Annotated in this window: 49 protein-coding genes, 1 tRNA gene and 1 pseudogene (2 of these 51 cut by a window edge); 31 read left to right on the forward strand and 20 right to left on the reverse strand. The window is 41.7% G+C overall.

What is annotated here, in order from left to right; genetic code table 11:
* Positions 1-1,558, forward strand: the 3' portion of a protein-coding gene (locus RMZ95_RS06780; protein ID WP_322685079.1) for a caspase domain-containing protein. 170 nt of this gene lie to the left of the window's left edge; only the last 1,558 of its 1,728 coding nucleotides appear in the window; the start codon falls outside the window, past its left edge; it ends in the stop codon at positions 1,556-1,558.
* A gap of 278 nt (positions 1,559-1,836) precedes the next feature.
* Here the strand turns inward: RMZ95_RS06780 and RMZ95_RS06785 are convergent, their stop codons facing one another.
* The 3 genes from RMZ95_RS06785 to thiD all read right to left on the reverse strand — a co-directional run bounded on the left by RMZ95_RS06785 (position 1,837) and on the right by thiD (position 4,181).
* Complete coding sequence (locus RMZ95_RS06785) at positions 1,837-2,175, reverse strand: P-II family nitrogen regulator (protein WP_012410794.1); 339 nt, start codon at positions 2,173-2,175, stop codon at positions 1,837-1,839.
* Positions 2,176-2,532: 357 nt separating this feature from the next.
* Positions 2,533-3,141 carry a hypothetical protein gene (locus RMZ95_RS06790; RefSeq protein WP_322685078.1) on the reverse strand — a complete coding sequence of 203 codons (609 nt, stop codon included), beginning with the start codon at positions 3,139-3,141 and terminating at the stop codon, positions 2,533-2,535.
* 206 nt (positions 3,142-3,347) lie between these two features.
* Positions 3,348-4,181, reverse strand: a complete 834-nt coding sequence (gene thiD, locus RMZ95_RS06795) for a bifunctional hydroxymethylpyrimidine kinase/phosphomethylpyrimidine kinase (protein ID WP_322673716.1) — start codon at positions 4,179-4,181, stop codon at positions 3,348-3,350.
* A gap of 514 nt (positions 4,182-4,695) precedes the next feature.
* On the opposite strand from thiD, the gene RMZ95_RS06800 reads away from it, so the two are divergent.
* Positions 4,696-4,857, forward strand: a complete 162-nt coding sequence (locus RMZ95_RS06800; protein WP_322673715.1) for a hypothetical protein — start codon at positions 4,696-4,698, stop codon at positions 4,855-4,857.
* A 231-nt stretch (positions 4,858-5,088) separates the two neighbouring features.
* Positions 5,089-7,974: a choice-of-anchor D domain-containing protein gene (locus RMZ95_RS06805; protein WP_322685077.1), complete on the forward strand. Its 2,886-nt coding sequence runs from the start codon at positions 5,089-5,091 to the stop codon at positions 7,972-7,974.
* A gap of 276 nt (positions 7,975-8,250) precedes the next feature.
* On the opposite strand, the gene RMZ95_RS06810 is transcribed toward RMZ95_RS06805, so the two are convergent.
* Positions 8,251-8,679: a hypothetical protein gene (locus tag RMZ95_RS06810; RefSeq protein WP_322673713.1), complete on the reverse strand. Its 429-nt coding sequence runs from the start codon at positions 8,677-8,679 to the stop codon at positions 8,251-8,253.
* Positions 8,680-8,798: 119 nt separating this feature from the next.
* Between RMZ95_RS06810 and RMZ95_RS06815 the strand changes: the two genes are divergently transcribed.
* A complete protein-coding gene (locus RMZ95_RS06815) occupies positions 8,799-10,649 on the forward strand; it encodes a S8 family peptidase (protein ID WP_322685076.1) in 1,851 nt (616 codons plus the stop codon).
* A gap of 140 nt (positions 10,650-10,789) precedes the next feature.
* A complete protein-coding gene (locus RMZ95_RS06820) occupies positions 10,790-11,023 on the forward strand; it encodes a hypothetical protein (RefSeq protein ID WP_289796246.1) in 234 nt (77 codons plus the stop codon).
* Here the strand turns inward: RMZ95_RS06820 and RMZ95_RS06825 are convergent.
* Complete coding sequence (locus RMZ95_RS06825) at positions 11,010-11,333, reverse strand: thioredoxin family protein (protein WP_099103723.1); 324 nt, start codon at positions 11,331-11,333, stop codon at positions 11,010-11,012. The two genes, RMZ95_RS06820 and RMZ95_RS06825, sit on opposite strands and share 14 nt — an antisense overlap.
* A gap of 371 nt (positions 11,334-11,704) precedes the next feature.
* Positions 11,705-12,784, reverse strand: a complete 1,080-nt coding sequence (gene recA / locus RMZ95_RS06830) for a recombinase RecA (RefSeq protein ID WP_292865143.1) — start codon at positions 12,782-12,784, stop codon at positions 11,705-11,707.
* 509 nt (positions 12,785-13,293) lie between these two features.
* Here recA and RMZ95_RS06835 point away from each other — a divergent pair.
* Positions 13,294-14,847: an HNH endonuclease gene (locus RMZ95_RS06835; RefSeq protein ID WP_322685075.1), complete on the forward strand. Its 1,554-nt coding sequence runs from the start codon at positions 13,294-13,296 to the stop codon at positions 14,845-14,847.
* A gap of 75 nt (positions 14,848-14,922) precedes the next feature.
* Here the strand turns inward: RMZ95_RS06835 and RMZ95_RS06840 are convergent, their stop codons facing one another.
* The gene (locus RMZ95_RS06840; RefSeq protein WP_322673710.1) at positions 14,923-15,351 is read right to left on the reverse strand and encodes a type II toxin-antitoxin system VapC family toxin; all 429 of its coding nucleotides are present in this window, start codon (positions 15,349-15,351) and stop codon (positions 14,923-14,925) included.
* Positions 15,344-15,577 carry a hypothetical protein gene (locus RMZ95_RS06845; protein WP_229469801.1) on the reverse strand — a complete coding sequence of 78 codons (234 nt, stop codon included), beginning with the start codon at positions 15,575-15,577 and terminating at the stop codon, positions 15,344-15,346. Before RMZ95_RS06845 ends, RMZ95_RS06840 begins: the two co-directional genes overlap by 8 nt.
* A gap of 141 nt (positions 15,578-15,718) precedes the next feature.
* On the opposite strand from RMZ95_RS06845, the gene xseA reads away from it, so the two are divergent.
* The 5 genes from xseA to RMZ95_RS06870 all read left to right on the forward strand — a co-directional run bounded on the left by xseA (position 15,719) and on the right by RMZ95_RS06870 (position 25,646).
* Positions 15,719-16,987: an exodeoxyribonuclease VII large subunit gene (gene xseA / locus RMZ95_RS06850; protein ID WP_322685074.1), complete on the forward strand. Its 1,269-nt coding sequence runs from the start codon at positions 15,719-15,721 to the stop codon at positions 16,985-16,987.
* On the forward strand, positions 16,980-17,207 hold the full coding sequence (gene xseB / locus RMZ95_RS06855) for an exodeoxyribonuclease VII small subunit (protein ID WP_099102361.1): 228 nt from the start codon (positions 16,980-16,982) through the stop codon (positions 17,205-17,207). The genes xseA and xseB overlap by 8 nt, the downstream gene beginning before the upstream one ends.
* Positions 17,208-17,460: 253 nt before the next feature.
* Entirely contained in the window at positions 17,461-19,719 is a 2,259-nt protein-coding gene (locus RMZ95_RS06860; RefSeq protein WP_322685073.1) for an ATP-binding protein, read from the forward strand.
* Complete coding sequence (locus tag RMZ95_RS06865) at positions 19,716-20,189, forward strand: response regulator (protein WP_322685072.1); 474 nt, start codon at positions 19,716-19,718, stop codon at positions 20,187-20,189. Before RMZ95_RS06860 ends, RMZ95_RS06865 begins: the two co-directional genes overlap by 4 nt.
* A gap of 1,314 nt (positions 20,190-21,503) precedes the next feature.
* Positions 21,504-25,646, forward strand: a complete 4,143-nt coding sequence (locus RMZ95_RS06870; protein WP_322685071.1) for a PAS domain-containing protein — start codon at positions 21,504-21,506, stop codon at positions 25,644-25,646.
* A 3-nt stretch (positions 25,647-25,649) separates the two neighbouring features.
* Here RMZ95_RS06870 and RMZ95_RS06875 read toward each other — a convergent pair whose 3' ends face one another.
* The 5 genes from RMZ95_RS06875 to RMZ95_RS06895 all read right to left on the reverse strand — a co-directional run bounded on the left by RMZ95_RS06875 (position 25,650) and on the right by RMZ95_RS06895 (position 31,474).
* Entirely contained in the window at positions 25,650-26,657 is a 1,008-nt protein-coding gene (locus RMZ95_RS06875; RefSeq protein ID WP_322673705.1) for a chemotaxis protein CheB, read from the reverse strand.
* Positions 26,658-27,405: 748 nt separating this feature from the next.
* Positions 27,406-27,885, reverse strand: a complete 480-nt coding sequence (locus RMZ95_RS06880; protein WP_322673704.1) for a plasmid segregation centromere-binding protein ParR — start codon at positions 27,883-27,885, stop codon at positions 27,406-27,408.
* Between the two features lie 5 nt (positions 27,886-27,890).
* A complete protein-coding gene (locus RMZ95_RS06885; protein ID WP_322673703.1) occupies positions 27,891-29,054 on the reverse strand; it encodes a ParM/StbA family protein in 1,164 nt (387 codons plus the stop codon).
* A 239-nt stretch (positions 29,055-29,293) separates the two neighbouring features.
* The gene (locus tag RMZ95_RS06890) at positions 29,294-29,926 is read right to left on the reverse strand and encodes a DedA family protein (protein WP_322685070.1); all 633 of its coding nucleotides are present in this window, start codon (positions 29,924-29,926) and stop codon (positions 29,294-29,296) included.
* Between the two features lie 465 nt (positions 29,927-30,391).
* Positions 30,392-31,474, reverse strand: coding sequence for a Gfo/Idh/MocA family protein (locus tag RMZ95_RS06895; protein WP_099102323.1), 1,083 nt, complete (start codon positions 31,472-31,474; stop codon positions 30,392-30,394).
* 326 nt (positions 31,475-31,800) lie between these two features.
* Between RMZ95_RS06895 and queC the strand changes: the two genes are divergently transcribed.
* Positions 31,801-32,478 (forward strand): 7-cyano-7-deazaguanine synthase QueC, encoded by a 678-nt coding sequence (gene queC / locus RMZ95_RS06900; RefSeq protein WP_322685069.1) that lies wholly within the window; start codon positions 31,801-31,803, stop codon positions 32,476-32,478.
* 33 nt (positions 32,479-32,511) lie between these two features.
* Here the strand turns inward: queC and RMZ95_RS06905 are convergent, their stop codons facing one another.
* Together RMZ95_RS06905 and RMZ95_RS06910 are read right to left on the reverse strand one after the other, a co-directional pair.
* Entirely contained in the window at positions 32,512-33,939 is a 1,428-nt protein-coding gene (locus RMZ95_RS06905; protein ID WP_322685068.1) for a hemolysin family protein, read from the reverse strand.
* A 147-nt stretch (positions 33,940-34,086) separates the two neighbouring features.
* Complete coding sequence (locus RMZ95_RS06910) at positions 34,087-34,788, reverse strand: hypothetical protein (RefSeq protein WP_322674734.1); 702 nt, start codon at positions 34,786-34,788, stop codon at positions 34,087-34,089.
* Positions 34,789-35,083: 295 nt separating this feature from the next.
* On the opposite strand from RMZ95_RS06910, the gene RMZ95_RS06915 reads away from it, so the two are divergent.
* A tRNA-Ile gene (locus RMZ95_RS06915) sits at positions 35,084-35,156 on the forward strand.
* A 91-nt stretch (positions 35,157-35,247) separates the two neighbouring features.
* On the opposite strand, the gene RMZ95_RS06920 is transcribed toward RMZ95_RS06915, so the two are convergent.
* Positions 35,248-35,682 carry a hypothetical protein gene (locus RMZ95_RS06920; protein WP_322674735.1) on the reverse strand — a complete coding sequence of 145 codons (435 nt, stop codon included), beginning with the start codon at positions 35,680-35,682 and terminating at the stop codon, positions 35,248-35,250.
* Positions 35,683-35,788: 106 nt separating this feature from the next.
* Between RMZ95_RS06920 and pyrE the strand changes: the two genes are divergently transcribed.
* Positions 35,789-36,412 (forward strand): orotate phosphoribosyltransferase, encoded by a 624-nt coding sequence (gene pyrE / locus RMZ95_RS06925; RefSeq protein WP_322674736.1) that lies wholly within the window; start codon positions 35,789-35,791, stop codon positions 36,410-36,412.
* Between the two features lie 16 nt (positions 36,413-36,428).
* Positions 36,429-36,755: a hypothetical protein gene (locus RMZ95_RS06930; RefSeq protein ID WP_322674737.1), complete on the forward strand. Its 327-nt coding sequence runs from the start codon at positions 36,429-36,431 to the stop codon at positions 36,753-36,755.
* A 234-nt stretch (positions 36,756-36,989) separates the two neighbouring features.
* Here RMZ95_RS06930 and RMZ95_RS06935 read toward each other — a convergent pair whose 3' ends face one another.
* Positions 36,990-38,504, reverse strand: coding sequence for a sensor histidine kinase (locus tag RMZ95_RS06935; protein WP_322684368.1), 1,515 nt, complete (start codon positions 38,502-38,504; stop codon positions 36,990-36,992).
* The gene (locus RMZ95_RS06940) at positions 38,501-39,184 is read right to left on the reverse strand and encodes a response regulator transcription factor (protein WP_322684369.1); all 684 of its coding nucleotides are present in this window, start codon (positions 39,182-39,184) and stop codon (positions 38,501-38,503) included. The genes RMZ95_RS06935 and RMZ95_RS06940 overlap by 4 nt, the downstream gene beginning before the upstream one ends.
* Positions 39,185-39,332: 148 nt before the next feature.
* Between RMZ95_RS06940 and RMZ95_RS06945 the strand changes: the two genes are divergently transcribed.
* The 3 genes from RMZ95_RS06945 to aspS all read left to right on the forward strand — a co-directional run bounded on the left by RMZ95_RS06945 (position 39,333) and on the right by aspS (position 42,330).
* Positions 39,333-39,602 carry a hypothetical protein gene (locus RMZ95_RS06945; RefSeq protein WP_322684370.1) on the forward strand — a complete coding sequence of 90 codons (270 nt, stop codon included), beginning with the start codon at positions 39,333-39,335 and terminating at the stop codon, positions 39,600-39,602.
* Between the two features lie 146 nt (positions 39,603-39,748).
* Positions 39,749-40,282, forward strand: coding sequence for a hypothetical protein (locus tag RMZ95_RS06950; RefSeq protein WP_409882176.1), 534 nt, complete (start codon positions 39,749-39,751; stop codon positions 40,280-40,282).
* A gap of 260 nt (positions 40,283-40,542) precedes the next feature.
* The gene (gene aspS / locus RMZ95_RS06955; RefSeq protein ID WP_322684372.1) at positions 40,543-42,330 is read left to right on the forward strand and encodes an aspartate--tRNA ligase; all 1,788 of its coding nucleotides are present in this window, start codon (positions 40,543-40,545) and stop codon (positions 42,328-42,330) included.
* 182 nt (positions 42,331-42,512) lie between these two features.
* On the opposite strand, the gene RMZ95_RS06960 is transcribed toward aspS, so the two are convergent.
* Positions 42,513-43,151, reverse strand: coding sequence for a DUF4241 domain-containing protein (locus RMZ95_RS06960; RefSeq protein WP_322684373.1), 639 nt, complete (start codon positions 43,149-43,151; stop codon positions 42,513-42,515).
* A 222-nt stretch (positions 43,152-43,373) separates the two neighbouring features.
* On the opposite strand from RMZ95_RS06960, the pseudogene RMZ95_RS06965 reads away from it, so the two are divergent.
* The 5 genes and pseudogenes from RMZ95_RS06965 to RMZ95_RS06985 all read left to right on the forward strand — a co-directional run.
* A pseudogene (locus tag RMZ95_RS06965) lies at positions 43,374-43,601 on the forward strand (DUF3011 domain-containing protein); the annotation flags it as partial.
* Between the two features lie 7 nt (positions 43,602-43,608).
* The gene (locus RMZ95_RS06970) at positions 43,609-43,776 is read left to right on the forward strand and encodes a hypothetical protein (RefSeq protein ID WP_322674744.1); all 168 of its coding nucleotides are present in this window, start codon (positions 43,609-43,611) and stop codon (positions 43,774-43,776) included.
* A 334-nt stretch (positions 43,777-44,110) separates the two neighbouring features.
* Positions 44,111-45,391: a pitrilysin family protein gene (locus RMZ95_RS06975; protein ID WP_322684374.1), complete on the forward strand. Its 1,281-nt coding sequence runs from the start codon at positions 44,111-44,113 to the stop codon at positions 45,389-45,391.
* Between the two features lie 148 nt (positions 45,392-45,539).
* A complete protein-coding gene (locus RMZ95_RS06980; protein ID WP_322684375.1) occupies positions 45,540-46,403 on the forward strand; it encodes a fructosamine kinase family protein in 864 nt (287 codons plus the stop codon).
* Positions 46,404-46,695: 292 nt separating this feature from the next.
* Entirely contained in the window at positions 46,696-47,334 is a 639-nt protein-coding gene (locus RMZ95_RS06985) for a histidine phosphatase family protein (protein WP_322684376.1), read from the forward strand.
* Between the two features lie 265 nt (positions 47,335-47,599).
* On the opposite strand, the gene RMZ95_RS06990 is transcribed toward RMZ95_RS06985, so the two are convergent.
* Positions 47,600-48,469, reverse strand: a complete 870-nt coding sequence (locus tag RMZ95_RS06990; RefSeq protein ID WP_322684377.1) for a helix-turn-helix transcriptional regulator — start codon at positions 48,467-48,469, stop codon at positions 47,600-47,602.
* A 303-nt stretch (positions 48,470-48,772) separates the two neighbouring features.
* Here RMZ95_RS06990 and RMZ95_RS06995 point away from each other — a divergent pair, with 303 nt between their 5' ends.
* The 8 genes from RMZ95_RS06995 to cas6 form a co-directional block, all read left to right on the forward strand.
* Positions 48,773-49,024 (forward strand): DUF433 domain-containing protein, encoded by a 252-nt coding sequence (locus RMZ95_RS06995; protein ID WP_194144152.1) that lies wholly within the window; start codon positions 48,773-48,775, stop codon positions 49,022-49,024.
* Positions 49,021-49,380 carry a DUF5615 family PIN-like protein gene (locus RMZ95_RS07000; RefSeq protein WP_322684378.1) on the forward strand — a complete coding sequence of 120 codons (360 nt, stop codon included), beginning with the start codon at positions 49,021-49,023 and terminating at the stop codon, positions 49,378-49,380. Before RMZ95_RS06995 ends, RMZ95_RS07000 begins: the two co-directional genes overlap by 4 nt.
* Positions 49,381-49,502: 122 nt before the next feature.
* Positions 49,503-52,196: a CRISPR-associated protein Csc3 gene (locus tag RMZ95_RS07005; RefSeq protein ID WP_322684379.1), complete on the forward strand. Its 2,694-nt coding sequence runs from the start codon at positions 49,503-49,505 to the stop codon at positions 52,194-52,196.
* Positions 52,197-52,216: 20 nt separating this feature from the next.
* Positions 52,217-53,245 (forward strand): type I-D CRISPR-associated protein Cas7/Csc2, encoded by a 1,029-nt coding sequence (gene cas7d, locus RMZ95_RS07010; protein WP_322684380.1) that lies wholly within the window; start codon positions 52,217-52,219, stop codon positions 53,243-53,245.
* 3 nt (positions 53,246-53,248) lie between these two features.
* Positions 53,249-54,007 carry a type I-D CRISPR-associated protein Cas5/Csc1 gene (gene cas5d / locus RMZ95_RS07015; protein ID WP_322684381.1) on the forward strand — a complete coding sequence of 253 codons (759 nt, stop codon included), beginning with the start codon at positions 53,249-53,251 and terminating at the stop codon, positions 54,005-54,007.
* Positions 54,000-56,282: a type I-D CRISPR-associated helicase Cas3' gene (cas3, locus tag RMZ95_RS07020; protein ID WP_322684382.1), complete on the forward strand. Its 2,283-nt coding sequence runs from the start codon at positions 54,000-54,002 to the stop codon at positions 56,280-56,282. The genes cas5d and cas3 overlap by 8 nt, the downstream gene beginning before the upstream one ends.
* 76 nt (positions 56,283-56,358) lie before the next feature.
* Entirely contained in the window at positions 56,359-56,979 is a 621-nt protein-coding gene (locus tag RMZ95_RS07025; protein ID WP_322684383.1) for a 2OG-Fe(II) oxygenase, read from the forward strand.
* On the forward strand, positions 56,969-57,671 hold the 5' portion of the coding sequence (gene cas6 / locus RMZ95_RS07030) for a CRISPR-associated endoribonuclease Cas6 (RefSeq protein ID WP_322684384.1). The gene runs 131 nt beyond the window's last position; the window shows 703 of its 834 coding nt (coding positions 1-703); the start codon lies at positions 56,969-56,971; its stop codon lies off the right edge, out of view. Before RMZ95_RS07025 ends, cas6 begins: the two co-directional genes overlap by 11 nt.

The following is a 57,671-nucleotide window of genomic DNA, read 5'->3' on the forward strand; positions in this document are numbered from 1 at the left end:
GGAAGCAATCTTTTCCTTGTTTGCAAATCGTGAAAAAGATGACCTTGTATTGCTGTATTTCTCAGGACATGGAATTAAAGATGATAGCGGTAATCTTTATTTAACAAGCTGTAATACCCGCAAAGAGCAAGAAAAATTGGTTCACCCAACTGCGGTAGCAGCAAGTTATGTACAGAACACAATGAGTGATAGTCGTTCTAGACGACAGGTGGTGATTGTTGATTGTTGCTTTAGTGGTGCTTTTAGCCAAGGAATGAAAGTTAAAGATGACGGTTCTGTACCTATTAAGCAACAATTAGGTGGAGAAGGACGAGCTATTCTTACCTCTTCAACTTCAACTCAGTATTCTTTTGAACATCCAGGATTTGAACTTTCTCTTTATACACATTTTTTAATTGAGGGTCTGAAAACAGGCGTAGCAGATTTAGATAGTGATGGGAACATTTCCATTGATGAACTACATACATATGCTAGCCAGAAAGTTCAAGATACTGCTCCTGGAAAAATGAAACCTGAATTTTATCCAGTCAAAGATGGGTACAAAATTTTACTAGCAAAAGTACGTATTAATGACCCCAAGTTGGAATATCGTAAAGTAGTTGAACGTTATGTTATAAACGGCGAATTTACTAAATTTGCACGTAAGCTACTAGATTTAAAGAAGGATGATTTAAAAATAAGTTTCTCGGAAGCAAGAATAATTGAAAATGAGGTTATTAAGCCTTACCGAGAATACAACGCTAAATTAAAATACTATCAAGAAATGTTATCAGAAGCAATTCAGCATTTTTATCCTTTAGATAATTCGATTATTAATGATTTTAAGTTAATTGAACAAGATTTGGGCCTTAGAGAAAAAGATGCAGTCAAAATCCAACAAAAAACTATTGCGAAACGGGAAGCAGGATTTTTAATATCTTTGGCTACTAGCATTTTGGATAAGCTTGGATTTGAGGAATATTTCATTAAGAGTAAAAGTATATCCCCTCCATATTTAGCTTATAAATTTAAGCAACCTAGAGAAGCCAATGAATTTTATCAACTTGTTTTACTTCAGCGAAATGATTGTCTAGATATTTATATTCTTAAAGATATTTTTAATATTGGTTTATTAAAAATAAAATTTTGGGAATATAACGAATTTTTAGGAGAAGCAGAGGCTTTTACAAAAGGTGTTTTTTGGATATTACCTAGTAAAATTGATATCTTTTTAGATTCACTTCACCCGGTGTACGCAGATTTATTTAAAGGTAAAGTACAAGGTGATTGTTCGCTGAATCAATTTTACCACGATGAATATGGAAATGAAGAATGCACTGATCTGAAATTTTCCTTAGTTGAATTTCCCTTTGAGATAATGAGTAACAGAAGAGATAGCTATTTGGTAGTTAGTGACAATCAACTTTTTACCAATACTTGGAAAATATCTATTAGCTCCGGTAAAATCCTGGAAGAGGTTATTGATTATTTATTCCAGCAAATGACGATACAAGGTTTATTACAGCCACTTTCCAGTTTTATTATTAACACTGAAAATCCACCTATGAGTAGTAGTTGAATGAATAATGCATGCCAATAAATTTCATTGAAGCCTGATCCAGCAACTATATTGCACAGCATTAGTAGGTAAAAATATAAACTCTAAGAGAGAAAGCGCAACTAAGTAAAAAACTCTCGTTGCTGTTTCTTTCTTTTTTGTGTCCATTTTAAACTCAATAAAAGGCGTTGCTGATTTAAGAAATGAAAAACTATCTCAAAGTTAATATTTTCGATATATTTCATCCTACTATTCAGCAAAGCCCACTATACTCCTACTCAGTACTCAGTATTTAGTACTCAAACTGCTTCTGTGTTCTTTTCGCCGGTGCGAATCCGAATCACTTGCTCAACAGGCGAGATGAAAATTTTACCATCGCCGATTTCACCAGTGCGGGCAGCAGCAATAATTTTGTCTACCACCATATCAACTTGATTGTCGTCAACGACGATTTCCACTTTGAGTTTTTGGAGAAACTCAACGGTGTACTCAGAACCACGATATCGTTCAGTTTGACCTTTTTGCCGTCCGAACCCCCGGACTTCAGAAACAGTCATGCCAACAATACCAGCGTTAACTAAAGCAATTTTCACCTCATCTAGCTTAAATGGGCGGATAATAGCTTCGACTTTTTTCATCTTCTTGACTCCTGACTTCTACTAGCTTCGTTTATATATCTAACCAGATCCGCTGTCCGAAGCTGTAACTAGCAGTGCTTTTCCTAAAAAATATGTAATAATTACAACTTTTTTAAAGTGTAAGTGCTTTACTTGAGGGTTTATGACATAACAAGCGGCAAGGATTTATTAATTGGATAATCTTTGAGGTTCTAACATCAAGAAGTTGCTGTCAATTTAGCATTTTATGTAGCTTTTATAACCTAAAAATAGATTGTTTCCACCATCTAGCAGATTTGTTCAGATATTTAGAGAGCGATCGCAGCCAAATTGCATACTAGCCCGCAAGCCTGCTACTGCTGACTGTGGGAATGTCAACTAACGTTTCTGATGTTCAAACAAGGGACGCACAACAAAATATCCAGCACTAAAGGCAGTCAGCATGATTAACAAGATGGTAATAATTAACCACCAGCCATTGAGTCCCTTGACATCTGGCTCAGTAGTGGAATAATAACTGACTTGCTGCTCTTCTATAAAAATTGGTTCTGATATCGGAAAGTTCATTTCCATTACAGGTGCAGAAAAGTCTTGGCGGCGGCTTTTTTTAGCTGGTTGTTTGGACACAACAGATGGACGCGAACGAGAAACCTGCTGAGGTGAACGCGCTTGCGTTACTGGCTGTTTAGCATTACTTTTAACGTCACCAGAAGCTTGGTTAGCTTGGGGATAATTAGCTGTAGCATGGGAATCTACAAAATTTTGCAAACGAGAAAAAGACTCAACGACTTTAGTAATTTCTTGGCGTAATAGTTGATTTTCTTGTACTAGTTGCTGATTTTGGGTGGTGAGTGCATTTAGCCTCGCCTGTGCTGCTTGCAACTCTGTTGACAATTCCCTGTATACAGATAGTGGTACAGAGGGAGGATAGGCTTGAGTAGTCGGTGTTGGCGAATTTCTGGGAACAGAACCTATGGTTGTTCGCATCGGGGGCTTGGTATTAAAAATCAAAGTAATTAGATCGTACAGAGATGCTAACAGAGATAGTCACCCCTGAAACTATGCCCAAGAATAATAGAAAAATACCGAAAGGGCAAAGATTTTTTATTTGGGCATTGAAGATGAGGTACTGAGAAAACTTTTCTTTAGTCCCTATCCCGAATGCCCAGTCTCCAATCTCTAATCCCTAGTCTCTAGTCCCTAGTCCCTAGTCCCCACAATGGGAAGAAGTGTCCCACAGGGCCTTGTCCTTCGCCAATATCTAGGGCGTAAGTGAGTGCGGTAGTCACATATTCCTTTGCCTGTTGCACTGCCTGCCACAAATCTTTTCCTTTAGCTAGATTAGCAGCGATCGCAGCCGATAGCGTACAACCAGTACCGTGAGTATTTTTTGTCTCTACTTGCTGGCAAGTCAAAACTTCCAACTTGTCCCCATCAAACCAAATATCAACGCCACGTAAATCTCCCTGCATACCTCCGCCTTTGACTAAAACAACCTTTGTCTTTAAAGTCTTGTAAATAATTTCCGCAGCAGCTTGCATATCCTCTAAAGAATTAATTTGTAAACCGCTCAAAATCTGGGCTTCATAGCGATTGGGCGTGATCATAACCGCTTTCGGAATCAAGGCATGGCATAAAGTCTTTACAGCATCATCATCAATCAATTGTGCTCCCGTGCGTGACACCATTACTGGATCGACTACTAAATTATTGATTTGTAAAGCTTCTACTTGCTGGGCAACAGCAAAAATAATTTCCTGATTGAGCAACATTCCAGTTTTAGCAGCTTGTACGCCAATATCCTCAACTACTGCCTGAATTTGCGCTACAACAGCCTCTGTTGGCATAGCATCGACCCTCTTCACTCCTAGAGTGTTTTGTGCCGTGACGCAGGTTATAGCACTAGTACCGTGGACACAGTGAAAAGCAAAGGTACGTAAATCAGCTTGAATTCCTGCACCACCACCGCTATCTGAACCAGCAATGGTTAAAGCAACAGGTATTCTGGAGTTTATTTCAGCGTTCATATTATGAAGATTAAGTAAGTTGGTGTCATCAAACCAAACTATCTCAAAGATTGATGAACTAGGCTAAAATCCTTTTTCTTCCTGCGCGCCACCATAACCTGACTTTAGAGTTCTGAATTATTTAGAGAAACTTCATCAAATCCTTGCACAAGGGGCTTTTTATGCTCATATCATTCTGGAAATTAATAGAACTCCAGCAGACATATCCATAATTTTTTGAATTTAGTTGTAAAAAAACTTACCAGGTTCCGGGCTTTTACTGATATCAAGTGCTATTTGTAAAGGTTAGTTTTAACTAAGTTCACAACGCTCAGTTACACCGCTTAAAACAGGTTCAACTAAGTTGTTACATTAGTCCCCTTAAGTTAAAGGGTCAACCTAACTAAAGTTTCAACCAATTTAACTTCGATCGCTTTAACTTTAAGTCCCCAGTTATCAGCTAAGGGTGAATTTTACCATGCAGATTTGGCAACCTCTTGACCTAAAACAACGCATAAAGTTCAGAGGAATTACTATGCCAAATACGATCGTTTTATTGAAAAAAACAGATGCTAAAGCTGGTTTACAAAGAGCAGCTATGTCTACAATGGGCTACGCCTACGCAGTGGCTAAAGATAAAGTCTGGAGTAGAAGTATCTACGCGCTAATCGTCCAATTAATCTCAACAAAACTCTGACGATTGACGGTATTGATATTCCTGATTTAACCATTAACGGTTGACAGGAGAAAAATTTTTCAGTTTGACAACAGTGTTTCTATAATCGACGCGATTTTAAGTCGCGATCGGATAACTGTGACTGTCCTTAACAGTTCAGATAGATGGCTCATTCAAATAACTACTTAGCAACTGAAGAAAGTTGCTGAGATTGTACTACCAATTTCCCTTACACATATTCGGAGTAAACAGATGGCTGGCAATACATATTACGTTTCTGCAACAGGCAGTGATAGAAATAATGGCTTAGACGAAGAATCTGCATTTCTCAGCTTGGGTAGAGCCGTATATGAGATGAAAGCAGGCGACACCCTCTATGTGATGAATGGAAATTATCAAATGAAAGGGATTACGCTTTTTAACTTGAATGGCTCACCAGATAACTGGACAACAATAAAAGCTTATCCAGGGGCTACGCCGACGATAACAACAACGGGAAGTGGCATTAATATATTGAGTTCATCCTACGTGCGGATTGAAGGACTTAATATAAAAGGCAATCGGGAAAACATCACTCTCGAATATGCCTTGCAAGAGAAGAATAACCTGAATAACCCCTTGACCAATAGTAATGGTATTGCTGTTAATGCATGGAAAAACGTTGATGGTGAAGGTGGTACTAATCCCCATCATATTGTCATCACTGGTAACACAATCCGTAACTTTCCAGGTGGAGGTATAGCATTCAGTAATTCAGACTATATAACTGTTGAGAAAAACATTGTGTCTGGAAATGCTTGGTATTCACCTCACGGCAATCAGGGAATAACCTCTCTCAACAGTTTTAATTTTGATAACAATACCACTGACTACAGAATGATTTTGCGAGACAACATTGTCTACGATAACCAAAGTTTAGTTCCGTGGAAAAATGGAGGCGTTGACAAAATTACTGAGGGACATGGGATTATGCTTGATACTACCGATATCAGCAAAGATAATGTGCCCTATACAGGTAAAGCATTAATTGCAAATAACATTACTTACAACAATGGAGGTGCAGGCATTAATGTTTTCAAAGCTACCAATGTTGATGTTATCAACAACACAGCTTACAAGAATGCCCAAGTTCTTACAGATTCTGGAGAGATTAGTGTTACTTACTCGGAAAATGTACGTGCCTACAACAACATTTTGTATGCAAACGACAATCAATATGCTAACAGAATTAAGTACGACACAAATGTAATTTTCGATCGCAATCTTGTTTATAACTCGAACCTATTCCAAGCTTCAGATAATTTAAACACTACAGGGTTACAGAATCTTTTGGGTCAAGATCCTCAATTCGTTGATGCAGACAAAGGGAATTTTGCACTCAAACCTGGAAGTGTTGCGATCGATGGTGGTTCCAATGCCTTCAATAGCATCACCAAGAAGACTCCTCAGGATGGTGATGGGAATGGCAGTACAGTCATTGATATTGGTGCATACGAAGCTCCCCGCAACTCCACCAAAACCCCAGAAATTCAAGTTCTCAATGGCACACTTAATATTATTGATGGCAACACTGCCATTAACTTTGGTGAGACTCTTGTTGGTGAACCCTTGACTAAAACCTTTACTATCAAGAACACCGGTATAGCTGCACTCAACCTAAGTAATCTTAAACTTCCCGACGGATTTAGTTTGGTTGGAACTCTTCCAACGAGTGTGGCTGTTAATGCTTCCACCACCATATCGGTGGCACTCAATCCCACTGCACCCGGCGTATATAGTGGTAGCCTCAGTTTAAACAACAACGACGTTAATGAAAGTCCCTTTGACTTTGCCATTAGTGGCACAGTTTATACCCCAGAAATTCAAGTTCTCAATAACACTGTTGACATTACAGATGGTGACACTACTGCCATTAACTTTGGTGAAACGACTGTTGGTGATGCCTTAACCAAAACCTTTACTATCAAGAACACCGGTACAGGCGCACTCAAACTAAGTAATCTTAAACTTCCCGACGGATTTAGTTTGGTTGGAACTCTTCCAACGAGCGTGGCAGTTAATGCTTCTACTACCATATCGGTGGCACTCAATCCCACTACAGCCGGTAGCTATAGTGGCAACTTCAGTTTAAAAAACAACGATATTGATGAAAGCTCCTTTGACTTTGCCATTAGTGGCACAGTCAGACCCGCTCCTGTCCAGGGAATTCAAGTTCTCAATGGCACTAACTCCAATGACACCTTTACTATCCGACGAGGCGATGGTAATTACAGCATCACTGACTTTGGTGGTGTAGGTACTAGTTCAAACCCTTCGGCTACTGTGGTTGCCAAGATAGACACCTTGCAATTTATTGGGAATGAATTGACTGCGAGAAATCTGCAATTAACTCAAAATGGCAGCAATTTAGAAGTCAGCTTTGGAAATGTGGCTAATACTAAAGTCACTCTGCAAAACTTTAAGTTAGAAAACCTAGACAACTTAGCCGCATCGACAACAAGACCTGCCATTGGCAATATCATCTTTGACGGAGAGGCTAGTGTTACCAAAAGCTTTGATGTAATTAATGCCAACTCTACTCAAACGTATGTTTCTACCGCTAACACTGTCACCTTTCTCAATGACTTGAACAATAATATCAGCGGTTTTTACAGTTCCAATGATGTGATTAATGGTCAAGGAGGTAATGATACCATCAATGGCAGCGGTGGCGACGATCTGCTGCGGGGTGGTACTGGCAACGATCTTCTCATTGGTGGACAAGGCAATGATACTCTTGTGGGTGGTACAGGTGCTGACTCTTTCCTCTACGACACCAATTCTAGCTTTTATAGCCCTGTTGTGGGTATTGATACCATCGCTGACTTCAATCGCTCTCAAGGTGATAAGATTGTCCTCGATAAGACTACCTTTACTGCTATTACTTCTGTTACGGGAACGGGTTTTAGTAACGCCAGTGATTTTCAAATCACCAGTTTAGGGGCACTTAGCAATGCTGTGATTGTTTACGACTCGATGACTGGGCAGTTACTATACAATCAAAATGGTAGCGCTGCTGGTTTCGGCAGTGGTGGTCAATTTGCACAACTTACTGGTGCGCCCAATCTTACTGCTTCTGACTTTATCATTCAAGCATAGCTAGTAGTTCGCCAAGGAAACTTGACTCTTTTAAGGGCAAGGGGGAAAGGGAAAAGATGTTTACTCCTTTAACCTTTCCCCTTTTCCCAGCCTTCACCTAACAATTATTGAATTTATGGAGATGTTTAATAAATGGTAGTCAAGTAAAAGCCATTCCAAAAAACATCTTTCCAATAAAAATGTCGTTGTCCATGAATAATATCATCACTAGCGATCTAACTTTTTGACCAGAAATAGCCGTATTATTTGGAACTTATAGTTGTAATATAACTACTGCTATGGTTGCGATCGCAACTCTTGTAATAGCCCCTGCAAAAACTTTCCCCATTCTGCTGCCAAAGGGATTTCTGTAAACGGAACCCGCACGGAATTAGCAGATTCGGAAAATAGAAATTCTAATTCTATGGAACGACCTTTCTCTGGTGGATTGTTTACATCTACTGATTTTTCATCTACTAAAACCTGGATTTGTTTGATATCAAGCAAGGAGAATGTTTCTAGTTTAATCGGCCCTTGAGGCGTAGGTTTTCCCCAAGTGATATTGTTTTCTTTTTGACCTAATACAGCATAAATATCATACTTAGCCCGTTCAAATTGCTCTGCCCAAGTGCGATAGGCTTCGACTTTTTGATACTCCTTCGAGCCTTGCCAAGCCAACCAGAAAAACATTACTAACAGCGGCAACCACAAAAGACCACGTTCCATCGTTTAAAAAAATCCTCAGTTTTGAGTGAAACTTGTAACTAAAAGTGCAAAATCTACCAACAAGGGGTCGAGATAAGTTATGGTATGAGCAAACTGGCAAAAAGCGGTGATGAGTTAATATGAGAAAACTTATATTATGGTGCTTGTTTGTCATTGGGCTGGGATCTGCCATATTTGGTTTCCTGAATTTTCAGGGATTGGCAGCTAAAGGAGAGTTTGAGACGATTTTGCTTGATTTTCGGGAAGATATTCCATCACTTGTAGTGGAACAGGATTTGCAAGCGATCGCCAAACAATACAACGTTACACCCCAATTAGACAACAAGTTTTCCAAAAAAGATAATGTGTATATTATCAAGGGCGATCGCCAACGGCTCCAAGAACTGAAAAAATCTCAGTTTGCCCAAGCGACAGAATTCATTGAACCAAACTATATCTACAACAAGATTCCACAACCAGGTAAAACCGCTTGGCTAGGTGAATTTTTAACACCCCAAGAAGATGAAGAAGCAAGTCCTTCATTAACTGGCCCTAATGACCAATATTACAGCAAGCAATGGAACTTGCACAAAATCGGTGTTGAAGGCGCATGGAGTCAAACCAAAGGCAGTGGCATCACAGTCGCAGTTATTGACACTGGAATTACCAAGGTTCGCGACTTGTATGAGACAAAATTCGTCAAGGGCTATGATTTTGTTAACGACCGAGAAGAAGCCACAGACGATAATGGTCACGGTACCCATGTTGCCGGAACTATTGCTCAAGCCACAAATAATAAATATGGCGTCGCTGGAATTGCCTACGAAGCCAGTCTGATGCCCCTGAAGGTACTCAGTTCTTATGGCGGTGGTACCGTTGCCGATATTGCCGAAGCGATTAAATTTGCTGCTGATAAAGGCGCAGATGTAATTAATATGAGCTTGGGTGGTGGCGGTGAAAGCCAGTTGATGAAACAAGCGATCGAGTATGCTCATCGAAAAGGTGTTGTTATTATTGCCGCAGCCGGAAATGAAAACGCCAATGGAGCAAGCTATCCAGCTCGCTATCCCTACGTCATCGGCGTTTCGGCAATTGGCCCAGATGGCGAAAGAGCGCCCTATTCTAACTTTGGTGCAGGAGTAGATATCTCTGCTCCTGGTGGTAGTGAAGCTGGTAAAATTCTCCAAGAAACCATCGATGAAAAAGGCGAAGGCGTATTTCTCGGCTTCCAAGGTACAAGCATGGCTTCTCCCCACGTTGCCGGTGTTGCGGCATTAATCAAAGCTGCTGGCATCAAAGAACCAGATGAAGTTTTAAAAGTCCTCAAACAGTCGGCGCGAGTTATTCAGGATGATGGTTTGAACTATTATGGCGCTGGACAACTCAATGCAGAAGCAGCAGTCAAACTAGCCTTTAGCGGACAAATCAGTTTTCCAGATTTCTTTCGGTGGTTAAGGGATAGCGGCTATCTTAACCCCGGCTTTTGGATTGATGGTGGTGCGGTAGCACTGTTACCCAAGATTTTAATGGTAGTTGGTTCCTATCTGCTGGCTTGGTTTTTACGCGTTTACTTCCCCTTCACTTGGAGTTGGTCTTTATCCAGTGGACTAATCGCCGGCAGTTCTGGGTTATTCTTCCTCAAGGGAATCTATATTTTTGATCTTCCCCAATGGCCTTTCCGGGTTTTGGGCAGTTCAATTCCCGAATTAGGTAATACTCTCCAGGGAACTGATGCATTAAATCCTCTATTTGCCAGTGTACTGATTCCCATTGTGTTGATGGCATTGCTGCTGGGACATCCTAGTTGGAAATGGTTTGCCATTGGTTCAACTTTAGGTGTAGCAGCGTGCTTAACTACAAGTGCGTTTTTCGAGCCGACAGTTTGGGGATTAGGAAGTGGTAACTTAGCACGTCTTTTCCTCATTGCTAATGCCCTAGTCTGTTATGGACTTGTTCGTTTAGCATTGAAAAACGAAGAGAAAATAGCATAAATGGGGAATAGGGAATGGGGCATTGGGCATAGCGCATGGAGAATCAATTTTTTTAACTCCTAACTCCTAATTCCTAACTCCCAATTCCCTACTCTCCTTACTCAGCACTCAGCACTCAGCACTCAGCAATCAGCACTGTTATGAGCATTACACTTACAGGTACAGTCGAACGTCGTGATATTGGTACAGGCGCATGGGCGTTAGTTACAGAAGAGGGCGTTACTTACGAAATCCTCAGAGGGGCTGACAAAGACCTACTCAAAGCCGGACAAAAAGCAAAAGTTAAAGGGCAGGTGCGTGAAGATATCATGACAACTGCCATGATTGGCCCTGCCTTAGAGGTCAAATCTTTTGAGGTAATTAGTTCTGATTAGCTGTGGAATTTAGAACCTCTTGCAGACGACTTCTAAACTCCCCTTTGGGATGACCTCCTTTTACTTCACCAACAATCTGAAATTCCCCCTCTGGAGAATTGCAGAGGATGTAAGTAGGCCATCCCATTTCTGATTTATCGGGATATTGAGTCAATAAAATCTTGCGATACTTGCGGTAAGCAGTCGTATCTTGCATTTTTACATCGATAAACTCTAAACCCAGTTCTTCAGCCACCTTTTTGTCATAAAAAGACATTTTGTGGCAGATGCCGCACTCTTCTGAAGAGAACTTAATTACAGCTAAACTCATGGGTTGGCTACTCTTTGATTATAAACAAAGTTTTTTAGCATAATGCCATGAAATATTACCATATAGCTGGTCATTAGTGTCAATCTCAGGCTAAAACCCCGATCTAGTATTTTTATCCTTTTTCCTTAATAGTAGTTGTCAAGTTTAAATTAATGGGTTATCGGTAACAAACCAGTGCCGTGTCTACGATGGGCTACACCTACGCCAAAATATCAAGTTGGATGTGTTTATCAGTTCAAATCTATTCACGATCAGGATTTAAGCTTGTATTTAACAATATCCAAATCTCGATTTTTGAAAAAATAAGGTGCGTTAGCTGTCTTTGTAACGCACCATCTATTAGCAATTGCAGATTAATAAATCCACATTCCTTATTCTTCTGGCTCTAAATCGACTTCTTCCTCTTCATCTTCGTCACTAGCTTTAGCGACAGAGTTAGCAGAAACAACAGCGCCTTTATCTAGCTTTTCACGCACTAGTTTCTTGATTTCTTCAGCAAATTCAGGCTTTTCTTCTAGATACTTAATGGCGTTATCTCGTCCTTGGGAGATATTATCGCCGTTGTAACTATACCAAGCTCCTTTGCGGACAATAATGCCAGTTTCTTCTGCTAAGTCAACAAGACAACCCAAGGTAGAAATACCTTTACCAAAAATAATGTCAAATTCCGCTATTCTAAAAGGCGGCGCTACTTTATTTTTGGCGACTTTGACTTTTACACGATTACCAAATTCATCTGTACCTTTTTTCAAGGTTTGAATTCGGCGAATGTCCAAGCGCACCGAAGCGTAAAACTTCAATGCGTTACCACCAGTTGTGGTTTCTGGGCTACCGTAGGTAACACCAATTTTTTGTCGCAACTGGTTGATGAAAATTACTGTACAACCAGATTTACCAATGTTTCCAGTAATCTTACGTAGGGCTTGGCTCATTAACCGCGCTTGCAGGCCAACGTGAGCATCACCCATATCGCCTTCAATTTCAGCACGGGGAACCAATGCTGCTACTGAGTCTATAACTACAATATCAACCGCAGCAGAGCGAACAAGTTGATCGACAATTTCTAAAGCTGATTCGCCAGTGTCAGGTTGGGAAATCAACAAATTGTCAATATCTACACCCAATGCCGCAGCATAAGTAGGGTCTAGGGCGTGTTCAGCATCAACAAAGGCAGCAATACCGCCATTTCTTTGCACTTCGGCGAGCGCGTGTAGCGCTACTGTAGTTTTACCAGAACTTTCTGGCCCATAAATTTCAATTACCCGCCCCTTGGGTAAACCACCACCCAATGCTAAATCTAGGGTAAGCGCTCCACTGGAAATCGTTTCCACCCGCATCCGGGTAGCATCGCCCAAGCGCATGATTGCTCCTTTACCAAAGCTGCGCTCAATCTGGTTGAGCACCATAGTCAGTGCTTTTTGCTTGCCAGAAGTATCGGTGTTGATAGCCATTCCTGCCTCTAATGCCTCTTAATATATGGTTTTAAGGAGTGTTGGTGTCGGAGTTTGAGTAGAACAGATATACTATTTTAACCAGAAAATTCTGGAATAGGACTTCTCAAATCAAAAAAGGGGTGTGACAAGATCGTAACTCGATCGCTACCAGATTAGGGTAGTTTTGCACAATGATACCAACTTGCATTCAGAGATAGCTTTTTTTGGCTGGGTAAGCAAGGGTTTTCAAAGAAAAAATAAATTACCTAAACAACCCTGTCAGTAGAACCGTACTCGTGAGCTTTTGCGAAGGTTGCTAAATTAGGAGCGATCACCATGCCAATTAGCATATCATCGATAGCAGCTTTATCGGGTCGGGGTTAGATATAGAAAGCTTTTAGGGTAGTAGTAAAGGGATTTTCAATGCTTGAAGTGACTTTCAGCTTTGAGAGGCTATGATGTTCAGTCGTACTTGCTGCTTATGAGCTTGACGTATAATTGTACCAATACAGGGGAAAACATCCATCATGGCTAAAGTTAATCTAGATGCTCTGATTCCACGAGAGGATTTTGATGTGGAAGAAAATATTAATCTAGGTAAGAAAAAAGAAACAATTTCTATTGAAGACCTTAAAATAGACTCATTCTTCTTTTCAAACATCAGAAAACCTGATTTTCAAAGAGAAACTAATGAATGGGACAAAAATCGAATTTCTGAATTTATCAAAAGTTTTATTGAGGGCGATTTAATACCAGCAATAATTTTATGGCGAAGTACAGGCGGCTACTTGTTTGTAATTGATGGTAGCCATAGATTAAGTGCTTTATCTGCTTGGGTAAATGATGATTATGGTGATGGTAAAGTTTCAAAACTCTTTTATGATGGGGTAATTTCTGATGAACAACTAGAAATTGCTCAAGAAACACGAAAATTAGTAAACAAAACAGTCGGTTCGTATGATGATTTTAAGTTGGCTTCCACATATCCTGATAAATTTAAACCCGAAGTTGTCAAATATGCTAAAAATCTGGCAGCCTTGGCAATTCAACTTCAATGGGTTGAAGGTGATGCAACTAAAGCAGAAAGTTCATTCTTCAAAATTAATCAACAAGCTGCACCAATAGATAAAACTGAGCTAAAACTCCTTGAATCTAGGAGAAAGCCTAACAGTATTGCAGCGCGTGCAATTATTAGAAGCGGCAAAGGGCATAAATATTGGTCATCTTTTTCAAATGAAACACAACATCAAATACAAGAAATAGCTAAAGAGATTAATGAAATACTTTTTGCGCCTAAGTTAAAGACCCCTATAAAAACTCTGGACATACCAGTTGGAGGAAAACTATATTCATCACAAACATTACCACTAATTTTAGATTTTATTAATGTTGTTAACAATCTTGATTTTAATAATAAGGGAATTAACGATGACTTAACTGGTGAAGCAACAATACAGATTTTAAAGAAGACCAGAAAGATTGTATATAGACTAAATAGTAATCATTCCTCATCTTTGGGGTTACATCCAGTTATATACTTTTACTCAAAAGAGGGACGGCATAGAACAGTATCCTTACTCGCTGTAGTTGATTTTGTAATGGAACTTGATAAAAGACAAAAAATCAATGACTTCATTAAAGTACGAGAACAGTTTGAAGAATGCCTCATAAAATATGATTATTTGATTCAGCAAATTTATTTAAAATATAGGTCTGTTCAAAAAAGCTACAAAGATGTATCAAAATTATTTCAAAAACTTGTAACTAATTTACAAACCGAAAAAGCAATTCATAATATTCTAAATGAAATTATATCTAGCAATGATTTTCAGTACTTGACTATTCGTACAATAAATCAAGAAACTCATTCATCTACACAAGACTTTAATACAAATAAAAAAAGTGAGATTTATATAAAAGATGCATTACAAAATGCACAAAAATGCAAAATTTGTCAGGGTCTTATCCATAGAAACTCAATTTCGATTGATCATATCCAGCGTAAAGAAGATGGCGGATTGGCAAGTGTAGATAACGGACAGATAACCCATCCATACTGTAATACAGGGTATAAAAATTAAGTTATAAAATACATCTGCATTAGATAATTTAGCTAATGGCGAAACTTGATACCACTTCATCCATCACCATTGTTACTATAAACGCCAGTTATCTAGTCTTAGTGAATAATTTAAATCTTGAATTCTTTGATAATGAAATAAATTACCCGTAACTAAAGTTAGATTATGACTGATGGCAATTGCAGCAATCATACAATCGGGATAACCAATTCTTTTTCCGGTTGTCTCTAAATCAGCGTAAATTTTCCCTGCTAATACAGCTTCTGTCAAGTCAAAGGATAATATTTCCTGTGAAGCCAGTATAGTTAAAAATTGCTGAAGACGTTTTTCTTGCTTACGTTTTTGCCAACCTTCTACAATTTCCATGACCGTAATTGCAGAAATTGTATATTTATTAAATTGGCTTAAGTAACTATTGGCTTTGAAAATAATACGAGGATTTACTCGTTTAATAATTTCTGAAAGAATATCCGTATCAAGTAGGGATTTTTCTACTTCATTCATCTGTTCCAGTATATCCTCTTTTTTCCATCGCCTCAGCAACAATTTCATCAACAATTTCTGGAACATCAGCATATAATCCCATTAAAGGATCGTTTTTCTCCTGGACTTCTGCTAAACGTTCAATTACATGACTAATCAATTCTGATAGAGTTGATTGATTGACTATTGCCAGAGTTTTTGCTCGTTCAAAGGTGAGTCTGTCTAGTTCAAGTTCTATTTTTTCCATTATGGTTTTAAACTCTGTTTAGTGATTAATTTAAGTCTAATAGGTTTTTTGGATATTTTCAGTTTGGTTATTCAACAAAATAGCTATCAATTAACGTTATTTGCTAAGATTTGATTAGGCTTTTGCTTTCGTATATCTTTGATGACTCTCGACTTTCCCGACTCTCTGATTCTTGATACAGCGCTTTCAGTTTCTGGATTAACTGACTATATCCGTTTGCTGTTAGAGCAAGATGAACAATTGCGGCAAGTTTGGGTAACTGGCGAAGTTTCCAGTGCTAACAACCATCGCAGTGGGTTGTTTTTTACGCTGCAAGATCCCGATCGCACTGCCGGAATTAAGTGTGTAGTATGGAATAGCCAATTGCCAAAACTCGCCCAAATGCCTATTCCTGGCGAACAGATAATCATTTTGGGCAGTATTCGCGTCTATCCGCAACGGGGAGAGTATCAGTTATCAGTTTGGCAAACTCTACCTGTTGGTGTTGGTTTACAGGCACTGCGCTATCAACAACTCAAAAATCGCTTGCTGGCTGAGGGATTATTCGACGCGCAAAGAAAGCGATCGCTCCCCATTCATCCCCAAACGATCGCTGTCGTCACTTCACCAACGGCTGCTGCTTGGGGTGATATTCAAAAAACCTTGAAGCAAAGGTATCCAGGTTTACACGTTTTATTTTCTCCCGCGACCGTACAAGGTGAGCAAGCACCAGAATCTATTGTCAAAGCAATTGAGCGGGTGGAAAGAGATGGACGCGCCGAAGTGCTAATTTTGTCGCGGGGTGGTGGCGCGGTGGAAGAATTAGCTTGCTTTAATGATGAACGAGTGGTGCGATCGCTTGCTAGTTGTTCCATTCCTGTAATTACTGGGATCGGCCATCAACGAGATGAATCTTTAGCAGATTTGGTTGCAGATGTATGTGTGCATACACCCACTGCGGCAGCAGAAATGGTTGTACCAGCACTTTCAGAGTTGTCTACTGAGCATCGGCAGCGAGTTGTCGCTTTACATGAGGCGGTGCATGACTTTAGGGAAAATGCTGAGAATAAACTGCAAGTATTGCGCAATCGGTTGCGACGTTTGCGCTTAGATCGGCAAGTGCAGCAGGAAGTGGAAAAGCTTGCTTGGAAACGTCAGCATTTGGTGCAAATTACCACGGGGCGATCGCAGCAAGCAACGCAGCATTTAGAATTATTGCGGCAGAAGTTGGCTAGTCTTGACCCGAAAGCGGTGTTACAGCGTGGTTATGCGGTGGTGAGAAGGGAAGATGGAGCGATCGCTCGTTCGGCAGCAGAGTTGGCTGTGGGGCAAGAGTTAATGATTCAATTGGGGCAAGGTGAGGTTAAAGTGAAGGTTATGGAAGTGAACGAACCGCAGAGGCGCAGAGGACGCAGAGAGATTAATGGTTAAACGTAAGGGTGCTTCTAGTTCTGAGGAAGGTTGGAATTATGAGGCGAAGGTTGCTGAAATAGAGGGAATTATTACTCGCATTGAGGCGGGTGAGTTGGAATTGGAAGCTGTGTTTGACCAATTTGCAACTGCTGTGGAGTATTTGCGTCAGTGCGAAGGTTTTTTGCAGCAGCGACAACAGCAGGTAGATTTGTTGATTGAAACATTAAGCCAAGAGTAGATGCCGGAGACTCCAGTTTAAGTCTAGGCTAGTAGTGTGAATATAGAAGTTTGCTTTTTAAGTCAGGACTCAAAATCTCAAATATAAAGCAATACAGTTCAGATAAGCCCAAAACACTTGTAGAGAGGGCGATTTATCGCGTCTCGAAAACCAAAAATTGTTGCCACTAGCCCTTAACTGAACCGTATTGAGATATAAAGAGTTTCTGCCTCCTTGAAGCCAGAATTCTAATGAGGAGTTGGATAAACAGAGAATGACTGATGAAATCATTGATTTGACAAACTGCGATCGCGAACCGATCCACATTCCCAGTTTGATCCAGCCTCACGGGGTTTTACTGGTTTTGCAAGATCCCACGCTGGAAATCGTTCAGGTGAGCAGTAATACTCAGCAAGTTATTGGTCGTCAACCTGATGAATTGCTGGGCAAGCCGATATCAGATTTACTCAATGTCAAGCAGATTAAACTAATTCAACAATGTCTGGCAGAGGATTTTGAGAGTGTTAATCCGCTCAATTTGTCTATCAAACATCAAAATAAATCAATTCATTTTGATGGCATTGTCCATCGTTTAGATACTATTATTCTTCTAGAATTGGAGCCGAAAAAAGCGAAGGAAAAAACAGGCTTTTTTGACTTTTATCAACAGGTAAGAGGAACCATTACCCGCATTCAAAAAGCACCAACGTTGCTAGAAATGTGCCAGATTGTGGTGACAGAAGTTCGGCGAATCACTGGCTTCGATCGCGTTATGGTCTATCGATTCGATCGCGAAGGAGCAGGCAGGGTCATCGCTGAAGATACCAATCAGGAAATGCCTTATTTGGATTTACACTATCCGCCCTCTGACATTCCCAAGCAAGCCCGACAGCTATACACCTTAAATTGGCTGCGGCTAATTCCAGATGCTAGCTACCAGCCTGTCACCTTAATTCCAGCGAACAATCCTTTAACAAATCAACCGTTGGATCTCAGTCTCTCGGTGTTGCGGAGTGTTTCTCCGATTCATCTAGAGTACCTGCAAAATATGGGCGTGACTGCCTCTATGTCTATTTCTCTGATGCAAGATCAAAAGCTTTGGGGATTGATTGCCTGTCACCATTCGTCACCCAAATATATTTCTTACAATATCCGCACCATCTGCGAGTTCATTGGACAGGTCATGTCTGTGGAACTGGCAAATAAAGAAGCAAGTGAAGATATTGATTACAAAAGTCAATTAAAGTCATTACAAACTCAATTTGTCGAAGGCTTGTCTCAGGCTGAGTATTTCCTGGATGGTATGGTGCAAATGAAATCTCAATTACTCAATCTGATCGGCGCCACAGGAGCGGTGATATGTAATGGCGATCAGTATATTCCAGTGGGTAAAACGCCATCGCAGTCAGAGGTTCACGCCTTACTTGATTGGATTAAACCTCAACTGCATCATAACTTGTTTGAGACGGGATCGCTGACGAAAAATTACCCTGCCGCCTCCTTCTTTAAAGCGATCGCTAGTGGCGTGTTAGCTCTGGAAATTTCCAAAGTTCACCACAATTATATTCTCTGGTTTCGTCCAGAGGTGATTCAAACGGTGAATTGGGGCGGCAACCCCAACAAGCCTGTGGAAGTTTTCTCAGATGGCAGTTTAAGAATGTCTCCTCGCAAATCCTTTGAATTATGGCAAGAAACGGTGCAAGGAGCTGCCCTACCCTGGAAACCCTGTGAAATTGAGGTGGTTACTGAACTGCGAAGTCTGATTGTGGGCGTTGTGTTACAGCAGGCAGACAAACTGGCATCGATGAATTTTGAGTTACAACGGAGTAACGAAGAACTTGATTCTTTTGCCTACGTTGCTTCCCATGACCTCAAAGAACCGCTGCGGGGCATTCACAACTACGCTAACTTCTTAATGGAAGACTATGCAGATGTACTAGATAATGATGGAATTGCCAAACTGCAAACTTTGGTGCGGCTGACGCAGCGAATGGAAGACCTGATCAATTCTCTCCTCCATTTCTCGCGGTTGGGACGCGCCGAACTGGTCAGGCAATCAGTGAATCTGCATGAGTTAGTGCCTCAGGTAATCGCCATTTTGACCATTTCCCGACCGCAGAGCGAAGTTGAGTTTCGCATTCCTCAACCCCTGAAGAGCGTTCAAGCCGATCGCGCTCAGATTAATGAACTATTCAGCAACCTGATTAGCAATGCTATTAAGTACAATGATAAACCTGAGAAATGGGTCGAAATAGGTTTTATTGAAGGCAATGGGGAAAGCAAAGTTGCTTCTAATTCTGTAACTTTCTACGTTCGTGATAACGGTATTGGCATCCCCCAAGAACATCTCGACAAAATCTTTCAAATCTTCCGCCGCTTACATGGACGGGATGACTTTGGCGGTGGGACTGGCGTAGGGTTAACCATTGCCCGGAAAATTGTGGAACGTCATGGTGGTAGAATTTGGGTGGAATCTACCCCAACTCTTGGTAGTACCTTTTACTTTACCCTGTCGGCGGAGGCAAATACATGACTCAAATTTCAGCCTCCCCGATCCCGGAAAAACCACTACTTTTAATTGTCGAGGATAGCAATGAAGACTTTGAGACACTGCAAAGATTTCTAGGGCGTTCTACCATTGCGATCGCTATTCAGAGGTGTGTGAATGGAGAACAAGCCTTGGCGTTTCTTTATCGCACTGGTAGCTATGTAGAGCGCAAAAGTGCGCCCCGACCCGGCTTGATTATGCTTGACTTGAACCTACCCGGAACCGATGGACGAGAAGTGTTACGCCGGATTAAACATGATGATAACTTGAAGATGATTCCAGTGGTGGTGTTTACTACCTCTAATAATCCCAAAGATATTGAAGTATGTTATCAATATGGTGTCAACAGCTACATCGTTAAACCAATCAATTTTGCTCAACTGAAAAGAGATATTCAGATGCTTGTGGAATATTGGTTTGAAGTGACGACACTGCCTGATTATCCCAAGGATTAGTCCTAAGTCAGAGATCGCGCATTGTCTTAATTGTTGATGATTGCCAGAAGATTGAGAACTGTATTTGCGGTATTTACTGCCTGACCAAGATTATTCCCATAGCATTTTAGCTCGACTTTATCCACGATTAAGAACTCGGTTTTCTGTATCCGGCAAAAACCCTAACTTTTGAGCAAATAGTTTTTCCAGATTACAGATTAGACCTCTTGCAAAAGTCCCTAACACCCCTCCCTGCAAGCGGGGAGGGGAGACAAAGCGTAGCTTTGGCGGGGTGGGGTTCTTTCTTATTTTTGATTTATGCAAGAGGTCTATTATCGATGAAGTTAAAAAGTAAAACTACTGTCCCATAAGGGTTGCATTCAAAAATACAGCATTTTGCGATCGCACCTCAGAATGTGGATTATATCTTATATAGGACTCCTATTTGATTTTTGAACAAGACTCAGCACGGTATCCTTTCTTTCCTATTCCCTGTTCCCTGCCCACGCAAGTAAATTCTCCGAATCAAACCGGATTCCTATATATATTACTTATTGAGTATATTTGCAATTGTGATAATGGCGATCGCATTCAGTTTATATATGTCCTGCCATTGGTCTAATATTATGCTGAGTAAAAAATTTATTATTCAGACTGCAAAGTTTAGGGAACTGAGAGAAAGAGGGTTTTAAGACTTTTACATAGATGCAGTCCGACAATAATAACTAAGGGACTTCCAAGAAATAAATTATCCAAATAAATATAGACGCATACTCCTACAAAGAAGCAAGCTAGCAAAAGCGTCTCCAAGAGTTGCGCCTACTCTACGAGAACGCCAAAGGCGAAGCCGCAGGCTACCACTCCAGACACAGAGAACACAGAAAAAGGAGAAATAAAGAGGGTTGTTTCGTCAGTTTTGGGAAATTTTTTTATTTAGAAATCCCTAATGAATCAGATATAGCAACCGAATTTAAACACGAGAATATTACAAGATTAAAATTTCCTAATTATAAGCTTTACAGCGATTTTATTTCTCCCAAATGATTTAGGATTGCTATTACGATCTTCATAGAAAATTTGTATTATTGAATGAATATTTATAGATTATTCTGTGGCAAAAGTGATATAAATTTTATAAGTAAGTTAATAACTAATTTATACATTAAAACTATCAAATAAGTGAACGCAAAGCAGATGTAAAGAGCGAATCAATAAATCTATAAAATATGTTAAAATCCTGGTATAATCAGGGTTTTAGCATTTTTTGAAAAATGTCAATTTTCTATGCCAACCTGCTGAATGTGGGTTAACATCTACTTGATTAATTAATTCACAATGTCTCAGCAACAGCGCGCTCTCTTAATTGTCGATGATTCCCCAGAAGATCGAGAACTCTATCGGCGGTATTTACTGCGCGATCGCGAATATTCTTACACTATCCTAGAAGCAACGCTGGGACAACAGGGGCTAGAACTTTGGCAGCAACATCAGCCCGATGTAGTATTGCTTGATTATCGATTGCCCGACCTAGACGGACTGGAATTTCTGGCACAATTGCAACCCTCGTCGAGCCAACAGCCTTGCCTACCCGTGATTGTCGTCACTGGACAGGGCAATGAGGCGATCGCAGTTAAGGCGATCAAAGCGGGCGCACAAGATTATCTTGTCAAAGAGCAAATTACCCCAGAAGGGCTGCAAATAGCGGTCAATGGGGCAATTGAAACAGTGCAGCTACGCACCCAACTACAACAGCGGATTGAACGAGAGCGCGTAGTCTCACATATTACCCAGAAAATTCACCAATCGCTAAATCTGGATGAAATTCTTCAGACAACTGTAGCCGAAGTGCGAGAATTTCTGCACACCGATCGCGTCTTGGTTTTTCAGTTAAAACCTGATGGTAATGGGACAGTAGTAGCAGAATCGGTTGGGGAAAAGTGGCGATCGCTGCTTGACTCTACTATGTACGATCCCTGCCTCGCAAAAAACTACCTTGCATGGAATCCATTGGAAACTGTCAGCTACGATACCGTCTTTGTCGAAAATTATATCCAACGCTATCGTCAGGGTTACGTAACGGCAATATTTGATATTCAGCATAGCAGTATCGATCCCTGCCACGTTGAATTGTTGGCTCAGTTTCAAGTGAAAGCTAATCTGGTCGTGCCGATTATTTACGATGACCACTTTTGGGGGTTGCTAATTGCTCATAACTGTGCCATCCCTCGAAAGTGGCAACCCTTAGAGATCGACTTGCTCAAAGAACTGGCGATTCAAGTTGGCATTGCAATTCGCCAAGCGGAACTCTATCAGCAGGCACAAAATGAACTGACCGAGCGCAGACGGGTAGAAGCAGAATTACGGGAGAGTGAAGAACAGCTGCGATTAGCACTATCAGCTTCGCGGATGGGAACGTGGAACTGGAACATCCAAACGGGAAAAATTTCCTGGTCGGATAACCTGGAAGCCTTGTTTGGACTGGAACCAGCAGAATTTGACGGTTCATTCGAGATGTTTGCCGCGCGAGTCCACCCTCAAGATCGCGATCGCGTGCTGACAGCCGTCGAGCTTGCTGTCGCCACCGGAGAAGACTATGACATTGAATTTCGGGTAGTGTATCCCAACGGGAAAATTCGCTGGGCATTAAGCCAGGGTAAGGTGCTCTACGACCAACAGGGGCAACCAATTCAGATGGCCGGTATCGATTTAGATATCACCGAACGCAAACAGTCAGCCGAAACTCTGCGCGAGAGTGAGGAACGTTTTCGGCAGCTTGCAGAAAATATTGATGCGGTGTTCTGGATCAAAGAAGTGTCGGAAAATCGAATCAGCTATGTTAGTCCTGCATATAAACGACTATGGGGATTGAACCCGCAAGAATTGTATCAAGGACAACAAATATGGATCGATCGCATCCATCCAGAGGATCGAGAATCTACAGACAGAGCGTTTCATGAAAAAGCTGTCGCCGGGAAATTTGATGAGGAATATCGGATTATTTTACCCAATGGTAATATTCGCTGGGTTCACGATCGCTGCTTTCCCCTGCGAGATGAAACAGGAGAGATTTATCGGTTTGCCGGGATTGCCGAAGACATCAGCGATCGCAAACAGGCAGAGCAAGCTTTGCGAAACAGTGAAGAACGCCTGCAAATGGCACTGGAAGGTTCTGGTGGCGGTCTATGGGATTGGAACATTATTACTAATGAAGATTATTTAAGTTCCAGATGGCTGGAAATGCTCGGATATGAAAAAGGAGAGTTACCGGATGACTTTAGCAGTTGGCAGCGACTAATTCATCCTGACGATAAAGTTTGGGTGATGGAACGGTTGAATGCCCATCTTCAGGACGATTCGGTGTCTTACAAATTTGAATATCGGATCTTAACCAAGTCTGGGGAGTGGAAATGGATTGCCAACCACGGAAAAGTGGTTTTGCGCGATCGACAAGGCAATCCCCTGCGAATGGCAGGCATCCATCATGATGTCACAGATCGCAAACAGGCAGAGCTTGCTTTGCGCCAGAGTGAAGAATTTAAGAACCGCATTTTAGAAAGCAGTACTGACTGCATCAAGGTATTAAGCCTCGATGGGCGGCTGCTGTACATGAATACAGGTGGACTGTGTTTAATGGAAATTGATAACTTAAATTCCTATCTGAATACTGAATGGCTCTGTTTCTGGGAAGGCAGTTATCGGCAGCAGGCAGAGGAGGCACTTGCTGCCGCTAAAACAGGCGAAGTCAGCATTTTTCGCGGATACTGCCCAACTGCAAAAGGCACTCCGAAATGGTGGGAAGTGGTCGTTAGCCCGATCTTGGATGGCTCTGGGCAGCTGGAACGAATCTTGTTGATTTCACGAGACATTACCGATCGCAAAAAGATAGAACTCCTGTTGCAGGAGAGCGAAGCCCGGTTGAAATTGGCGTACAAAGCTACGCAATCGGGATTATGGGACTGGGACATTATCCGCAACAGAGCTCATGTATCTGAAGAGTACATTAATCTGTTTGGGCTTGACCCAACCACAAAGGAAATCACCTATGAACTGTGGTTAAGTATCTTGCACCCAGACGATCGCACCTCAGCCAATGAAACGGTGACTAACACTATCCAGCAACAGCAAGAACACTATGAAGATGATTTCCGCATTATACATCCTGATGGCATTCGCTGGTTAGCGGCTAGAGGTCAGGTTTTCTATGATGTTGCGGGCAATGCGGTACGGATGGTAGGCAACGTCCGAGATATCACCGCTCGCAAACAAGCTGAAATCGAACGCGATCGCCTATTTCAACTAGAACAAGCAGCCAGAGCCGAAGCCGAACGCGCTAATCGAATCAAAGATGAGTTTTTGGCTATTCTCTCCCATGAATTGCGATCGCCTCTCAACCCGATTCTCGGCTGGACAAAACTGCTGCAAACCCGCAAATTTAGTGAAACGAAAACGGCTGAAGCTTTAGCTACCATCGAACGCAACGCCAAACTACAAACTCAACTGATTGATGACTTGCTCGATGTAGCCAAGATTCTCCGGGGCAAACTCAGCATCGATGCGGCTCCTGTAAATTTGGCATTTGTAATTGAATCTGCGCTCGACACAGTAAATACAGCAGCCCTTTCCAAATCAATTGTGTTGCATTCAGTACTGCCGAATATTGGGCAAGTCTCTGGAGATTCCAACCGCCTTCAACAAATCGTTTGGAATTTACTTTCCAACGCGATCAAGTTTACTCCCAAAGGCGGACGGGTAGAAACCAGATTAGAGCGAGTTGACGATCGGGTACAGATTATCGTTAGTGACACTGGTAAAGGCATTAACCCAGATTTTCTCCCGTATATTTTTGAATCATTCCGTCAAGAAGATGTCTCAATTACTCGCAAGTATGGCGGGTTGGGATTGGGGTTAGCGATCGTCCGGCAGTTGGTTGAGGCCCACGGTGGCACCATCACGGCTGATAGTCCAGGTGTTGGCTTGGGAGCCACCTTTAGAGTCCAATTGCCACTGCTGAATGTTGAACCGGAAATCAAGCAGACAGATGAGTTGCCACAACCAGCACTCGAACTCACCGGGATTCGAGTCCTTACAGTTGATGATGACGCCGATGCTCGTGAGCTAATAACAGTATTGCTTGCTGAATACGGCGCGCAAGTCCTGACTGTTGCCTCTGCGACAGAGGTTTTAGCAAACTTAGAATCCTTTCAACCCGATGTCTTAGTCAGTGATATTGGGATGCCCGAAATCGATGGCTATTCTCTGATTCAACAGATTCGCGCTTTAACTCCCGAAAAAGGGGGAAAGATTCCCGCGATCGCTTTGACTGCTTATGCTAGAGTTGAAGACTATCAACTAGTGATAAGCAGTGGCTATCAACTGCACGTTACCAAGCCTCTCGATCCAGAAGAGTTAGTTCAAGCTGTGGTAGTACTTGCACGCAGTAAACAAAACCATCCCATTTCTCAAAATGATTCGGTTTAACCTTCAATCAACACCTGTGTTTGGATTGACCTTTAAAAGTACTTCTCGAATAATGGCGGAAGACTCCTTGGCAGAGAGTGCCTCCTCTTTGAATCGTGCCGCCAAGGTTTGATTGCGAACCTCCATCCTTGAAGCCATACGATGTGATAAAGAAGCTTTCTCTTCCAATGCCCTCAAAGCGATCCATAGTGCATCTTCCACCTTATCATACTGCGTGGCCAGCAAAGTTTCTGCTGAATAAGCATGACCCGTGCGGCAGCGGAAGCGCAACAAATTTCCCTCTTCGAGTTCCCAGAGGATACCGCCGCAGTCAGGACAGCCAAAGGTTGATGGTTTACCAGGTCGATTGCTTTCGTTTTCTACTGCTTCCAAATTCAATTGCACTATTTCAGTTTCAAACTCTATCTCGCTAGGTACTGGGTTTTCCGGTTGTACTTTCATTGGTGTATTAACTAGAGCTACTAAAGTAGAAGGAATATCTGAAAGTGGCAGAATATGGTCAATATCCTCTACGTTCTCGATCGCATTACGTGGCATATCAGGATACAAAGCATCGTCAGGATTTTGGACAATTGCCACACCGCGCCGCATTTTTACAGCCATTAGTCCCGCCGTGCCGTCGTCAAGCAGACCTGTTAGTAGCACAGCAATCACTCGCTGCCCATAAGTTCGCGCTGCACTGCGAAACAATGGATCGATAGCAGGACGACAACGGTTTTCTTTTGCACCCCGCGTCAAACGCAAATATCCTTTTTCTACCAGTAAATGGTAGTCAGGCAAAGCGACATAAATCGAACCACGAACAATAGCTTCGCCGTCCTGAGCGTGAGACACTGGCAAGTTGCCAGCACGACTTAATATTTCTGGCAGAAAACTCTTGCTGTGACTGGATACATGAAGGACTATAATTACAGCAGCATTGAGATCGGGCGGCAAATGCTTGACTAGATAAGTCAGCGCCTCAACTCCACCTGCTGATGTTCCAACGACGATAATATTCTGTTCAAGCATTAATGTAACAATTTGACTAGTATAGCAGCGTGGGCAACAAAAGCACATATACCGCCAGTCTTAACATTAACGCAGCCAAAGAATTTGCTCACCTAGCTTTGAGAGGATTATATTCTTTTTTGAGGAATAGGATTTTAGCTCGACTTTATCCAAAATTAAGAACTCGGCTTTCCTTATCCGGCAAAAACCCTGGCTTTTTGGCAAATACTTTTTCCATGTCACTGATTTCCGGTCAAGTCCAAAAACTAAAACTATCGTCCCTCAATGGTTTCAGTATCAGGTTTTGGGTTTCATAAAAATGGATAAAGTCGAGTTAAGAATCCTTGATTTTTTTAGTTGAACAAAGTTAAACCAACCTATAAATATTTGATTTTTTCAGAATAATAAAAGAGCGCTAACTGGGTACTCAGAAATGCTTTGATTATTTGGGCTTTGGCTAGTTGTCTAGTGGGGAGATTGGTGATTTTAAATTGTATAACTTGAATAGCTGACTTTTCACGTTATGTGGAAAAGCGCACGAAAAACCTAACCCTCTAACCCCCTTCCCGATGCTCTAAAGGTGAAAATTCAAAGTCTCTCTCCTTTTAGGAGAGAGATTTAGAGAGAGGTTTTCCAGATACCGTGAAAAATCAGCTTAAATAGACGCGATCGCATTTCTAAAAAAATATAAACATTAATAATCCTTAATAGTTAATACTATTAAGGATTGTTAACATGAGCAAAAACTGCTCACAAACCTGATTTTTCCTTAAAAATCATCGAGAAACTGACTAAGGCGACTGATTACGGGGTCAACCTCTTGAGGAGGGGTAGCAACAGTATAAGAAGTATTATTTACTACTTCTAATTGAGTTGGAGACGGAATGAACGAGCGATCGTTGACGATGAGCGCCAGTTGTGCAACTTGTTGAGAAAGTTGCAGTAGATGATGTTCCATCGCCTCCAAACGATTAGATCCCTTGGCAAAAAAACGTTCCTCAAGTCCAGCCACTTGACGTTGCAGTTCACCGATTTGTTGATCGATCGGTGTATTTACTGCTGTTTGTGGAGCAGGTTGTACAGTTTCCGGTACACATAAAGATTGCCACAAGGCTTCTTTACAGAGATCGCTGAAAGTCTTGTCTGGTTGTTTTTCCAAATAACTTTCTACTTGCGCTAACAAGCTTTCATCAGCAAGCTCTGGGTTGAACGTGACGGATTTAACTACCTTTTTTGACCATTGGAACATCAGCTTTATGCCCTAGCAGCGCGATTGGAGGATAATTGTGCCTCTCCATAAATATACTGCCCCAAAGCATTCGCCTGACGGGAAGGTGCTGCTAAATGAGCATTAATCTTTGCTTCTTTGAGCAGACGTTGAACGTCGTCCCAGAAGAACTCACCGCCGCCGCCAGTAAGAATCACATCGGTGACGCGTTCTGGCAACCAGGCTAGCACACGGCTACAGATTTCGCGCGAAAACATCTCTGTGAGGTTGGGAAGAAAATCATCTAGGTTGGTGGGCTTGCTAGCGCCTTTAGGACGGTAAAAGCGTTCACCTCTAGGTTTGTTGACAGCGGAAATCAGTGCTAGAGATTGACTATCTGCTCCCTCGATTTCGGCAGACACCAATTCATAAAACTTATTCATCCCGAAGTCTTCGCTCTTAGAAGCACCTCTGGCAAAACGGAAGTTATCTACCATCAAAAGATCGACGGTTTGATGACCAATATCGACGATCGCCACCGATATTTTTGTAAAATCGGGACTACCAGGGTTTTTCTTGGGTTGAGCTTCAGACCATAACAGGCTGCCGTAGCCTTCTGGCATGACCCATACCTTACTGACGTTCAGCGACACAGATTCGCCTCGGAAGTTCAACACGTGAGGGCCACCTACTTGGCTAATCAATTGTGCTTTTTCTTTTTCAAATTGCTCTAAGGAAAGAAAAGGCAGACCAAGTACAACTGAGATATCGTCTCTGAGTTTGAAGTAGCCAGCACTTGCTAAAACTTTTACCAGTGCAGCTTCTACCTTAGATTGTCCGACTCCTAAATTCGCCCCAAAATCGGCTGCCAGTTGACCAACAGCATATCCATTTCCTTGATACTCCAGCCACAAATCCATTAAGGGGTCAGTAGCTCTGGCTTCAAAAACACCACCGCGTACTTGTTCGATTGACATCTGCTTGACGTTGGCAGGTACGAACACCACACTGCCTGGTTCGCGACTCACACAAGTTTTTGTGGAAGTTCTGCCTAAATCAACACTGAGAATGGTTTTCCCAGAACCACCGGCTGGCTTGCTAGTGGGAGGATTATTATTAACAGCATTGATAGGAGTAGATGCTAACGGCTGCCTATTCATGGGTATAGCAGCAGCATTGATAGGGGTAGCGGCGGAAGGTTGGTCTGTCATGAAAGCTCCTAGTTCAAACTTAACTGTAAAAAGTTGTCATGCTCATCTTACAAAAATGCGAGCAACCAGAAATTCTAGGTTGCGTCAAGTGTAGCTAGAAATACGCCAAAAATTAATTCCGGCGATACCTCTGGTAAGCTCTGCCAACGCACATCTAGTATTATTTGGCATAGTGTAGGCGAATTTTGGCCAGATGTAACCCCTGCTTTCACTGCTTTCAAACCAAAAGCGTCCGTGTTTCATCTTCTAGTGCGTCTAGTGCGTCTTAACTGGCGCTTGAATATCCAGAAAACAAATGCTAGAACCAAACCGCCAAGCACGATTTTAGATACAGGAGCAAGGTACTTGTCCACAAGTTCATACTGACTACCCAATATGTATCCTGAGTATGTTAACAAACCCACCCAAGCAGCGCTACCTAACGTTGTGTAAACCAAAAATGGTAGCAAAGGCATATTGCTAATACCTGCGGGAACAGAAATTAAGGTGCGGATTCCTGGCACAAGACGACCAATTAATACTGCTGTTCTACCTTGTCGGTCAAACCACTCTTTGGCTTTGGTAATATCTTTACTGGATATAGCCAGCCATTTGCCATACTTGTCAGCCCAAGCTTTCAAACGAGTTTCACCCAAAAACTTACCCGGATAGTACCAAATAAGTGCGCCCAATACAGAACCCAAAAGTCCTGCGAAAAATACACCAATAATATTCAGCTTTGCCTCTCCTGGTTGATATGGACTTGCTGTAAATCCAGCTAGTGGCATAATCAATTCTGAAGGAATGGGGGGAAAAAGATTCTCTAAAAACATTAGTAAGGCGATTCCCCAATAGCCAAAATAGTTGATAGTATTAGTTATCCATTCAAGCATTGAGTTAATTCCTGAAATTGCTGGACTAGTCTTGTTGCTAAATTCAGCTTTAGCTTTTTTAAAGGGTAATTATTCTCGCTTGCTACAGTCAAGGGAATTGGGCTGCACTAAAAATTGCCATCATAACTGAAAAATAGAGTCAGACAAGTAGAAGCTAGGTGCCTGTTTCATTAATGTTGAGAGTTAGAAAAGTTCGTAAGTAGCTCTACCTTTGAGATTGAACGATTTATCGCTCACTACAAACCTCACAAAATTAATCAAACGAACTACTAGGTTTTGTTTTCTAATTTTTTAGATCCCCCTTAGCCTGCTTTTTTAAAGGGACTAGGAAGGATCTAAAGATTTGATGGCAAATTTAAAAACATATTCTAGGTTTTCTGCTGAAGTTGAGACTGTGGGGTAGCACCGGGAGAGAAGGGAGAAAATTTCACCTTGTCCCCCTTGTCCCCCTTGTCTCCTATTCTTCTAGACTGTGGGGGTCAAAGATTGTACCCTTGGTTCCGATTGCCAGTCTAAGGGATTCCAAACTCGGTCTTCCAGCGCCATCTGCTCAATTAAACTTGCAAGTCTCAAGGCTTTAAGAGCTTGTTCGCCACCTACTGAAGGTTGATTGCCACCGTGTACGCAGTTGACAAAATGTTCCAATTCTGCACTTAGGGGTTGAATATTGCTGGTGTAGACTTTTTCAATTACACCGTCTTGCCTGTAAAGTACTTGTCGGTGGTCGGTGAGAGAATTGGCAGCCGTTTGTCGGTGAATCAAAATTTCATTCTTGAGAAAATCTGCCTCAGTAAATGAATTTTTGCAATGGGCGACAATTCGGCGAATTTTGCGGTGAGTGACTTTACTAGCAGTCAGAGTAGCAACAATACCATTGGCAAACCCCAAGGTGGCGGTTACGTAATCTAAATAACCAGAGTCTAGGGAGCGAGTACCGCTAGCAGTCAATTTTGTGACTGGGGAAGCAGCTAATTCCAAAAGTAGGTCGATGTCATGGATCATTAAATCCAGCACAACTGAAACATCGTTTGCCCGATCTGAGTAAGGACTCATTCTGTGGGCTTCTAGCGCCAGCAATTCCTCTGTTTTTAGAACTTGGCTCAGTTCTTTAAAAGCTGGGTTAAAACGCTCAATATGACCTACTTGCAGGATACATCCAGACTCAGCTGCGGCATTTACTAAAGACTCTGCCTCAGAAATACTGGCTGCGATCGGTTTTTCAATCAAAACATGAATTCCCGCTAACAGACAGTTGATGCCCACGGCATAGTGCAGACGGGTGGGAACAGCTACACAAACTGCTTCCACAAGGGGTAGCAGATCGCAATAATCTTCAAAAAAACGCACCTTGTACTTGCTGGCAGTTTCTAATCCTCGCTCGACGTTAATATCTGCCACTCCGACTAGTTCAACATCTTTCATTGAACTCAGCACGCGAGCGTGGTGTTGTCCCATGTTACCCACTCCAATCACGCCTATGCGGATTGGTCGTGGCTGGTTGCGCTGTGTATATGGATTCGGTTCTGCCACTGACATGCTATTTTGCACTATTATTCTCTCCTCAACCACCAAATTTAGAGACGCTACGGCCGTTGGCGTTTATACTCGAAAGCCGGTTACGATCCGTCTAAAACCATCCAGATGGTAACATAGAGCCTATGTTTATGAAGAATTTCAAAGTTTGCGATCGGTTCCCGTAATCTAAATATCTTTTGTATAGATATTTCGAGTTTGCTCTTTCTCCAAAAATATATGTATTTTTATTAACTTTAAACGTTCCAGTACAGCTTAAGTATAAATTCTCCTTGGCATCGCTTTCTGGCGTCTTGTTAAGGTTTGATGCAGTTATTTGAAATCCAAAATTTGCAACCGAGATGAAAGCTGTAATTTTGTTATCTGGGGGATTGGACTCTTCCACAATTCTGTACAAAGCTCAAGCTGATGGCTGTGAATGTCATGCTATTTCCTTTGATTACCAGCAGCGACATCGACGAGAGTTACAGTCAGCGTTCAGTGTGGCTCAAAAAGCTGCGATCGCAAAACATCAGGTAGTTAACTTTGACTTACGACAATGGGGCGGTTCGGCCCTTACCGATAATGCCATTGATTTACCCCAAGAGCGATCGCTGGATGAAATGTCTCAAAATATTCCTGTCACATACGTTCCGGCTCGTAATACCATCTTTTTAAGTTTTGCTCTTAGTTATGCCGAAGCGATCGCCGCAGAGCGCGTCTATATCGGCGTTAATGCCCTCGATTACTCAGGATATCCTGATTGTCGCCCCGACTATATCCAAGCAATGCAGGAAGTTTTTCGCTTGGGAACTAAACAAGGGCGTGAGGGACAACCAATTAAGATTGTTGCACCCCTAATCAACCTGAAAAAAACCGAAATCATCCAACTGGGGAATCAATTGGGAGTTCCTTGGGAATTAACTTGGTCTTGCTATACAGGTGGAGATGTTGCCTGTGGTGTGTGTGATTCTTGTCGCTTACGGCTAGCAGCTTTTGCCGAATTGGGACTTGTCGATCCAGTGGCGTATGCACAGTAGAGGCATTTGTCATTGGTCATTTGTCATTTGTCATTAGTTATTATCCCCAGCCCCTCTGCTCCCCTGCTCCTCTGCTCTCCCCTCTTCCTCTAACCGTCGCAGTTGAATTTGATGCAGGCGTGGGCCAACAATTGAGATCACAGTGAATTCAAGATTTTGATAACAAAAGATTTCGCCTTTGGCCGGAATTTTCTGTAACTCATACAGCAAAAAGCCCCCTAGTGTTTGGTATTCTCTGGTCAGGGGCAAATTGAGATGCAAAACTTCATTGAGGTCTTCAAGGTTGATTTGTGCTTGCACTAAAAATTTATGCTCATCTAACATCTGAATCAGCAAGTCGTCATTGCTCTCAGGTTCGCTGGGATCGCCAATAATTTCAGCAATCACATCTTTGATTGTCACTAGTCCCACAGTAGAGCCAAATTCATTCACTACCATCACCATAGCGGGTTTCTCTTGCTGCATCATGGGCAAAAGTTCACTCAAGGGGGTGTGTTCTGGAACAAACCGGGCGGGACGCATCCAAGGTTGGATCTGTGTCTCTAAACTGAGGTTTCCGACTGCCAAAGGTTGTGCCAAATCTTTAAAATAAACAATACCGCGAACATCGTCTAAAGATTCACCAATCACCGGATAGCGAGAGTAACCAGTAGAAGCCATTTCCCTGAGTAATGTCTGGAAGGTAGCATCTTTTGGCAGTGTGATAATACTGGTGCGCGGGATCATCACATCTTGCGCCATCACATCCCCAAACTCAAAGACATTATTGAGCAATTCTCGCTCTGCACGCTGTAAACCAGTAGACCCCCATTCTGTAGAGATAATCAGTTGTAATTCTTCGGGAGTTACAGGCGGCCGCCAGCCTTGGCCTGTGTATTGGATGCCAAAAATCCGTAATAAAAAACGAGTTGATTGGTTAAGAATCCAGATGAAGGGGCCAAAAAAACGCACGATCGCTTTTACTGGAGGCCCCAAAAACCTCGCTAGCTGTTCTGAGTACAGCATGGCTAAGGATTTGGGACATAGTTCTCCGATCACAATTTGCAAATAGGCAATTAAGAAAAAGGCGATAGGAATTGATAGGGAATGGGCGAGGAAGCTAGTCATCCCACTGGGTAAAGGCCAGGATCTCAACCAGGCCTTCACCAGCACAACAATCGTACTTTCGCCAATCCATCCCAGTGCCAAACTAGAGAGGGTAATGCCTAACTGGGTGGTAGATAGCAGTCGGTCAATACTGCGTTGTAACATTTCTACAGCGATCGCGGGAATATCCCCAGCCTTAACTAGCTGGTGAATACGCGATCGCCGCACACTCACCATCGAAAATTCCGCCGTCACAAAAAAGGCATTTATGGCAATCAGTAGTAGCACTGATAACAACCGCAGCGCCACTTCTATCAAACTTAAATTAGGAAAACCACTCACCGCCAAAGCTCGTGTAAAACTCACGTCCTCCATTTAGGGGGATTGGGGACTGGGTATTGGGTATTGGGTATTGGGTATTGGGTATTAGGTAATGAAAAAGTATTCCTAAATATTTATTTCCTATTACCCAGTCCCCAGTCCCCAGTCCCCAGTCCCCAGTCCCCAGTCCCCAGTCCTCTCCTACCTTTCTACAGGAATATTCGATGCCTCTAGCTTCAATTGTTGAGCGGGATAATCAGTGAGAGCAAGTGATATTTTCTTGACATCATCAAGTAAAGCTGTAGGAATGCTTACTGTACCTGAAAATGCTGGCCCATTTACAGGCAATTCTGTTGGTAAACCCTCTGTACTTGCACTCAGGGTTCGTCCTTTGTCATCAGTAACATCTAAAAAACTATACAAGAAGCGCACAGAATCCTTACCTTTGTTCTGCATTTTCACTTTCAGTAGTAAATCACCACCAGAGTAGCGAGCAGATTGTACAGTCATTGTTACACCCTGACTTTGGGCAGTAACCGGAAAACCTGGTAGGGGCTTTTCTTCAACTACTTCTGGGGGTTTTTCCTCTGGCTTTTGCTTGCTGCTGTTGGTTTCTTCATCATCTTCTTCGGGCTTTTCCGATTTAGCGGCTTTAGTCTTACCCTCAATTCGCGCCTTGACTATTTTCAGAATTTCTTCCTCTTTTAATAGCACTAGCCCTCCCTGTTGAGAGCTATTTGCCTTATTGCTGGCAAATTTAGTTGTAGGACGCCCATCTGGTGTAGTCACGCCTTTAAGTGCTGAACTCCCCAGTTCAAAGCCCAATAACGCGCTCACAGAACCTGCTCCCATCATCAGAATTAACAAAATCAAAGTAAGAAGTACAGTAGAATTTATTTTCATCGCTGACAAGCTATCACAATAGAATGCTGGTCTATTTAAGAATAGTGAAGCTTTTGACCTCAATCCTTAAAGGAACTTAATCAATATTAGTTTGCACTATATCTATGATCAAATTATGTAGTATAAAAATCTAATAAACTATTGTCCAGTATTCACACGTGGTAAATTTGTGCTATATTCATTGAATTGGCTAAACTCAGTGCGTGAGGTATTTTGCTCGCTCTAAATTTAGTAAATAAGGTTGACCTAAGAGTTGAAGTAATTTTCTCGTAGCAACCCACACACCAAAAAACAAGCGCCTTTGGCCGATTGGGGAGGCAACGAACTCATAATTCGTCTTCAGGCTGGTTCGATTCCAGCAGGGCGCACTGAATCATAAAAAATGGGCATGGGGCATGGGACATTGGGCATGGTTTATTCTCCTTGTACCTGCATTTTCCCACTCCCCACTCCCCAATCTTACCGAGATGGTAATGTTTCAAACCTGAATTCTGTTCCTACTTTGAGTTTGTTGCTATAGCGAGGAGACACGAGCAACGATGTGTCATAAGGATTTGGTAAATCAGGAGTACGAATATAAGGATCGTTGCCAACTTGCTGAGTCAGGGCATCATGATATAAAGTATTAACCAAATTGGCGTCGCGGGCAATTTCATTTTCTGGGAAGGAACCACCGAAACCAGAACCAGATCCGAAAAATGAGTCTAGCTGACGCTTGAGGCTGCTACTATTTTCGTAGAAATTGCGATCGTGACGAAAATAAGCTCGTTCAAATACATCATTCATAGTTTCAGAATTGGGTGTTGCCGTTTGGGCAGATGCAATAGAGGGAAAAGCAATACCAGCAGCAAGCAGCACCAATAAACCACCAAAGGTTTTAAATTTTATACGCACGTTTTTGACTCCTCAACTTTTGCTTTGGGCGAATCTTAATTTATGCTGAAGTTCAGAACTCTGATGAGTTCAACCTTTGGTGTAGCACAACTTTTAATGTTTTGTAATGACGTATCCTACTGAAACTCTTACCCACTCAGATATTTGGGCAACCACTTCGGATTTGACCACTTTACGCCACAAGTTACTAGATTTATTTTGCCAACTTGCTTATCAAGAGGGTGATTTTCTCTTATCTTCTGGGCTGCGTAGTTCTTATTACGTCAATAAGACACAGGTAACACTCCATCCTCAAGGTGCTTTAGCAGTCGGACGATTACTATTTCCTTTATTACCTGTAGATACACAGGCTGTAGGTGGTTTAACAATGGGAGCCGATCCAATTGTGACAGCAGTGAGTATAGTTTCTGTTTATGAAAACCGCCCAATACCAGCGCTGATTATTCGCAAGGAAGCCAAGGGTTATGGAACAAAAGCTTATATAGAAGGCCCCAGTTTACCAGAGGGCGCAAAAGTAGTAGTTTTGGAAGATGTAGTCACAACTGGGCAATCTGCTCTAAAAGCGGTTGAGCGTCTTAAAGATGCAGGTTATACCGTAAATCAAGTAATTTCACTGGTAGATCGACAACAAGGGGGAGGTGAGTTGTACCAGTCAGCAGGGTTGAAGTTTGAAACTTTGTTTTCGATTCAGGAAGTTCAAGAACGCTATCGACAACTTGCAAATTCATGAACTAAAGGAGATAAATATGCAAGCAACAGTATCCACACTAACACAAGAAAAAGTTGATAAAGCTGTGAGCGCAATTCTTGAAGTACTAGGAAAGCCAGAAAATGATTTACACCACAAAGCGTTAACAGCTTTTCAGAGTGGCGATTATCAAACTGTAAAGAGACTGGCATCTACTAACTTGACTGATGATTATTGCAAAGCTTTGGGATATCTGGGAGGAGCGCTGAAGTTGACTCCAAACACTGATACTATTTTGGCGGAATCGGCTCGTAGTGCAGCTGAATTTGTCAAAGAAAAAGCATTGCAGCACCTTGGTCTTAAGATCGCTGATGCTTTGAATTAATCAATGCAATGAGCTTGCGCGATCGCTCTTTCGATGGCGGTATTGTACTTATACCAATTCAATTAATGATTGCAACACATTCTTGGGTAAAGACGCGACGCCAGTCGCTACAACGGGGGGAACCCCCGCAACGCGCTGGCTCATGAATCGCGTCTCTACAAATGGTGTGTTTGTCGCATTCTTTTTTCAAATTGGTATTACTTTTTTCGGCTTCTTGTAGTAATAAAAGAGGGATTACTTCATCGGTAAGGTGAGGGTGAACGCTGTTTGACCAGAAGATGTTAAGTCAAGAGTAAGGTCGCCACGATGTGCCCTGGCAATTTCTCGGGCTAGGCTCAGTCCTAGTCCGATTCCTTCTACCTTGCGGTTACGTGAGGGATCGCCGCGATAAAATCGGTCAAAAATGCGATCGCGATCGCTTAGGGGAATATCTTTTGATGTATTGACAATGGTGACGTGAAGAGTTACTGGAGTTTGATGAGCGCGAATTTGTATCCAGCCGTTGGTGAGATTGTATTTAATTGCATTACTAAATAGGTTTTGCAAAACTTGAATTAAAAGATCGCGATCGCCTTTTATCCACAACCCATTAGTAAAGTCAGTTTCCACAGTCAAATGGGGAGCTAGCATTTCCACATCTTCTAGCATCTCCATCAGCAATTCAGACATATCCACTTCAACCAGATACAAGCTCATTTTTCCGGCATCTGCCAGAGATAGCAACAAGAGTTTTCGCATAATTCCACTCAGGCGGCGCACCTCATCTAACAAATTGCTTAGGCGCTGTTGTACTTCACTACCGGGATCGACTTGTTGGAGTGTTCGTTCTAGTTCGCCTTGCAAAATAGTCAGTGGGGTTTTTAGTTCATGAGCCGCATCACCACTAAAGCGGGAAGCTTGGGTAAAACTACGTTCCAAGCGTGACAACATCAGGTTAAACACCTGAATCAGTTCGACAAATTCAACATCAGTTGTCCTAATGGGAATCCGCTGATCTAGCCCTTTGACAGTTACCTGTTGAATTACGCCCGTTAATTGCCGGATGGGACGCAAAGCACCGCCAGAAACTAACCATGCTCCCACCGCAACCAGCAGCAGCGCTCCCGGAATTGAAACCAGGAAGATATTGCGAATGATAGCCATATCTCGATCTACGGCTTGCAAGCTAACGGCAATGGCAATCTGAGCATTGGGAAATTTAGTTGCTCCAATCCGCCAGACTGCTGTTTTTGTCTGCTCTGTGACAAATTGAGGTGGGCGTGGACGAATTAGCGGCGGCCGCTCCAAGGATGGATTGGTAGTGGAGGGTAAAGGTGGTGGTTCTCTCTTCGGCGACGGTGGTAGAGGTGCCAACTCAAGACGCTTCAGCAACAGACGATTCACCTCAAGATCGGTAGGTAGGGAGTTGGATTGATAAACTATATTGTTATTTGTGTCCAGCACCACCAGGGCGACGGGGGTTTTTGTATTGGTTCCGAAAGCATAAGATAAGGAATCTTCGTAAAACTGCCATCGCGATCGCTCGCGTGAGTTTTCTCTTTTGGAAAAGGCTGCGCCAGTGGGAGGTTCCTCTGGTGGAGGAAAGTTCGGAGTTGCCCGCATCAAGTGATTTAATAGTTCTGCATCCAGGCGGCTAATCTTAGCATTGTAAATCTGAAACCAGGAAACCGCGCCAAATCCGACTAATGTGCTGCCAGCTAGAGCCGCAGACAACAGAGCAATGCGGAGTCGAAACGAAGGAAGTTTCATGATGAAGAATCTGGCTTGCGAAATCGATATCCAACCCCTCGAATGCTTTCAATCCAGACTACTTGATCGATGGGGTCAATCTTTTTACGAATTCGCTGGATACAAACATCCACAACGTTGGTGTTGGGGTTAAAATCGTAGCCCCAAACGTGTTCTAAAATTTGGGTACGAGTAAAAACCCGTCCGGGAGAACGCATGAGATATTCTAGAAGATTAAACTCGCGGCTGGTGAGCTCTATCACCTGGCGATCGCAAGTGACTTCTCTAGTGATGCGATCGAGTTTGATCGGGCCAACGCAAAGTAGATTTTGGCGATCGCTTACACTCCGGCGCACAACGGCATGAATTCTAGCTGCTAATTCTTCCACAAAAAACGGTTTAGCGATATAGTCATCCGCTCCCAAATTTAGCCCTTGCAAGCGATCGTCTAGTTCATTCCGAGCCGTCAACAAAATCACCGGAGCATTCCGACCTTGCCGCCGTAATAGTTTTAGAATCGATAGTCCATCTTTTCCCGGCATCATAATGTCGAGTATTATCGCATCATATTCGTTGTCTAACGCCCGCAGATATCCGTCATCACCGTTATCGCAGTAGTCTACAACAAATCCCTGCTCCTTTAATCCAGCCCGGACAAAGTTAGCAATTTTCGCTTCATCTTCAACAAACAGAACATTCACAGCATTTATTAATTCATATATTCTTTTATTCTAAATTCATTATTTTTTATTCAAATTACAAAACTGTAATTTAGAAAATAGGAAAGCTGTAATTTTGAGGTGGCTCAATTAGAAATATGAACACCCTAGCTTTTAAAGGTTGATTTTTATGAATATTCGTCGAGTCTTAGCCATAGCAGCAATTCCTTTTTTGATTGGTACATTCGGTTTTGTTGTACCCAATCAGGCAAATGCCGCTAATCCATCTCATCGGAACGCCGAGATTTCAGAACACCCTAACAAACGGCAAATATCTGATGAAAAACCACAAGTAAGACATTCTAAACCCCGTCCACATCAGAAAAAGCGTACTCCCCAACGTCCCCAAGCTCATAATCAAGAAGCAGTTCAAAACCGGGTAGAACGCAATAACCGTTAATTTATGCACCCTTGCATTTTGCCTCGCCCTCAGCGGCGATCTCATCAGAGTATTGTTGTTTTTAAATTACAAAACTGTAATTTAGAAACAGGGCAAACTGTTATTTTGAGAAGACTTAATTAGAAATATAAACCTTTGGAGATTTAATGATGAATATTCGTAGAGTATTAGTAGTAACAGCGATTCCTGTTCTGATTGGCACATTTGGTTTGATTTCACTCAATCAAGCAAATGCTGCTAATCAATTCGAGCGAATTGCACAGGCGCAACAACCGCCCAACGAACCATCAAACGAACGGCCGCGTCCACCCAGACCTGATTTTGCAGCCGCCGCAACCAAATTAGGAGTTACAGAAGCCCAATTAAAGGCGGCGTTAGGAGTTCCAGCCAATCCACCAAATCCAGGCGATCGCAATCAACGCCCACCTAGACCTGATTTTAAAGCCGCAGCGACAAAATTAGGAGTTACAGAAGCCCAGTTAAAGGCGGCGCTAGGAGTTCCAGCCAAGGAGCCAAATCCAGGCGATCGCAATCAACGCCCACCCAGACCTGATTTTAAAGCCGCAGCAGCAAAGCTGGGTGTCACTGAACAACAGTTGATCGACGCACTAGGTGTTCCACCTCATCCTCCTGGCGATAACGGAGCCTCTCCCCAAGAAAATCGTCCTAATCAACCATAGACCACGCAGTAGGGGCGCAAGGCCTTGCGCCCCTACGACAGGTAAGGTTTTTTCCCCTTTACCCTTTACCCTTTTCCCTTTCCCCCAAAACCGGACAAGTATTGGGTGTAGTTCAAATACATGAAAGATGCTGTATATATAGTGTGAGATTATTTGATTTTTTCTTTCACCAGAACTACTACAATTACTATTGATGCTAGATAATGGGAAGGCTTTGACATTTTCTTGCCAATCTAGCCCGGAAACAATAACTAAGACTTATGCGAACTCACTATTGCGGCGAACTCCGAAAAGAACATATTGGAGAAACTGTTACCTTTTACGGATGGGTAGACCGTCGCCGCGATCATGGTGGTGTGATATTTTTAGATTTACGCGATCGCTCTGGAACTGTCCAAATCGTCAGCGATCCGCAACGCACCCCAGATTCTTACGAATATGCGAACGCCCTGCGAAATGAATATGTTGTCGAAATCACTGGTAGGGTAACACAACGTCCCGAAGAATCGTTGAATACCCGCATCCCCACAGGCGAGGTAGAAATTTACGCTGATAAAATTGAACTACTCAATGCTGTTCGCAAACAGTTACCTTTCCAAGTTTCTGTAGCTGATACCGAAACAGTACGAGAAGACTTACGGCTGAAATATCGTTATTTGGATTTGCGACGCGAACGTATGGCGCAAAATTTGCAACTACGTCATCAAATTGTCAAAGCCATGCGTCGTTATCTAGAAGATTTGGAAGGTTTTATCGAAGTCGAAACCCCAATCCTTACCCGTTCTACTCCAGAAGGAGCGCGGGATTATGTTCTACCCAGTCGCGTCAATCCTGGTGAATGGTATGCTTTGCCGCAATCACCCCAGCTATTTAAACAATTGCTGATGGTATCTGGCTTAGATAGATATTATCAGATTGCCCGTTGCTTTCGTGACGAAGACTTACGCGCCGATAGACAACCAGAATTCACCCAGTTGGACATGGAAATGAGCTTCATGTCCCAAGAAGAAATTATCGAACTAAATGAGAATTTAGTTTGCCATATCTACAAAACAGTTAAAGGCATTGAGTTACAGCGTCCTTTCCCCCGTCTTACTTATGCTGAGGGGATGGAACGCTATGGTAGTGATAAACCAGATACACGCTATGGTTTGGAATTAGTTGATGTCTCAGATATCGTCAAAGACTCTGGTTTCAAAGTCTTTCGGGACACTGTTACCAATGGTGGTATCGTCAAAATTCTGCCCATTCCCAACGGTAACGATGTAATTTCTAATGTCCGCATTAAACCAGGTGGCGATTTATTTAAAGAAGCCAGCGAAGCCGGTGCGAAAGGTTTAGCTTATATCCGCGTCAGAGATGATGGCGAAATTGATACTATTGGCGCGATTAAAGACAACTTAAGTGAAGAACAAAAACAAGAAATTTTGCGCCGTACAGGTGCAAAAGCTGGACATTTGCTATTGTTTGGGGCAGGGGAAGCTGTTACAGTTAATAAAACTTTAGATAGATTACGACAAGTGATCGCTAGAGAATTTAACTTAATCGATCCCGAAAAAATTAACTTGCTGTGGATCACAGATTTCCCGATGTTCGAGTGGAATGCTGACGAAAAACGTCTAGAAGCACTACACCACCCGTTTACAGCACCACATCCTGATGATTTGAGCGACTTAAAGACTGCACGCGCCCAAGCTTACGACTTGGTACTCAACGGCGTAGAAATTGGCGGCGGAAGTCTGCGGATTTATCAGCGAGAAATTCAACAGCAAGTGTTTGAAGCGATCGGGTTATCTCCTGAAGAAGCACAAAGTAAATTTGGCTTTCTCTTAGAAGCATTTGAATATGGTACACCGCCGCATGGTGGCATCGCCTACGGTTTAGATCGTTTGGTAATGTTGCTAGCTGGAGAAGAATCCATTCGGGATGTCATTGCTTTTCCAAAGACACAACAAGCACGTTGTTTGTTAACAGATGCGCCTTCGAGTGTAGATGCTAAACAGTTGAAAGAATTACACGTTGCTTCGACTTATAAACCAAAGTCTTAACTCGACTTTATCCAATTAGGCGGCATAAACAGCAATATCGTTTGTTTCGTTGCCGATACCAAACAAGCCAACCCAAGGTGCGCTCTATCACCCAGTGTTTTGGAAGCAAAACAAACCTTTTGCGCTCTTTGGGTTGGAGTACTACTTGTATAATCCAACGGCAATTTTGATGATTTTAATATTCAAAACTCAGTGACAACGTTAACAATTTTATCTTCGGTGTCGTATCCAAAGTAGGTTGGGTAAATACCATCTCCATACCCTGATGAAAAGGCAATTATATTTAATTGGGTAGATTTATCTATACAAATATTTGCCCACTTCCATGTAGGTCTGTAATTTTTTCTTAATTCATCTTGAATCAGGTCTATCAAGCTTTCTTCTTGGGGATTAGCAATGTATGCATAGTATATTGAATCATCAAGAATCTTTACTGCATCAAAATCCATAAAGCAGCCAACTCCAGAATCAACTGGATAACCCAAGGTGTCATTTTCTGTAAGCGAAGCTAGTTCTTCATCAGAGCAAATACCTAATTTCCAATTTATGGGACTTTCTTCGCTAATACGAATTATGGCATAAGCCCCTCTTTGGTCATTATTTCTTGGATAATGAGCAACAATTAATAAAACAGGATATTTACCAATTGGTAAAGACTTTTGAAAAGCTTCACTATCAGGAAAAGCAAGTGGGTCACAAGCTACTAATCTTCCTGAAGTTAAAATTAATTCCCCAACATAATGGGTTGTAAATGTAATATCTCCAATTGAACTAGATAGTTTTTCACCTCTTAAAGCTTTATAAAAATTAATAGTATCCATTTTTGTATAACGTTTGAAATAGATATTGTAGCATAGGTATAGTTAAAACCCTTGCAATGCTTAAGTGCTTGATAGAAGCTGTTGTCTTTGATGAAGTTAAAAGTGCAAATATTTTTTGCATTTAATCTGATTTATGCATTGGCTATGAATGCAATTTGCTAGAATTACTATAGTTTTTGTTTCTGAGATTTGGAAGAAATCTAGCATTTTATTATTATGATTATGCGCCTTCCCACAATTGCTGCGACCTTTCTGGTTGCTAGTCTTGGTATCGGTACACTTTTGAGTATTGCTGCCCCAGCTTCAGCTGACGAGATAATAACTTGTGCAAGCCAAAATAATCGAAGGAATACTTGTTCGGTAAATACAAGAGGCAGAGTGAGGCTTGTTAGGCAATTGTCTAACACCAGTTGTAGAGGAAATTGGGGCTATCGGAGAAATCGTATTTGGGTGAAAAATGGTTGCCGAGCTGAGTTTTCAGTTGGCGATCGCAGAAACGACAGATATGACAGATACGATCGAAATGATAGATATGACAGATACGATCGCAGAAACGATAGATATGACAGATACGATCGAAACGATAGATATGACAGATAGGAGACTGGGTATTGCATCAATATAGATAGTTAAGCAGAAATTAAGAAACTTACTTCTGCTAACTTTTATAAGTAAAGCCCTTATCAACTCTAAGAGGGTATTGATTTCTATGTATGTTAATCAAACATTGCTTTCGAGTGCGTGTCTAGTTGGCATTTATCTAGCGTTTCAAAACTTTGGATAGATGTTTCGGGTATATACAGCTAATTTCAAGTTGATGAAGTACACAAGCTGTCAAGTCTTCTTTGCGTATCTTGCTAATGCGATCGCTTCTTTTTTTGTAGAGAAGCGATCGCAGTGTTTATTTTATAGTCGCAGATAAGATAAGAGAGTAATATGCTCCTCACACACAAGTAGCAATGACCTCAACCCTGCGGAAATTTCCCCGTCTCAATGCTCCGACGCTGCACCAATTGCCCAATGGTTTGACAATCATTGCCGAGCAAATGCCAGTTGAAGCCGTAAACCTCAACTTATGGATAAAAGTTGGCTCTGCTGTTGAACCTGATGCCATTAACGGCATGGCTCACTTTTTAGAACACATGATTTTTAAAGGAACAGAACGACTGGCAAGCGGCGAGTTTGAACATCGAATTGAAGAGCGGGGTGCTGTTACCAATGCCGCTACGAGCCAAGATTATACTCATTACTATATAACTACTGCCCCCAAAGACTTTGCCGAGCTTGCGCCACTACAAATAGATGTAGTATCGAATGCGAGTATTCCTGATGATGCCTTTGAACGCGAGCGATTGGTAGTTTTAGAAGAAATTAGGCGTTCAGAGGATAATCCCCAGCGGCGTACATATCGGCGGGCGATGGAGACAGCTTTTGATTATCTACCCTATCGTCGTGCGGTATTGGGGCCAGAATCGGTGATTGCCGGACTTAAACCGCAGCAGATGCGAGATTTTCATGCTGATTGGTATCAACCCCAGTCAATTACGGCTGTGGCTGTGGGCAATTTGCCCGTAGAAGAATTAATCGCAACTGTTGCAAAAGGATTTACAGAAGCCACTAAAACTCCCCACTCCCCACTCCCTACTCCCCACTCCCCCCTGAATCCTGAATCACCATTTACAGAAATTGTTCGTCGAGAATTTATTGATGAAAGTCTGCAACAAGCAAGACTAGTAATGGTTTGGCGGGTTCCCGGAATGACTCAGTTAGATTGTACCTATGGATTAGATGTTTTAGCCGGAATTTTAGGACACGGACGGACATCAAGACTGGTAAGGGATTTACGGGAAGAACGGGGATTAGTTTCTTCAATTTCTGTGAGCAACATGAGCAACGAGCTACAAGGGGTATTTTATATTTCCGCTAAATGCGCAGTAGAAAATTTACCAGTTGTAGAGAATGCGATCGCTCAACACATTAGCAAACTACAAACAGAGTTGGTAACAGAATTAGAAATTGCGCGTATACGGCGGCGAGTAGCTAACAAATTTATATTTGGCAACGAAACACCAAGCGATCGCTCTGGGTTGTATGGTTATTATCAGTCTTTGGTGGGAAATTTGGAACCCGCCTTTAACTACCCGGCGATAATTCAGAGCCAAGATGCAACAGACTTGATGCAAGCAGCCAAAAAGTATCTATCTCCAGATGCTTATGGTGTAGTTTTTGTCAAGCCGTAAATTAAAAATTAAAAATTGGGAATAGGGCATGGGGCATTGGGCACAAGAGGCAGAGGGGAAAGACTTACTGCAACTTCTCCCTTGCTCCCTTGCTCCCCTGCTCCCCCTGCTCCCCCTGCTCCCTCATCCCCCACTCCCCAATTGAATCATGTGGACTCAAATCGACACCCATATTAGTCAGATGACTGGCGAAAAATTTCAGAGTCAGCAACGGCGATCGGTTGGTGGCGGGTGCATCAACCAAGGTTATGCTGTCTCTAATAGTGAGATAACCTACTTCGTCAAACAAAACCTTGCATCCCAAGTTGCAATGTTTGAAGCTGAGGCGTTGGGTTTAAAGGAAATGCTAGCAACAGCTAGTATTCGCATCCCCAAACCAATTTGCTGGGGTACTGCTGATAATTCTAGCTACATCGTCCTGGAATGGTTGGAACTTGGTAGCGGTAATAGCAATTCGTGGCTAGAAATGGGACGCAAGTTAGCAGTGATGCACAAAGCTAGCAATAGTCAAGTTTTTGGTTGGAAAATTAACAATACCATTGGTTCCACACCCCAAATCAATACTTGGACAGCAGACTGGACGGAATTTTATATTAAATATCGCCTGGGTTATCAATTTCAGTTGGCAAGACGACGGGGAGGTAATTTTCCTCAACAAGACAAGTTACTAGCAACTATCCCTGAACTATTGGCGGATCGTCACGTGCAACCTTCTTTAGTACATGGCGATTTATGGGGCGGAAATGCTGGGTGTACTGCATCGGGAGAACCAGTGATATTTGATCCAGCAACTTATTTTGCGGATAGAGAAGTTGATATCGCCATGACCGAATTATTTGGTGGTTTCCCCGCAGCGTTTTATAAGGGTTACAACGAGGTGTTTCCGTTAGATGCAGGCTATGAGCAAAGAAAAACGCTCTATAACCTGTATCACATTTTGAATCACTTCAATTTATTTGGCGGTAGTTACGATTCGCAAGCCAATAGGATGATTGACCAGATTTTACGATAATCTATGCGGATTAAATAAAGTGCAAAACTAGTGACACGGCGTCGCAAAAAGTGCCGAGCCAGTGCGGTCTTGGGCAAAGCCCTAAGTGGAGCATCTAGCGGCGTCCTTACTTCAATAATCCCACGTTTTTAAACATCGGTTCCCTCCTGCCTTCTACCTCCTGCCCCCTGCCTCCTGCCTCCTGCCCCCTGCCTCCTGCCTCCTGAATTTGTCCTGATGTCACAGACTCGATTGCGAGATTGATGGTATTTTGTCTTTGCACAAACTCCTTTATCCCAATCGCATACAAGCTATGACACTCAATTTATATTTACTGCGACATGGAGAAACTACCTTTAGTCAAAGTGGTAATTTCTGCGGTGAAACTGATGCGGAGTTGACAACAGAGGGGATGCAGATGGCATCCGCTTTTGCCGATGTTTATCAACAATTAAAGTGGGAAGGGGTTTATGTTAGCCCGATGAAGCGCACAATTGCAACTGCCAAGCCATTTTGTGATGCTATCGGTATAGATATGCAGTTGCGTGACGGACTTAGAGAAGGTAGTTACGGCGAATGGGAAACTAAGAGTAAATCGTTTGCCCAAGAGAATTACGCAGAAAACTATCTAAAATGGGTGACAGAACCCGCTTGGAATGCACCACTAGGTGGAGAAACTGCGGTAGATATTGCTAACCGTTCTATGCCTGTAATTGCTGAAATTCAAGAAAAACATCCCCAAGGTAATGTTTTAGTAGTTTCCCATAAAGCCACGATTCGGATTATGCTTTGCAGTTTACTGGGAATTGATTTGGGACGCTATCGCTATCGGGTGAATATTTTGGTCGCGTCGGTAAGTATGATTAAATTTGACGTTAATGGCCCTTTGTTAGAAATATTAGGCGATCGCCATCATATACCCGATCGTATTCGCTCTCGTCCGGGAACATAATAGTCTCTTAGGGACTTGCAAAAAATAAATTATCCCAAATTAATTATTTCTATATTTGTAGGGGCGCAAGGCCTTGCGCCCCTACAATTGGATTATTTTTTTAACTGGAAGACGCTGCTTCGCCTGGCTAGCGATCGCGTGGGTTGGCAAAGCCCTCAGTAAATAGGAGATTAATTTGATCGGGTATGAGGATTTATGCCCTGCCGAACCGATTTATTTTCATAGGTTCTAGCGTATCTTTGGTAAGATGCCTATCCCACAAGACTTAACTCCTGGTTTCGATATCGTATAACTGGCATAAGGTGAGGAGTTTTTGTTTAAGGCGATCGCGCAGACTCTCAGGTGATACAATCACGCAATCTTCCCAATACCGCGATACTTCTCGAATCAACCAAAAATCATTAACTACTCTCCGCACGACTTGGCGAACATCTCCAATAACTTCATCTTTAATGTCATCTTCTTTAGGTTGATAGGCTTTAACTAAGCCTTGGCGAAAATGCAAGTGCACTTCTAGATAACCTAGTTCTCCACGCCAATTTCCACTGGCGGGTATAGTTGCCATTGATTCGATGCGGTCTAGACGCAAGCACCGATTGTGCCATAGTTCTGGCAAATCAGGAATATCGTTTTCTACGTCTTGAGTTTCTTCACACCAAATCATTAAGTAAAAACGTCTCTCAAAGAAACGAACTTCAGCATAGCGAACTGTATATGCTAGTTCATCACCTTGAGAGTTTTGATAAACAAGGTAGAAAGGCTGTTGTCTCTTGATTAACTCTTCAATTTGAATTCGCCATGCAGGAGCAGGTTGACTTAGTTGTTTCATCAGCGATTGACGCAAGGGAGCTTCAATATTACTACGCTCTAACAAAAGTGTAAGTATAGTTTGAGCTTCCCCTATCTGACCTGCATCACTCAGAGCTTTGATAGCTTTGTGTAAAGCGTTAACTTGGTTTGAGTCAAGGGTGAAAGGCTTTCCGACCTCTACAGATTGTTGTGCGATCGCCACTATTAAGCCCGAAATACTGGGTTCTTTGCCCCAAGTGATATTGAGTTGGCGAGCGATCGCTTCTAGTTGTTCCTTAGTTCCTGGCGGAATTGACAGTGTAATTGTTTCTTTTTTTCTCGGCATTCCCAAAATGTACTTGCACTTTTAATTTAGTTGTGCCATACTTCTATTTGTAATTGTAAATCAGGATATTAACCTCAAGTGCATGGACAGATAGAAATAATTGTGTTCATTAAGGGAAGTGTAATCACATTACTTTGATGCTCTTGCAATGGGGTTATCAAAGAAGACATTAAAAAAGCCTGAGAGTAACTCTGGCTGACCAACCCTGATAGGGATTTGTTTGCAAAAATAAACTGTCCAGAATTTCCCTTAACTCCAATATTTGTTTCGATAAACCTTGTATTAGAGGTCATCGTATAAACCATGAACGAACAAACATTACTAGAAAGAATTACATTTAACCCCCAAATCTTTGGCGGTAAACCCATCATTCGAGGTCGTCGCCTAGCTGTTGAACATATTTTAGGAATGTTAGCAGTAGGAGATACTATTGAAACTTTGCTAGAAGCTTATCCCTGGTTAGAACGGGAAGATGTACAAGCCTGTTTAGTCTATGCACGAAGGTTAGTTGGTCATGAACGAGTTGAACCTTTATTCATAGAGTCTCCAAGGTGAAAATATTACTAGATACTTGCATTAATGCTAGGGTGCGTACCGATTTACAAACGGCTGGGCATGATGTAGTTTGGTCTGGAGATTGGCCAAAAGATCGAGGTGACGAAGAAATTTTAGCAACAGCCTATCGTGAAGGTAGGATTTTAGTCACCCTTGATAAAGATTTTGGAGAGTTAGCAATTTTGCGGGGAAATCCTCACTGTGGTATCTTGCGCTTAGTTAATCTCTCAACCACAGAACAATCAATAGTTTGTTTGCGGGTACTTCAGCTTTACGGAAACGAATTATTCTCTGGTGCAATTGTAACTGCTGAATTAGATAGAGTTAGAATTTGCCCACCTGAAAATAGGGCTTGAAAATTCATTCAATAAAAACTCGTGCTAGTGGCACAAGAAATTAAGACAGACTATGGTGTTTGTTGACCACTTTGTGAGACTGAGTTTGGTATTAAATCTATTTACAATTTATATCTCTCAATATGATTAAGCGCAGTCGGCTTTTAAATGCTCCTCCCAAAACTTTGGAGGAGATTTATTTCAGTGAAATTCGCCCCCAGCTTTACGAAAATCATGCATATCATCATCAGTACGGCGTAAGAAAGGGTACAACCCTTGCAGAACACCTCGATTCTGCGTGTCAGTTCATTTTGACAGTCAGCCGAATAGCAGAAGTTCCAGAAGATAAAAGACCTTTGCTACTAGCCGCAACTGCTGTACATGACCTGAATAAATTAGATACCAAAGGACGCAATGTTAAAACCCTGGCTAGAAATCAGGAGTTTTTACGAGAACAACTTGAAAAGGCTTGTGTACTTAGCTTTGTTATCTCACAGGATGATTTGGAGTTAGTCAGAAAGCTAATTGAGCGCCATTCAGGTCATAACGTCAGCGATGGAGCAAGATTTTTACCAGAAGACCCAAATATTGAACGTTGGGCGGCGATGCTTACAGCTGCGGACTTGTTTGATTTAGGAATTCCAGATACACAACGTTTTCGCAAACTGGAAAAAGAATTAACCGTTGCTTTTGGGCGAAGCTGTAATCTTTTTAGAATCAGTATCTCTGAGGATAAAGGCTATATTACAGCCCTATTGCTGGGTGCTTGCGAAGAAGTTTTGCAAAAGCATGGGTTAAATCCTTTAGCAATTTTCCCTGATGGCGAACTTTTTGAAGGAGAAGCTTTACTAAATGTTGATTTTACAAAAGAAATAGCTGCTGTTTGGCAAAGTAAAATTGACCAAGTTTTTAGTAATAATATCGAAAGACTTGTCAGAGCTACTAAAGATGGTATTAAAGTTACTCATCAAGCCATCCAACAAAACATTGAGGAAGTTTTAGTAAATGTTGAGGCTCTTTTAGAAAGGAAAAAAGCTGGTTATAAATCAGACAAGATTGCTAAAGATGTAACTAAGTGGGGTGAAGTGGCTGGTGCAGATGCACTAATAAAAGCGGCTGAACTTCAGTTATTCCCTGTAAGTAATGCAGAAGAATTTGCCATATCTGAAGGTTTAAAAGCAGCTTACCTCAGTTATAGAGAAGCCGGATTAAGTCCTAAAGAAGTTTGGGATAAAATCGCTCATCATACGGGTATATCTAAACTTCAGCGTACTGCAATTGAGCCATTTAATGGTCAATATGGGCGACCTTTATTTGCTGCTAAGGCTGCTGTTAAAGGAATTGAGGGTATTAAAGAAGCTCTACAAGAATCTTTCCAACTAAGAAAGGAAAGTACACAAATATCTGAAGAAACAGAAGTATCTGAAGAAATGATTGCAGCCGTTAGCCGAATGGTAAATTTACCTTTTGCTATTCGGTTAAATGGAGCCAATGATTTAAATGCTTATGTAGAAGCAAATCACAGACAAAGATGCTCTTTAGGTTCTACTTCTACTGATATAGATGAGCTAATTTCAGATAATATGCCTCCTGGTACAAAAGTACAAGCTTTTTCTAACCGCTTACCAGGTGGTATCAGTGCTGAACCGAAAAGACAAGCAGATTCAATTGCAGCTTTAGCTTACCAATTAATGGCAGTCGGTGCAAACTTTCCTGCTGTTAAAAAACAAGACCCGCTTTATTTGCACTTAGCATTACCTAAAGGTTCTGCTCCAGAACTGTTGAGATTTTGGCGTGGACTTTTAAAACAACTTGCAGCGACAAATGCTGAAGGTGGTACTGTCACTATTGATGAATTGAAATTATATAAAGATAATCAGCTTGAATTTAAAGCTAACAAATTAGTTGGTTTAGCATTACCAAAGCGTCCTGATTTTGTTCATACATCTGTCATTATTCCTTTACTTTGGGGAGATGTTAATAATTCTTTAGCTTTACTAAAATCACTGAGGCTTGCTTTAGAAATTTCCTTGTCCTTAGATATTGGCTTTCCTTTTACCTTGAGTAGCAATCTAGAGGTGGAGTTATCTAGTGAGGTTTACGGGCGAATAGAGGGAATTCCTTCTGCACTGCAAACTTTATTAGGAAATGGACAATATCAGCAACGCCAAGATGCAGAAAAAATTCTTGAGCGACTACGTTGCATTGGCAAACTAGCAACATCTGTTGCAAGTATTCAGAAAGCTGATGATTGTTTGTATGATTTGGCTCGTGCTTGTGTCAGACCAATTGAACTTTATTATGTCTTGCTACGTTGGACTCTGCGAGAACAAGAGGAACCAAACTTAAGTGTTATTTGGAGTCGCATTTGTGAACCGTTAAATACTTTACTGGAGAGCTTTATGCCGGATGAAAACTTACTCTTAACTAAATATCTTAGAGAAGCTGCTCAAGTTGCAGCAGAGGGAAAAATTTGGGGAAGTTCTTTTAAACGAACTGCTCAAGCAGAACCGTTTACAGCCTTTATTGCTGCTATTCGTTCTCAAAAGCCTTATTTGGGTTTGGATGTAATTTTCGCCGCTTTAGTACAGCAATATCATACTCGCTTAGATCGTATCCGTGAGCATGGTGTAGGTGCGACAAAGTATGAACAGGTGAAGCGTTATTACGACCTATTACGAAAACTATATGAGGAGGTTTATTCAGCACGCCCTGAAAAGTTTTTATCTGACCAAAAAACTTTAGAAGCTGCTTATTTATTCTTCCTTGAGGAAGCACGTAAACAACTCAAAAATCAATTTGAAGATGATTCTGTCGAAACAACTACAACTGTTTAAATAATTAGGAGTTTTTCATCATGCCCATTTCAAAACTTTCCTCGGTACTAGCAACAAGTTATGAGAATTTCCCCAAAGGACGTTTTATAACTTTAGTTGTTTTAAGAACAACACATTCTGAAACTATCTTTCGCACAGAAGGTTCAGGTGAACCAATGTGTAGCGAATTTGTCCAAGCTGGTTTAGAGGGTGAAAATCAAAAAATTATAATTCAACGCTTGGTAATGACTAAACGTAAACAAGTAGCACCAGAAAGACGCTACGGACGAGAACATTTAAGAGCACATGAGCTTTTATACACTAACCCTAAAGATGGCTCTCTTTGTTCTTTAAATACTAATGCACCTTGTGAAATGTGTGTAGATTGTTTCCTCTACGGCTTTGCGGCTGGTGGGGGTGGCGCACAGAAAAGCCGGATTTGGACTGAAGACGCTTTTAGTATTTTACCTGCTAGTGATGTTGTAGGCGATCGCACCATAAATGCCATCTACGAAACTGGTACAATGCGCGATGAAAAAGGTAACGCCTCAACAGCTTTAAATACCAGCGAATACATTAAACCAGGCGTGCATTTTTTGGATGTCGTCACCCTAAAAGATGTAACTGCTGATGAACTGCGTTATATCATCGGTAACATTCTGTTCACAAGTCGTTATGGTGCGGTTTCCAGTCGTGTTGGACGCATGGAAAACGAGATATTAGGTGTATTTGGTAGTATTACCGAACTTCCTAGTTCTCTGGAACTTGTACAAGCTACTTATGATGTATTAGGTAAGCCTTTAGAACATCCTTTGAATATTAATCAATTAATTACAGCAAGCAAACAAGTAATTGCTAATTGGAAAAATAAGAGAGGGGTTTCTGTGCAACTATCTGAAGAAGAATTAGCAAATTTAGTTACTGATGTAGAAACTAATTGGTCAGAAGCTGAACGTGATAATTTTCTTAAGCGTTTAACGCAATCCTATGAATCCTTCCGTCAGGTTGCACCTGAAAAGAAAAAGGCTAAGGCGAAAGGCAAGAATACACCAGTTGAAGTAGAGATTTAGGTTATGTCAACAATTCCTTTTCAGCAGGCAAAACTTGTTGAATTATACTGTCTTGAGCCAGTCTTTTTTGCCTCTAGGGAGTTGTCTGATACCTATTACACTGAGGGAGTAATTGGGAATTATGCTCTTACTTATGCTTTAGGTAAGGTAAATTCCCCCTATCGCCTCCAAGGTCAGGCTACAGGACGACCAACCTACAAAGAAGATTTCCAACCAATAGCGCATGATTTTTATATCTTACCAGCTTCACCAGTCGGTAGAGTTACATTCAGATTTGAACGTTTCAATGCTCTTTCTGATTCATACTGGTATGCAATGACTAATAACCGTGTTGCTACCGCGCGGGAAGATTTACCATTACAACGCCAAGGGAAAAAACCAAATTCATTTAGACCGAGTAATTTTCCGCAAACTGGAAGATTACGGATGATTGAACGCAGAAACAAATTTCAAACTTTGGTATTTGGAAATCACCAATTACCAACTTATATTCGCCTTGGTAAATTCATGAGTAAAGTAAAGGTGAATGTGCTGAATGAATTTCCTGTGACTTTACTACCAGAAGCTGAATATCAAAGTCAACATTATCTAAATGCTGCTGATTTACCACAGCAAATAGAGGCTTTAGCATTCGATTTAATTTCCATTCCTCCTGCACCCATTATTAAAAATCTTCGTTTTCGGGGTGCTGCTTGGCAAATTGGAGAAATGATTGTACCAGCAGATTTGCATTTTTGCGGTAGAGAAAGTAGCAATGAGTAATCAAAACTTAGTTATCAGATTAGAACCCCGCAGTATTTCAGCTTGTGCATCACCAGATAAAATATCTTTCATAAAAAATGCACTTCAACACCAACTAGATGTATTTGAACAATCGCAAGATGCAGACATTACCCTTGATTTAGCACCAACTGGCACAGGTAAAACTAAAGCAGGATTAGCAGTATTAAAACATCAACCGAATAATAGTGCTGTTTACATTGCTCCCACGAATGCTTTAATTGAACAGCAAACAGAAGCAGCAAAACAGTTTGTTCGTGATGCTAATTTACCTCATGTTGTGAAATCAGCCTCAGCTAAAGATATTAAAAGCTGGCCTGACGATAAAGTTGGCCGTCGTTCAGGAGAAAAGCTGTATAATGTTTTGCGAAATCCCGCTACAATTTTCAATGATGTTGGGGCAAATACACCAATTCTTTTGGTAACAAATCCTGATATTTTTTACTATGCAACTTTCTTTGCATATAACAATCTGGATAGAGGCAATATTGCTGCTGGTTTTTACACCAAATTTTCTACAGTCATTTTTGATGAATTTCACCTCTATGATGCTAAACAGCTAGTAGGAATGCTGTTTTATCTTGCTTATTCTCATGTTTTTCGGTTTTTTGAAAACGGACGCAAGGTAGTTTTACTCACAGCAACACCAGAACCAGCTTGTGAATTAGCATTGCAGAATTTAAAACAAGCTGGTGTGAGAATAGCAAGAATTGATGGAGAAGCAGGTAATACTAATTTTTTAGCATCACAAACAGCAGTTAATCTAGAATTAAGACCAAAACCAGATAGTAAGGAAGAGTGGTTAGCAGAGTTAGCAGCAGAAGTTGTCCAACGTTTTCGAGAAAGACCTGATGAAAATGGCGCTGTAATTTTGGACTCTCTTGATAATATTAATCGTCTATCAGATTTACTGCGACAGCAAGGAATTGGTGATGACATCGGACGTATTACAGGCCCTGCACCGAAAAAAGATAGACAAAGGGCTATGCAATGTAAAATCATTTTGGCTACTAGCACGGTAGATGTAGGATTTAACTTTGAAAGACATCCTAAACCAAAACGGCAAAATTTAGATTGGTTGATTTTTTCAGCACGCGATCGCGCCGCATTTTGGCAGAGAATTGGTAGAGTAGGGCGTGTTTTGGGTAAATCTGAAACCAATATTGATTCAGAAGCTATTGCATACTTACCTGCTAACGCTTGGGATGAAGGTTTAACCTCTCTAGATACTACTGGGGGACGTACCGCGCTAAAAGACTTACTTGAAACACTTCCCTGTTTAGATAAGCCTTTTTTAAAAGCTTACTGGCGTTCAGAAGCATTTCTGGAAATTGCCCGTCCCTTGTTGGAATTGGAAGAAATGCTTGAAGGTTTAGCTGAGGAAAAATTGATTTTGGATTTGTTCAATACTCTAAAATCTATTTTTGACGGAAACAGAACTTGGGATGATTATCGCTATAGAATGAAACTTTTGAGAGGTGCTGAAACTATTGCGAAAAAAACCCCCAAAGAAATCAAAAAGGATTGGAAGTATATTAAAGGTGGTCAAGCCTTTGTTAAAACTTTTATCAAAGCAAATTTTAGTGAAGATTGGGCAGATTTACAAGCCGGACGAGCCACTATAGAAGAATACGTAAACTCATTGCTTAAACAAGATGATCGTGTAATAGCTGAATTAAAAGAATTTGCTGAAGTTTTTAGTACCAGTTATGCACCATTATTTGATTTTCGCTCTAGTCTATTTGAAAGTCTTTCCATTCGTGACCCTCATGGTTTTATTTTAGATGAATCAGAGGAAACAAGACTAGATCCTTTTCACCTATTGCGCTATTACGAATTTATCCAAAATGGTGATTATATTGAAGTCACCAGTCGCGCTCTTGAAACTTATCAATTGAGTTTTCGATTGCGTTATACTGATAACTGGCAAGAATTTATCAGTACAGAACTGAACAAACTAACAGCTTTTAAAAATTGTCAAATTATCCGCAGTGCTGGAGGAGCAATACGACCCACACCTCTAATACAAGCTTTGAATAAACATCTTTTACCAGGAGTAATTATTTGCCCAATAACAAATGCTGCTGTTATTTTTCAATTAAATAAACAAGGAATTATTTCTTATCCAATAATCATTGATTGTAATGATATGGAGAAAGAATATAGATTTTTTACAGGTTTGTCAGGAATTTTAACAATGGCAATGAAGTTTAAACAATTACGTCTTCCAGATGATGAAGTTTTTATTGCAGGATAAGTAATTAAATTCTCGCACCAATGGTGCGAGAATTTGTAGAACATCAATTTATAAGCATATTTCTCTCACATCCCCAGTGAAATACTACCAACAACAAACCAACGCCTTCCCCAGCGATTACCTCAACAACTTGTGGGGAGAAATCCAAGCTTGTCCTTACTTTGCTATCAACAACCTCAACCGCGATTTTGTCGCCACTAAAGGATTTTCTGTAGTGTTCCAGCGTTCTGGATTAGCAAAAGTAGAACAGCAGTTTCCCTACTTCAAACCTTACCTCGATTTGGCTCTCCAGCCGAATTGTAATGCTTTTTACCTCAATCCTTTACAGCTAAAGGAAGGCTCCCGCGTCGATCCGCATATCGATCGCTCCCTGCGTTCCTACTCCAAAACCATTGAACCGCCTGCGGTTGTCAGTGTGCTTTATGTGCGCGTACCTGCGGATATGGAAGGGGGAGAACTGGTTTTGCGATCGCACAAACGCCAACTTGGGCAAATTAAGCCCCAATTCAATACTTTAGTTTACTTTCAAGGTGATTTAACCCATTCGGTTAACGCTGTCAAAACACCAGGAAATCGCTTAAGTCTCGTTTGTGAACAGTATAGTTTGAGTGAAACTGAACTCCAAGAAATCCCTGAGTTTACTGTAGAGTCAAGAATCACTCAGTCTACAACCAAAAAGAGAAAGTATGCCTCATAGTTTAGTGTTGAATTTGCTACCTCAATCGCCCATTCCACCACAGTATCTTACAGGTAGACATCTCCACGCCTTATTTTTAACTCTTGTTAGTTCTGTAGATAGCACATTAGGCGATCGCTTGCACGATTCCACTGCTGATAAAGCTTTCACCCTCTCTCCCTTACAAATTAATTCCTCCCTTTTGAAGGGGGGTAAGGGAGCTAAATTGCAATACTCACATCAACAACCCATTCCCGCCGGAACTCCTTGTTGGTGGCGCATCTCCTTATTAGATGACACTCTATTTGGTAAACTTACCCAACTTTGGCTAAATCTTAATCCCAATCGCCCTTGGCATCTTGGCCCGGCTGACTTGTATATTACCAGCATTCAAGGCACACCCCAATCTATTCAACCTTGGGCGAATGCCAGTACTTATGCTCAATTATACGAAGAAGCTAGCGATCGCAATTCTTCCATTAACCTTAGCTTTTCCACGCCTACCGCCTTCCGTCAAGGACAGTATGATACTACCCTTCCTACCAGAGAATCTGTTTTCAATTCCCTACTTTCGCGGTGGAATAAGTACAGTGGTATAGAATTTACTCAGATTGCGATCGAGTCAATCTTTCCTTCTTTTGTCAATATTCACACAGAAATATTAGCTGATTCTCGCAGCAAATTCATTGGCATTATTGGCGAAGTTAACTACA

This window comes from Nostoc sp. DedQUE07 (genome assembly GCF_034530975.2).
In the GTDB taxonomy this organism is placed as follows: Bacteria; Cyanobacteriota; Cyanobacteriia; order Cyanobacteriales; family Nostocaceae; genus Nostoc.

Bases quoted from the DNA above. Each gene is read 5' to 3' on its own strand.
- RMZ95_RS06785 (WP_012410794.1), bottom strand. From the start codon at position 2,175: ATGAAAAAAGTCGAAGCTATTATCCGCCCATTTAAGCTAGATGAGGTG.
- RMZ95_RS06790 (WP_322685078.1), bottom strand. From the start codon at position 3,141: ATGCGAACAACCATAGGTTCTGTTCCCAGAAATTCGCCAACACCGACT.
- thiD (WP_322673716.1), bottom strand. From the start codon at position 4,181: ATGAACGCTGAAATAAACTCCAGAATACCTGTTGCTTTAACCATTGCT.
- RMZ95_RS06800 (WP_322673715.1), top strand. From the start codon at position 4,696: ATGCCAAATACGATCGTTTTATTGAAAAAAACAGATGCTAAAGCTGGT.
- RMZ95_RS06805 (WP_322685077.1), top strand. From the start codon at position 5,089: ATGGCTGGCAATACATATTACGTTTCTGCAACAGGCAGTGATAGAAAT.
- RMZ95_RS06810 (WP_322673713.1), bottom strand. From the start codon at position 8,679: ATGGAACGTGGTCTTTTGTGGTTGCCGCTGTTAGTAATGTTTTTCTGG.
- RMZ95_RS06815 (WP_322685076.1), top strand. From the start codon at position 8,799: ATGAGAAAACTTATATTATGGTGCTTGTTTGTCATTGGGCTGGGATCT.
- RMZ95_RS06820 (WP_289796246.1), top strand. From the start codon at position 10,790: ATGAGCATTACACTTACAGGTACAGTCGAACGTCGTGATATTGGTACA.
- RMZ95_RS06825 (WP_099103723.1), bottom strand. From the start codon at position 11,333: ATGAGTTTAGCTGTAATTAAGTTCTCTTCAGAAGAGTGCGGCATCTGC.
- recA (WP_292865143.1), bottom strand. From the start codon at position 12,784: ATGGCTATCAACACCGATACTTCTGGCAAGCAAAAAGCACTGACTATG.
- RMZ95_RS06835 (WP_322685075.1), top strand. From the start codon at position 13,294: ATGGCTAAAGTTAATCTAGATGCTCTGATTCCACGAGAGGATTTTGAT.
- RMZ95_RS06840 (WP_322673710.1), bottom strand. From the start codon at position 15,351: ATGAATGAAGTAGAAAAATCCCTACTTGATACGGATATTCTTTCAGAA.
- RMZ95_RS06845 (WP_229469801.1), bottom strand. From the start codon at position 15,577: ATGGAAAAAATAGAACTTGAACTAGACAGACTCACCTTTGAACGAGCA.
- xseA (WP_322685074.1), top strand. From the start codon at position 15,719: ATGACTCTCGACTTTCCCGACTCTCTGATTCTTGATACAGCGCTTTCA.
- xseB (WP_099102361.1), top strand. From the start codon at position 16,980: ATGGTTAAACGTAAGGGTGCTTCTAGTTCTGAGGAAGGTTGGAATTAT.
- RMZ95_RS06860 (WP_322685073.1), top strand. From the start codon at position 17,461: ATGACTGATGAAATCATTGATTTGACAAACTGCGATCGCGAACCGATC.
- RMZ95_RS06865 (WP_322685072.1), top strand. From the start codon at position 19,716: ATGACTCAAATTTCAGCCTCCCCGATCCCGGAAAAACCACTACTTTTA.
- RMZ95_RS06870 (WP_322685071.1), top strand. From the start codon at position 21,504: ATGTCTCAGCAACAGCGCGCTCTCTTAATTGTCGATGATTCCCCAGAA.
- RMZ95_RS06875 (WP_322673705.1), bottom strand. From the start codon at position 26,657: ATGCTTGAACAGAATATTATCGTCGTTGGAACATCAGCAGGTGGAGTT.
- RMZ95_RS06880 (WP_322673704.1), bottom strand. From the start codon at position 27,885: ATGTTCCAATGGTCAAAAAAGGTAGTTAAATCCGTCACGTTCAACCCA.
- RMZ95_RS06885 (WP_322673703.1), bottom strand. From the start codon at position 29,054: ATGACAGACCAACCTTCCGCCGCTACCCCTATCAATGCTGCTGCTATA.
- RMZ95_RS06890 (WP_322685070.1), bottom strand. From the start codon at position 29,926: ATGCTTGAATGGATAACTAATACTATCAACTATTTTGGCTATTGGGGA.
- queC (WP_322685069.1), top strand. From the start codon at position 31,801: ATGAAAGCTGTAATTTTGTTATCTGGGGGATTGGACTCTTCCACAATT.
- RMZ95_RS06905 (WP_322685068.1), bottom strand. From the start codon at position 33,939: ATGGAGGACGTGAGTTTTACACGAGCTTTGGCGGTGAGTGGTTTTCCT.
- RMZ95_RS06910 (WP_322674734.1), bottom strand. From the start codon at position 34,788: ATGAAAATAAATTCTACTGTACTTCTTACTTTGATTTTGTTAATTCTG.
- pyrE (WP_322674736.1), top strand. From the start codon at position 35,789: ATGACGTATCCTACTGAAACTCTTACCCACTCAGATATTTGGGCAACC.
- RMZ95_RS06930 (WP_322674737.1), top strand. From the start codon at position 36,429: ATGCAAGCAACAGTATCCACACTAACACAAGAAAAAGTTGATAAAGCT.
- RMZ95_RS06935 (WP_322684368.1), bottom strand. From the start codon at position 38,504: ATGAAACTTCCTTCGTTTCGACTCCGCATTGCTCTGTTGTCTGCGGCT.
- RMZ95_RS06945 (WP_322684370.1), top strand. From the start codon at position 39,333: ATGAATATTCGTCGAGTCTTAGCCATAGCAGCAATTCCTTTTTTGATT.
- RMZ95_RS06950 (WP_409882176.1), top strand. From the start codon at position 39,749: ATGATGAATATTCGTAGAGTATTAGTAGTAACAGCGATTCCTGTTCTG.
- aspS (WP_322684372.1), top strand. From the start codon at position 40,543: ATGCGAACTCACTATTGCGGCGAACTCCGAAAAGAACATATTGGAGAA.
- RMZ95_RS06960 (WP_322684373.1), bottom strand. From the start codon at position 43,151: ATGGATACTATTAATTTTTATAAAGCTTTAAGAGGTGAAAAACTATCT.
- RMZ95_RS06970 (WP_322674744.1), top strand. From the start codon at position 43,609: ATGGTTGCCGAGCTGAGTTTTCAGTTGGCGATCGCAGAAACGACAGAT.
- RMZ95_RS06975 (WP_322684374.1), top strand. From the start codon at position 44,111: ATGACCTCAACCCTGCGGAAATTTCCCCGTCTCAATGCTCCGACGCTG.
- RMZ95_RS06980 (WP_322684375.1), top strand. From the start codon at position 45,540: ATGTGGACTCAAATCGACACCCATATTAGTCAGATGACTGGCGAAAAA.
- RMZ95_RS06985 (WP_322684376.1), top strand. From the start codon at position 46,696: ATGACACTCAATTTATATTTACTGCGACATGGAGAAACTACCTTTAGT.
- RMZ95_RS06990 (WP_322684377.1), bottom strand. From the start codon at position 48,469: ATGCCGAGAAAAAAAGAAACAATTACACTGTCAATTCCGCCAGGAACT.
- RMZ95_RS06995 (WP_194144152.1), top strand. From the start codon at position 48,773: ATGAACGAACAAACATTACTAGAAAGAATTACATTTAACCCCCAAATC.
- RMZ95_RS07005 (WP_322684379.1), top strand. From the start codon at position 49,503: ATGATTAAGCGCAGTCGGCTTTTAAATGCTCCTCCCAAAACTTTGGAG.
- cas7d (WP_322684380.1), top strand. From the start codon at position 52,217: ATGCCCATTTCAAAACTTTCCTCGGTACTAGCAACAAGTTATGAGAAT.
- cas5d (WP_322684381.1), top strand. From the start codon at position 53,249: ATGTCAACAATTCCTTTTCAGCAGGCAAAACTTGTTGAATTATACTGT.
- cas3 (WP_322684382.1), top strand. From the start codon at position 54,000: ATGAGTAATCAAAACTTAGTTATCAGATTAGAACCCCGCAGTATTTCA.